57 protein-coding genes (1 of these 57 running past the window's edge) are annotated in these 54922 nt (G+C 67.0%); 31 read left to right on the top strand and 26 right to left on the bottom strand.

What is annotated here, in order from left to right; translation table 11 throughout:
- The 3 genes from ASE89_RS01770 to ASE89_RS01760 form a co-directional block, all read right to left on the bottom strand.
- Nucleotides 1–755: the 5' portion of a Coq4 family protein gene (locus tag ASE89_RS01770; protein ID WP_056673480.1), read on the bottom strand. 40 nt of this gene lie to the left of the window's left edge; the window shows 755 of its 795 coding nt (coding positions 1–755); it begins with the start codon at nucleotides 753–755; its stop codon lies beyond the left edge, outside the window.
- 110 nt (nucleotides 756–865) lie between these two features.
- Complete coding sequence (gene dnaN, locus ASE89_RS01765) at nucleotides 866–1984, bottom strand: DNA polymerase III subunit beta (RefSeq protein WP_031395114.1); 1119 nt, start codon at nucleotides 1982–1984, stop codon at nucleotides 866–868.
- 132 nt (nucleotides 1985–2116) lie between these two features.
- A complete protein-coding gene (locus ASE89_RS01760; RefSeq protein WP_031439125.1) occupies nucleotides 2117–2770 on the bottom strand; it encodes an outer membrane protein in 654 nt (217 codons plus the stop codon).
- 139 nt (nucleotides 2771–2909) lie between these two features.
- Here ASE89_RS01760 and ASE89_RS01755 point away from each other — a divergent pair, with 139 nt between their 5' ends.
- The 4 genes from ASE89_RS01755 to ASE89_RS01740 all read left to right on the top strand — a co-directional run bounded on the left by ASE89_RS01755 (nucleotide 2910) and on the right by ASE89_RS01740 (nucleotide 6226).
- The gene (locus ASE89_RS01755) at nucleotides 2910–3593 is read left to right on the top strand and encodes a histidine phosphatase family protein (RefSeq protein WP_052149309.1); all 684 of its coding nucleotides are present in this window, start codon (nucleotides 2910–2912) and stop codon (nucleotides 3591–3593) included.
- An 11-nt stretch (nucleotides 3594–3604) separates the two neighbouring features.
- Entirely contained in the window at nucleotides 3605–4063 is a 459-nt protein-coding gene (locus ASE89_RS01750; protein ID WP_443024338.1) for an invasion associated locus B family protein, read from the top strand.
- Nucleotides 4064–4284: 221 nt separating this feature from the next.
- Nucleotides 4285–5475 (top strand): 23S rRNA (adenine(2503)-C(2))-methyltransferase RlmN, encoded by a 1191-nt coding sequence (rlmN, locus tag ASE89_RS01745; protein ID WP_037530332.1) that lies wholly within the window; start codon nucleotides 4285–4287, stop codon nucleotides 5473–5475.
- Nucleotides 5468–6226, top strand: coding sequence for a sulfite exporter TauE/SafE family protein (locus ASE89_RS01740; RefSeq protein ID WP_037530331.1), 759 nt, complete (start codon nucleotides 5468–5470; stop codon nucleotides 6224–6226). The genes rlmN and ASE89_RS01740 overlap by 8 nt, the downstream gene beginning before the upstream one ends.
- A 71-nt stretch (nucleotides 6227–6297) precedes the next feature.
- Here ASE89_RS01740 and ASE89_RS01735 read toward each other — a convergent pair whose 3' ends face one another.
- A complete protein-coding gene (locus tag ASE89_RS01735) occupies nucleotides 6298–6915 on the bottom strand; it encodes a flavin reductase family protein (RefSeq protein WP_037530329.1) in 618 nt (205 codons plus the stop codon).
- Between the two features lie 51 nt (nucleotides 6916–6966).
- Here ASE89_RS01735 and ASE89_RS01730 point away from each other — a divergent pair, with 51 nt between their 5' ends.
- The 3 genes from ASE89_RS01730 to ASE89_RS01720 are packed head-to-tail and all read left to right on the top strand — an operon-like array spanning nucleotide 6967 to nucleotide 9778.
- On the top strand, nucleotides 6967–7743 hold the full coding sequence (locus ASE89_RS01730) for a cytochrome b/b6 domain-containing protein (RefSeq protein WP_056673474.1): 777 nt from the start codon (nucleotides 6967–6969) through the stop codon (nucleotides 7741–7743).
- The gene (locus ASE89_RS01725; RefSeq protein ID WP_031396584.1) at nucleotides 7740–8501 is read left to right on the top strand and encodes a molybdopterin-dependent oxidoreductase; all 762 of its coding nucleotides are present in this window, start codon (nucleotides 7740–7742) and stop codon (nucleotides 8499–8501) included. The genes ASE89_RS01730 and ASE89_RS01725 overlap by 4 nt, the downstream gene beginning before the upstream one ends.
- Nucleotides 8502–8551: 50 nt before the next feature.
- Entirely contained in the window at nucleotides 8552–9778 is a 1227-nt protein-coding gene (locus tag ASE89_RS01720) for an SAM-dependent methyltransferase (protein WP_031439117.1), read from the top strand.
- A 157-nt stretch (nucleotides 9779–9935) separates the two neighbouring features.
- Here ASE89_RS01720 and ASE89_RS01715 read toward each other — a convergent pair whose 3' ends face one another.
- Complete coding sequence (locus tag ASE89_RS01715) at nucleotides 9936–10325, bottom strand: EF-hand domain-containing protein (protein WP_168427522.1); 390 nt, start codon at nucleotides 10323–10325, stop codon at nucleotides 9936–9938.
- Nucleotides 10326–10474: 149 nt separating this feature from the next.
- Between ASE89_RS01715 and ASE89_RS01710 the strand changes: the two genes are divergently transcribed.
- Both ASE89_RS01710 and ASE89_RS01705 read left to right on the top strand, forming a co-directional pair.
- On the top strand, nucleotides 10475–11722 hold the full coding sequence (locus tag ASE89_RS01710) for an argininosuccinate synthase (protein ID WP_236701584.1): 1248 nt from the start codon (nucleotides 10475–10477) through the stop codon (nucleotides 11720–11722).
- A gap of 119 nt (nucleotides 11723–11841) precedes the next feature.
- Nucleotides 11842–13434 (top strand): hypothetical protein, encoded by a 1593-nt coding sequence (locus ASE89_RS01705; RefSeq protein WP_056673468.1) that lies wholly within the window; start codon nucleotides 11842–11844, stop codon nucleotides 13432–13434.
- On the opposite strand, the gene ASE89_RS01700 is transcribed toward ASE89_RS01705, so the two are convergent.
- The 4 genes from ASE89_RS01700 to ASE89_RS01685 are packed head-to-tail and all read right to left on the bottom strand — an operon-like array spanning nucleotide 13397 to nucleotide 16008.
- Nucleotides 13397–14542: a GNAT family N-acetyltransferase gene (locus ASE89_RS01700; protein WP_056673466.1), complete on the bottom strand. Its 1146-nt coding sequence runs from the start codon at nucleotides 14540–14542 to the stop codon at nucleotides 13397–13399. The genes ASE89_RS01705 and ASE89_RS01700 overlap by 38 nt on opposite strands.
- Nucleotides 14543–14602: 60 nt before the next feature.
- Nucleotides 14603–15070, bottom strand: a complete 468-nt coding sequence (locus tag ASE89_RS01695; RefSeq protein WP_031396590.1) for a RidA family protein — start codon at nucleotides 15068–15070, stop codon at nucleotides 14603–14605.
- 33 nt (nucleotides 15071–15103) lie between these two features.
- Complete coding sequence (locus tag ASE89_RS01690) at nucleotides 15104–15730, bottom strand: hypothetical protein (protein ID WP_056673462.1); 627 nt, start codon at nucleotides 15728–15730, stop codon at nucleotides 15104–15106.
- Nucleotides 15727–16008 carry a DUF3572 domain-containing protein gene (locus ASE89_RS01685; protein WP_056673459.1) on the bottom strand — a complete coding sequence of 94 codons (282 nt, stop codon included), beginning with the start codon at nucleotides 16006–16008 and terminating at the stop codon, nucleotides 15727–15729. Before ASE89_RS01685 ends, ASE89_RS01690 begins: the two co-directional genes overlap by 4 nt.
- A 39-nt stretch (nucleotides 16009–16047) precedes the next feature.
- Between ASE89_RS01685 and ASE89_RS01680 the strand changes: the two genes are divergently transcribed.
- Nucleotides 16048–16410, top strand: a complete 363-nt coding sequence (locus ASE89_RS01680; RefSeq protein WP_056675138.1) for a response regulator — start codon at nucleotides 16048–16050, stop codon at nucleotides 16408–16410.
- Between the two features lie 107 nt (nucleotides 16411–16517).
- Here ASE89_RS01680 and rpmG read toward each other — a convergent pair whose 3' ends face one another.
- Nucleotides 16518–16685 carry a 50S ribosomal protein L33 gene (gene rpmG / locus ASE89_RS01675; protein WP_017977469.1) on the bottom strand — a complete coding sequence of 56 codons (168 nt, stop codon included), beginning with the start codon at nucleotides 16683–16685 and terminating at the stop codon, nucleotides 16518–16520.
- 205 nt (nucleotides 16686–16890) lie between these two features.
- Here rpmG and ASE89_RS01670 point away from each other — a divergent pair, with 205 nt between their 5' ends.
- From ASE89_RS01670 to ASE89_RS01650, 5 genes are all read left to right on the top strand, one after another.
- Nucleotides 16891–17232, top strand: coding sequence for a hypothetical protein (locus ASE89_RS01670; RefSeq protein ID WP_042466204.1), 342 nt, complete (start codon nucleotides 16891–16893; stop codon nucleotides 17230–17232).
- 21 nt (nucleotides 17233–17253) lie between these two features.
- On the top strand, nucleotides 17254–17820 hold the full coding sequence (locus ASE89_RS01665) for a TMEM165/GDT1 family protein (RefSeq protein ID WP_056673456.1): 567 nt from the start codon (nucleotides 17254–17256) through the stop codon (nucleotides 17818–17820).
- A gap of 106 nt (nucleotides 17821–17926) precedes the next feature.
- Nucleotides 17927–18424 carry a Dps family protein gene (locus tag ASE89_RS01660; RefSeq protein ID WP_031438858.1) on the top strand — a complete coding sequence of 166 codons (498 nt, stop codon included), beginning with the start codon at nucleotides 17927–17929 and terminating at the stop codon, nucleotides 18422–18424.
- A 74-nt stretch (nucleotides 18425–18498) separates the two neighbouring features.
- The gene (locus ASE89_RS01655; protein WP_031395540.1) at nucleotides 18499–18684 is read left to right on the top strand and encodes a DUF1328 domain-containing protein; all 186 of its coding nucleotides are present in this window, start codon (nucleotides 18499–18501) and stop codon (nucleotides 18682–18684) included.
- Nucleotides 18685–18822: 138 nt separating this feature from the next.
- Nucleotides 18823–20433, top strand: coding sequence for a cisplatin damage response ATP-dependent DNA ligase (locus ASE89_RS01650; RefSeq protein WP_056673453.1), 1611 nt, complete (start codon nucleotides 18823–18825; stop codon nucleotides 20431–20433).
- Here ASE89_RS01650 and ASE89_RS01645 read toward each other — a convergent pair.
- Both ASE89_RS01645 and ASE89_RS21500 read right to left on the bottom strand, forming a co-directional pair.
- On the bottom strand, nucleotides 20430–21287 hold the full coding sequence (locus ASE89_RS01645) for a glutaminyl-peptide cyclotransferase (RefSeq protein ID WP_082451184.1): 858 nt from the start codon (nucleotides 21285–21287) through the stop codon (nucleotides 20430–20432). The two genes, ASE89_RS01650 and ASE89_RS01645, sit on opposite strands and share 4 nt — an antisense overlap.
- A gap of 37 nt (nucleotides 21288–21324) precedes the next feature.
- Nucleotides 21325–22179: a cold-shock protein gene (locus tag ASE89_RS21500; RefSeq protein ID WP_056673450.1), complete on the bottom strand. Its 855-nt coding sequence runs from the start codon at nucleotides 22177–22179 to the stop codon at nucleotides 21325–21327.
- Between the two features lie 249 nt (nucleotides 22180–22428).
- Here ASE89_RS21500 and ASE89_RS01635 point away from each other — a divergent pair, with 249 nt between their 5' ends.
- The 6 genes from ASE89_RS01635 to ASE89_RS01610 all read left to right on the top strand — a co-directional run bounded on the left by ASE89_RS01635 (nucleotide 22429) and on the right by ASE89_RS01610 (nucleotide 28130).
- Entirely contained in the window at nucleotides 22429–23049 is a 621-nt protein-coding gene (locus ASE89_RS01635; protein WP_031396597.1) for a ribonuclease D, read from the top strand.
- Between the two features lies 1 nt (nucleotide 23050).
- Nucleotides 23051–23716: an LPS export ABC transporter periplasmic protein LptC gene (lptC, locus tag ASE89_RS01630; RefSeq protein ID WP_236701582.1), complete on the top strand. Its 666-nt coding sequence runs from the start codon at nucleotides 23051–23053 to the stop codon at nucleotides 23714–23716.
- A 5-nt stretch (nucleotides 23717–23721) separates the two neighbouring features.
- Complete coding sequence (locus ASE89_RS01625; protein ID WP_056673447.1) at nucleotides 23722–24267, top strand: LptA/OstA family protein; 546 nt, start codon at nucleotides 23722–23724, stop codon at nucleotides 24265–24267.
- Between the two features lie 90 nt (nucleotides 24268–24357).
- Entirely contained in the window at nucleotides 24358–25152 is a 795-nt protein-coding gene (lptB, locus tag ASE89_RS01620) for an LPS export ABC transporter ATP-binding protein (RefSeq protein ID WP_031438836.1), read from the top strand.
- A 4-nt stretch (nucleotides 25153–25156) separates the two neighbouring features.
- The gene (gene rpoN / locus ASE89_RS01615) at nucleotides 25157–26677 is read left to right on the top strand and encodes an RNA polymerase factor sigma-54 (RefSeq protein ID WP_056673444.1); all 1521 of its coding nucleotides are present in this window, start codon (nucleotides 25157–25159) and stop codon (nucleotides 26675–26677) included.
- Nucleotides 26678–26738: 61 nt separating this feature from the next.
- Nucleotides 26739–28130: a DUF418 domain-containing protein gene (locus ASE89_RS01610; protein WP_082451183.1), complete on the top strand. Its 1392-nt coding sequence runs from the start codon at nucleotides 26739–26741 to the stop codon at nucleotides 28128–28130.
- On the opposite strand, the gene ASE89_RS01605 is transcribed toward ASE89_RS01610, so the two are convergent.
- Together ASE89_RS01605 and ASE89_RS01600 are read right to left on the bottom strand one after the other, a co-directional pair.
- Complete coding sequence (locus ASE89_RS01605; protein WP_056673441.1) at nucleotides 28127–29125, bottom strand: ligase-associated DNA damage response exonuclease; 999 nt, start codon at nucleotides 29123–29125, stop codon at nucleotides 28127–28129. The genes ASE89_RS01610 and ASE89_RS01605 overlap by 4 nt on opposite strands.
- 68 nt (nucleotides 29126–29193) lie before the next feature.
- A complete protein-coding gene (locus tag ASE89_RS01600) occupies nucleotides 29194–29799 on the bottom strand; it encodes a hypothetical protein (RefSeq protein ID WP_056673439.1) in 606 nt (201 codons plus the stop codon).
- A 116-nt stretch (nucleotides 29800–29915) separates the two neighbouring features.
- On the opposite strand from ASE89_RS01600, the gene ASE89_RS01595 reads away from it, so the two are divergent.
- The 3 genes from ASE89_RS01595 (at nucleotide 29916) to ASE89_RS01585 (ending at nucleotide 34834) form a co-directional block, all read left to right on the top strand.
- Nucleotides 29916–32324: a ligase-associated DNA damage response DEXH box helicase gene (locus tag ASE89_RS01595; protein ID WP_269082937.1), complete on the top strand. Its 2409-nt coding sequence runs from the start codon at nucleotides 29916–29918 to the stop codon at nucleotides 32322–32324.
- Nucleotides 32325–32390: 66 nt separating this feature from the next.
- Complete coding sequence (locus tag ASE89_RS01590; RefSeq protein WP_082451182.1) at nucleotides 32391–33362, top strand: aspartyl protease family protein; 972 nt, start codon at nucleotides 32391–32393, stop codon at nucleotides 33360–33362.
- An 80-nt stretch (nucleotides 33363–33442) separates the two neighbouring features.
- Nucleotides 33443–34834 carry a M20/M25/M40 family metallo-hydrolase gene (locus ASE89_RS01585; RefSeq protein ID WP_443024337.1) on the top strand — a complete coding sequence of 464 codons (1392 nt, stop codon included), beginning with the start codon at nucleotides 33443–33445 and terminating at the stop codon, nucleotides 34832–34834.
- A gap of 159 nt (nucleotides 34835–34993) precedes the next feature.
- On the opposite strand, the gene ASE89_RS01580 is transcribed toward ASE89_RS01585, so the two are convergent.
- The gene (locus ASE89_RS01580; protein ID WP_056673427.1) at nucleotides 34994–36958 is read right to left on the bottom strand and encodes a potassium transporter Kup; all 1965 of its coding nucleotides are present in this window, start codon (nucleotides 36956–36958) and stop codon (nucleotides 34994–34996) included.
- Between the two features lie 124 nt (nucleotides 36959–37082).
- Between ASE89_RS01580 and pdeM the strand changes: the two genes are divergently transcribed.
- Entirely contained in the window at nucleotides 37083–37778 is a 696-nt protein-coding gene (pdeM, locus tag ASE89_RS01575) for a ligase-associated DNA damage response endonuclease PdeM (RefSeq protein ID WP_056673423.1), read from the top strand.
- A gap of 15 nt (nucleotides 37779–37793) precedes the next feature.
- Here the strand turns inward: pdeM and msrA are convergent, their stop codons facing one another.
- From msrA to pabB, 4 genes are all read right to left on the bottom strand, one after another.
- A complete protein-coding gene (gene msrA, locus ASE89_RS01570) occupies nucleotides 37794–38453 on the bottom strand; it encodes a peptide-methionine (S)-S-oxide reductase MsrA (protein WP_056675127.1) in 660 nt (219 codons plus the stop codon).
- Nucleotides 38454–38537: 84 nt separating this feature from the next.
- A complete protein-coding gene (locus tag ASE89_RS20685; protein ID WP_166746496.1) occupies nucleotides 38538–38684 on the bottom strand; it encodes a hypothetical protein in 147 nt (48 codons plus the stop codon).
- Nucleotides 38685–38887: 203 nt separating this feature from the next.
- On the bottom strand, nucleotides 38888–40087 hold the full coding sequence (locus ASE89_RS01565) for a pyridoxal phosphate-dependent aminotransferase (RefSeq protein ID WP_037529965.1): 1200 nt from the start codon (nucleotides 40085–40087) through the stop codon (nucleotides 38888–38890).
- Between the two features lie 50 nt (nucleotides 40088–40137).
- Nucleotides 40138–41898 (bottom strand): aminodeoxychorismate synthase component I, encoded by a 1761-nt coding sequence (pabB, locus tag ASE89_RS01560; RefSeq protein WP_056673420.1) that lies wholly within the window; start codon nucleotides 41896–41898, stop codon nucleotides 40138–40140.
- Nucleotides 41899–41978: 80 nt separating this feature from the next.
- Between pabB and ASE89_RS01555 the strand changes: the two genes are divergently transcribed.
- Nucleotides 41979–42647, top strand: a complete 669-nt coding sequence (locus tag ASE89_RS01555; protein WP_031394761.1) for an MBL fold metallo-hydrolase — start codon at nucleotides 41979–41981, stop codon at nucleotides 42645–42647.
- Nucleotides 42648–42834: 187 nt separating this feature from the next.
- Here the strand turns inward: ASE89_RS01555 and ASE89_RS01550 are convergent, their stop codons facing one another.
- Entirely contained in the window at nucleotides 42835–44454 is a 1620-nt protein-coding gene (locus ASE89_RS01550; protein WP_192003307.1) for a M28 family metallopeptidase, read from the bottom strand.
- A 38-nt stretch (nucleotides 44455–44492) separates the two neighbouring features.
- Nucleotides 44493–44936, bottom strand: coding sequence for an MAPEG family protein (locus tag ASE89_RS01545; protein ID WP_031395323.1), 444 nt, complete (start codon nucleotides 44934–44936; stop codon nucleotides 44493–44495).
- 207 nt (nucleotides 44937–45143) lie between these two features.
- On the opposite strand from ASE89_RS01545, the gene rpmF reads away from it, so the two are divergent.
- The 5 genes from rpmF (at nucleotide 45144) to ASE89_RS01525 (ending at nucleotide 48106) form a co-directional block, all read left to right on the top strand.
- The gene (rpmF, locus tag ASE89_RS19530) at nucleotides 45144–45323 is read left to right on the top strand and encodes a 50S ribosomal protein L32 (RefSeq protein ID WP_031438822.1); all 180 of its coding nucleotides are present in this window, start codon (nucleotides 45144–45146) and stop codon (nucleotides 45321–45323) included.
- Nucleotides 45324–45350: 27 nt separating this feature from the next.
- Nucleotides 45351–46379, top strand: a complete 1029-nt coding sequence (gene plsX / locus ASE89_RS01540; RefSeq protein ID WP_031395324.1) for a phosphate acyltransferase PlsX — start codon at nucleotides 45351–45353, stop codon at nucleotides 46377–46379.
- Nucleotides 46376–47344 (top strand): beta-ketoacyl-ACP synthase III, encoded by a 969-nt coding sequence (locus ASE89_RS01535; RefSeq protein ID WP_031395325.1) that lies wholly within the window; start codon nucleotides 46376–46378, stop codon nucleotides 47342–47344. The genes plsX and ASE89_RS01535 overlap by 4 nt, the downstream gene beginning before the upstream one ends.
- A gap of 94 nt (nucleotides 47345–47438) precedes the next feature.
- Complete coding sequence (locus ASE89_RS01530; RefSeq protein WP_031395326.1) at nucleotides 47439–47738, top strand: integration host factor subunit alpha; 300 nt, start codon at nucleotides 47439–47441, stop codon at nucleotides 47736–47738.
- Nucleotides 47739–47746: 8 nt separating this feature from the next.
- Nucleotides 47747–48106: a MerR family transcriptional regulator gene (locus ASE89_RS01525; RefSeq protein WP_056673414.1), complete on the top strand. Its 360-nt coding sequence runs from the start codon at nucleotides 47747–47749 to the stop codon at nucleotides 48104–48106.
- A 61-nt stretch (nucleotides 48107–48167) separates the two neighbouring features.
- Here the strand turns inward: ASE89_RS01525 and ASE89_RS01520 are convergent, their stop codons facing one another.
- The 5 genes from ASE89_RS01520 to ASE89_RS01500 all read right to left on the bottom strand — a co-directional run bounded on the left by ASE89_RS01520 (nucleotide 48168) and on the right by ASE89_RS01500 (nucleotide 54899).
- Nucleotides 48168–49736: a peptide chain release factor 3 gene (locus tag ASE89_RS01520; RefSeq protein WP_056673412.1), complete on the bottom strand. Its 1569-nt coding sequence runs from the start codon at nucleotides 49734–49736 to the stop codon at nucleotides 48168–48170.
- Nucleotides 49737–49888: 152 nt separating this feature from the next.
- Nucleotides 49889–50764, bottom strand: a complete 876-nt coding sequence (locus tag ASE89_RS01515) for an aldose 1-epimerase family protein (RefSeq protein ID WP_056673410.1) — start codon at nucleotides 50762–50764, stop codon at nucleotides 49889–49891.
- A 190-nt stretch (nucleotides 50765–50954) separates the two neighbouring features.
- On the bottom strand, nucleotides 50955–53369 hold the full coding sequence (gene pheT, locus ASE89_RS01510; RefSeq protein WP_056673407.1) for a phenylalanine--tRNA ligase subunit beta: 2415 nt from the start codon (nucleotides 53367–53369) through the stop codon (nucleotides 50955–50957).
- A complete protein-coding gene (gene pheS, locus ASE89_RS01505) occupies nucleotides 53366–54460 on the bottom strand; it encodes a phenylalanine--tRNA ligase subunit alpha (protein ID WP_192003308.1) in 1095 nt (364 codons plus the stop codon). The genes pheT and pheS overlap by 4 nt, the downstream gene beginning before the upstream one ends.
- Before the next feature lie 118 nt (nucleotides 54461–54578).
- Nucleotides 54579–54899 carry a GIY-YIG nuclease family protein gene (locus ASE89_RS01500; RefSeq protein WP_056673398.1) on the bottom strand — a complete coding sequence of 107 codons (321 nt, stop codon included), beginning with the start codon at nucleotides 54897–54899 and terminating at the stop codon, nucleotides 54579–54581.
- Nucleotides 54900–54922: the final 23 nt, after the last annotated feature.

Raw genomic sequence — 54922 nt, 5'->3', positions numbered from 1 at the left:
TTCTGCGCGCTCAGATAGGAGGCGAGCACGGGACCGAGTTCGCGTTGTGCGTGCAGATAGGCGACCGGCGTCGCGATACCGAGCCGCGCGCGTGCCGCATCAAGCGGCTCGTGCAGCAGGGTCAGATAATCCTCGCCCGAAATCCATTCTGCCTTGCGGCCATTGCGATAGCCTTCCCAGACCGCCTTTGCGAACAAGGCGTTGCCGGTCACACGGAGGCTCTTGAGCGCCGCCGCCGACCCGATCAGCGCCCAGCCGAGCCCGCCGACCTGCGCATAGCTGAACGCGACGAGCGCCGCCTCACCGAGACTCTCGTCCGCCTTGTAGCCGGTCAGCACGTGCCAGATGTCATGCGTGTCGCGCACCCGCCGGCCGAACCACGCATAGGGATGCGCCAGATCGTCCTCGCTCGGCACCAGCCGCGACACCTCGACCAGCCCGTCCGCCGAATAACCCGTCGTCTCGAGGAAATGGCGATAGGCCGCGCCGACCGTGCCGGGCGCAAAGCTCGCGACGAACGCCGGATCGGAGAAGCGCCGTGCGAGCTCGACCTGCTCATAGGCGATCCGCCCGCCCCGCTCGGTCGCGATCAGCCGCGCATAGTTCATCGGCGCGTTGCCGACGTTCAGCGCGCGCATGATCCGGAACACCTGAGTCGTGTCGTCGCCATTGGCGAGGAGCTTCCGGATCGCATCCATCGCGGTCCGCCAGTCGCGACGACCGGTCGTACCAGGAAAGGGAGGAAGCTTCGCCATCGAGTCGACTCCTTACTAACAGCAATGTCAGTATCAGATCCGCTCTAGCCTTCAAACGAAAAAGGCCACCCCGCAGGATGGCCTTTCGATCGATCGCCAGCGTGCGCCGGTCAGACGCGCATCGGCATCAGCACGTAGAGCGCGGGCGACTTGTCGTTCTCGCGGATCAGCGTCGGCGCGGCGGCGTCGGCGAGGTGAACCTCGACCATGTCGCCGTCGATCTGCGCGAGGATGTCCATCAGATAGCGGCTGTTGAAGCCGATCTCGAACGGGAGCGCGACATAATCGCCGGGGACTTCCTCCGCGGCGGTGCCGTTTTCGGGCGAGGTCACCGACAGCGTGATCTTGTCGCGGTCGAGCGCCATCTTCACGGCGCGGGTCTTCTCGGTGGCGATCGTCGACACGCGGTCGACGCCTTCCATGAAGCTCTTGGGGTCGATCTTGAGGATCTTGTCGTTGCCGGTCGGGATCACGCGGCTGTAATCGGGGAAGGTACCGTCGATCAGCTTCGAGGTCAGGATCGCCTGCCCAAGGTCGAAGCGGATCTTGGTCGGCGACAGCGAGACGCCGACCGACCCGTCGACCTCGTCCAGCAGCTTCCGGAGCTCCGCGATGCATTTGCGCGGCACGATCACGTCGGGCATCGATTCGGCGCCCTCCGGGCGCGGCAGCGTGACGCGCGCGAGGCGGTGACCGTCGGTCGCGGCGGCCTTCAGCACTGGGTTCGCGCTGTCGCCGTCCGCGACGTGGAGGAAGATGCCGTTGAGATAATAGCGCGTCTCTTCGGTCGAGATCGCGAAGCGCGTCTTGTCGATGATCTGCTTGAGCGTCTCGGCGGGCAGTTCGAACTGGGTCGGCAGTTCGCCTTCCGCGATCACCGGGAAGTCGTCGCGCGGCAGCGTGCCGAGCGAGAAGCGTGCGCGGCCCGCGATGATGCTCATCCGGCCTTCGGAGGCGGCGAGCTGGACCTGGCTGCCCTCGGGAAGTTTGCGCGCGATGTCGAACAGTGTGTGCGCGGACACGGTGGTCGCGCCGGGCTGGTCGACCGCGGCTGCAATCGATTCGTTGATCTGCAGATCCAGATCGGTCGCCATCAGCTTCAGCGTGCCCTCGGCCGTCGCCTCGATCAGCACGTTCGACAGGATGGGGATGGTGTTGCGCCGTTCCACCACGGACTGGACATGGCTCAGCCCCTTGAGGAGCGTTGCGCGTTCGATCGTCGCCTTCATCAAAATTCCCCCGGCCTCCACAGCCGGATTCGGGGCTGGGGGCAATCCGCAGATGGCTTACCCAACAATAAAGGGTCGGAGCAAGCGCCCCGACCCTTCTTTGATCACGGTAAACGTCGCGTTAAACCGCAATCAGAAGCGGAAGCCATAGCTGGCGACGACCTGATGACGATCGGTGTCGACGTCGAATCGGCCGCTGGTGCCGCCGGTCGCATAGTCGATGTTGCTGCGCTCATAGTTCGAATAGCGATATTCGAGCTTGGCATAGCTGTTCGGGCCGACCGCATGCTCGGCGCCCGCGCCGATCCGCCAGCCGTCGAGGTTGAAGTCGGTGTCGGTGGTCTGGTTGGTGTCGCCCGCCAGCACGTTCAGCTTGGCGTTGGTGTAGCCGCCCTTCGCATAGATCATGGTCGTCGGCGCGACGACATAGCCGACGCGACCACCGACATAGATGTCGCGGCCCTGCTTGACGCGACCGAAGCCGAAGTCGCTGGTATAGTCGTTGCGGTCGCTCTTTGCGGTCGAACCGGTCAGTTCGGCCTCGGCGCCGAGCACGATGTTGCTCGAGGTCGCGATGTCGTAGCCGATGCCGCCGCCGTAGAGCAGGCCGTCGATCTTCTGGTCGTCGCGCCCGTTGTTGTTGGACACGCTGCTGCCGGCGCCAGTGTGGTCGTAGCCGAGCGTGGCTTCGACGCGCGGGCCGGTGAAGGTCGGGTTGGTCTGTGCCAGCGCGGGGGCGGCGACGGCGGTGGTCGCGAACAGCGATGCGGCGATAAGCTTACGCATTGGGATACTCCATTGATCTTCGTCACCCCCGAACGCGGGGTGGATGGCTCCAATGGACCAATCCGACAGGCGTTGCATGAACCCCAGATAAACACGGAAATCCGTTGCTTTTGCGCAACAGGGGGTTGAAATGCGGGCCATGATTCCAAGCCCTCGGCAACGTGCAGCGGACCTCGGTCCAACCGGCAAACCGCCCGTCAGGCTTGGCCGGGATTTCGTCGCGCGGCACGGCGAAACCGTATTCAACGCCGCGCACCGGTTGCAGGGCGATGCCGCGCACACGCCGCTGACGCGCGCCGGATTCGCGCAGGCCGACGAGCTCGGCCGTGCGTTGCGGGACCTGCTCGGGGCCAGGCCTGCTCTGACGCTGTGGGCGTCACCGACCGGGCGTGCGCTGCAGACGCTGGCGGTGATCTGCGAGCATCTCGAGCTCGACTGGCACGATGCGCGTACCGACCCGCGGCTGGTCGAGATCGACATGGGCTCGTGGGGCGGCCGCTATTATGCCGATGTCGTCGACGAGGTCGGGCCGGTGATGATGCCCGGCGGCACGCTGAAGCCCGCGCCCGACGGAGAGACCTATCCGCAGATCGCGACACGGGTCGGCGGCTGGCTGGCGGACACCGCGCAGGACCCGGGCGACCGGCTGGTGATCATGCACGGGATTTCGAGCCGGGTGATGCTTGGCGCGATGACGGGTGCGCCGGTCGATCCGGTGCTCGGCGCCGCGGTTGCGCCCGGGTTGCCGCAGGGGTCGGTGACGCTAGTCGCGCAGGGCCGCGCGACCGTCCCGCACCGCGGCACCGGCTTCGCCCCCGCGTGAAGCTGGCGGTGCTGCTGGCCTTCGCGGTCGCGACACCGGCGACGGCGCGCGACACGATCGGCATCTACCGGGGATGGGGCGCGTTCCGCGACGCGGCGCCGCCGCGCTGCTACGCGATCGCGCGGCCGGTGATGGCGGGTGGGCGCACGACGGGTTTCGCGACCATCGCGACCTGGCCGAAGCGCGGCCTGCGCGCCTCGCTGTACATCCGCCTCAGCCGCGAGCGCGATCGCTCCGCCGGGGTGACGCTGACGGTCGGCGAACGCCGGTTTGCGCTGGCCGCAAACGGGCTGGACGCGTGGGCGAGCGATGCCCCCAGCGACCGCGCGATCGTCGCCGCGCTGCGATCGGGACGCAGCATGAGCGTCGAGGCGGTCGGGGTCGGCGGCCGGCCGTTCGCGGATGTCTATGCGTTGTCGGGCGCGGCGACGGCGATCGATGCCGCGGTGCTGGCGTGTCGCGGGGGGTAAGAACGCGCCGAACATCTGCGCCTCCCCGGCGGAGGCCGGGGCCCAGGTGGAAAGGTGGTCGTAACGACGGGCTGGCCGTCCTTACCTCCGTTCCCCAACTGGGCCCCGGCCTTCGCCGGGGAGGTGTTATCGCGTGGGGCTGCGCGTGGTGTTCATGGCGGCAACGCTTCGCTCCACACACGCTGTAGAAAAATCGGCAAAATTCCGCTAAGGGCCGCCCCATGCAGACCGCCGCGAACCTCATGCCCATCCCCGGGCACATCGATCCCGTGCCCGTTCCCCGCAGCTTCGTGTCGCGCAGCGACGGGCGTATCGACCTGCTCGGGCTGTCGCTCGCCGATCTGCGCATGGCGCTGGAGACGTCGCAGCTCGAGGAAAAACAGGCCAAGCTGCGCGCCAAGCAGCTGTGGCACTGGATCTACAATCGCGGCGCGACCGAGTTTTCGGCGATGACCGACATCTCGAAGACGATGCACCCGTGGCTCGAGCAGCGCTTCGTGATCAGCCGGCCCAATGTGGTCGAGGCGCAGGTGTCGACCGACGGCACGCGCAAATGGCTGCTGCGATCGGACGACGCGCAGGATTACGAGATGGTGTTCATCCCCGACGCGGATCGCGGCACCTTGTGCGTGTCGAGCCAGGTCGGCTGCACGCTCAACTGCACCTTTTGCCACACCGGCACGATGCGGCTGGTCCGCAACCTGACGCCTGCCGAGATCGTCGGCCAGGTGATGCTCGCGCGCGATTCGCTGGGCGAATGGCCGAGCCAGCCCGAGGGGCGCATGCTCACCAACATCGTGATGATGGGGATGGGCGAGCCGCTGTATAATTTTGAGAATGTCCGCGATGCGCTGAAGCTGGTGATGGACGGCGCAGGGCTCGCGCTCAGCCGCCGCCGGATCACGCTGTCGACCAGCGGCGTGGTGCCGATGATGGCGCGCGCGGGTGCTGAGATCGGCGTGAACCTCGCGGTGTCGCTGCACGCGGTGACCAAGGAGGTGCGCGACGAGATCGTGCCGCTCAACCGCAAATACGGCATCGAGGAACTGCTCCAGGCCTGCGCGGACTATCCCGGCACCAATAATGCCCGCCGGATCACGTTCGAATATGTGATGCTGAAGGACAAGAATGATTCGGACGCCGATGCGCACGAACTCGTCCGGCTGCTGCGCAAATATGAATTGCCCGCCAAGGTGAATTTGATCCCGTTCAACCCATGGCCGGGCGCGGCCTATGAATGCTCGACCCCCGAGCGGATCAAGTCCTTCTCGAGCATCGTGTTCGGGGCGGGCATCTCCGCGCCGGTGCGCACGCCGCGCGGCCGCGACATCGATGCGGCGTGCGGGCAGCTGAAGACCGCGTCGGAGAAGAAAAGCCGCGCGCAACTCGATCGCGAAGCCGCGCTTGCCTGATTTGGGTGTGGTGGCACTGGCGGCGGGTGCGGGGTTGCTGGGCGGCGCGATGAACGCGCTGGCGGGGGGCGGCAGTTTTGCGACGATGCCCGCGCTGATCGGGCTGGGCGTGCCGTCGACCTTCGCCAATGCGACGAGCAACGTCTCGCTCCAGCCAGGCGCGATGGCTAGCGCATGGACCTACCGGCACGGGCTGGAGCCGGTGTCGGGCGTCGGCATGCGGACGATGGCGGGGATCACCTTCGTCGGCGGGCTCGTCGGCAGCCTTTTACTCGTCGCGACCTCGGCACGCGCGTTCGACCTGATCGTGCCGTGGCTGCTGCTGTTCGCGACGCTGGCGATCGCGTTCGGCACGCAGGCGTCGCTCTGGCTGCGGTCACGCGTCGAGATCGGGCCGAAATCGCTGGTCGCGGTGCAGGCGATGCTGGGCGTCTATGGCGGCTATTTCGGCGGCGGGGTCGGGCTGATGCTGACCGCCGCCTGGGGGCTGTTGTCGGGCGCGACGCCCGCCATGCTTGCCGCACCGCGCACGCTGATGCTCGCGGTCGCCAATCTCGCGGCAACGATCATCTTCATCGCCACCGGCATGGTCTATTGGGCGCTGTGCATACCGATGCTCCTCGGCGGGATCGTCGGCGGGCATTTCGGGGCGAAGCTCGGGCTGGTGCTGCCCGCCAAGGTCATTCGGGTGTGGACGCTGCTGGTGACGATCGCGACGACGATCGTGTTCTTCTGGCGAGCGTATGGCTGAGGCGTGTGTCCCCGCGAAGGCGGGGACCCAGTCTGGGCACCCGCCTTCGCGGGTGGACCAACCGCCTCAGGTCAACCCGGCCGACGCATCTTGAACAGCGACTCCTCGGTGATCGCGAAATAATCCGCCGGGCCGCCGCCGCGCAGGATCGGTTCGCCGCGCGCGGTCTGGTACACACCGTCCTCGAGCATCGCCGGGTCGATATGGATCGCGACCGCCTCGCCGAGCACCAGCCACTGGTCGAGTTCGCGTCCCTCCTTGGTTTCCAGCCGGACGATCTGCGTCACCTTGCATTCGAACTGCGCACGGCTCGCGGCGACGCGCGGCGGCTTCACGTGCAGCGACGCCAGCGTCTCGAGCCCCGCGAGTGCGAATTCGTCGACGTCCGCCGCGACATTGGCCGCGGTCGCGTTCATCGCCTCGCCCAGATCGCGGCTGACGAGGTTCCAGACGAATTCGCCGGTCGCGGCGATGTTGGCGACGCTGTCCTTCCACCCCATCGACGAAAAGCCGATCAGCGGCGGGGTGTAGTTGAACAGGTTGAAGAAGCTGTAGGGCGCAAGATTGGGTACGCCGTCCGCGGACAGCGTGCTCACCCAGCCGATCGGGCGCGGCGCGACGATCGCGTTGAGCGGATCATGCGGCAGGCGATGGCCGCTCGCCGGTTCGTAAGAATGCCATTCGGTCATACGCGTATCCCTGCTATGGTCGGAGCTTGTCGCCTAAAGCGAAGGCCAAGCATGAACGATCCCGCCCGCCCTATCGCCACCGCCCCTGTCACCGTCATCAAACGCCACCGGATCGCAACGCGGCTGTGGCACTGGATCACCGCGGTGGCGATGTTCATCATGATCGGCAGCGGGATCGGCATCTTGAAGGCGCATCCGCGATTCTACTGGGGGCGTTACGGCGCGAACTTCGACCAGGCGTGGACGACGCTCGACCAATGGCCGGGCTGGGTGGTGACGCTGATCAACCTGCTGACGATCCCGGCGAGCTACAACCTCGCCATTTCGCGACGCTGGCACCTGTTCTTCGCGCTGGTCCTGTCGTTCGCACTGCTCGGCTTCATGATCGTCAGCCTGTTCAACCGGCATTTCCAGCGCGACCTCCGCGTCCGGGCGAGCGAGCTTGCGCCGCGCGAGGTGGCGCATGACGTGCGCGAGCATCTGGCGCTGCGCTTCCACGATCCGAAGCGGCCGGCCGCGTACAACATCCTGCAGAAGCTGTCCTATGTCGCGACGATCTTCATCCTGCTGCCGGTGATGATCCTGACCGGGCTGGCGATGTCGCCGGCGATGGATGCCGCCTGGCCGTGGCTGCTCGACATCTTCGGCGGGCGGCAATCGGCGCGGTCGATCCACTTCATCGCGATGGTCGCGCTCGTCCTGTTCATCATCGTCCACCTCGCGCTCGTGATCCTGGCGGGCGCGTGGAACGAGGTGCGATCGATGATCACCGGACGCTTTACCGTTCCGGGGCACGTCCCCGCGCATACCGGGGAGGACGCCGCATGAGCACCATCATCACCCGCCGCTCGCTGGTCGCGGGCGCGGCGGTCGGCGCCGGCGCGTTGCTCACCGGGTGCGACAAGATCATCCAGCATCCCGAGGCGCGCAAGATCCTGTTCATGGGCGAGGAGATGAACCGCGGGCTGCAACGCGCGCTGACCAACCGCAACGCGCTCGTCCCCGAGTTCAGCGCGGCGCAGATGTCACCGATCTTCCGGTCGAACGGCACGCGCAACCCGGGCACCCCGGCCTATACCGAGCTGCTGGTGAACAACTTTGCGGACTATCGGTTGCGCGTCGGCGGGCTGGTCGACCGGCCGCTGTCGCTCTCGCTGCCGCAGCTCCGCCAGATGCCCGCGCGCGCGCAGATCACGCGGCACGACTGTGTCGAGGGCTGGTCGGCGATCGCCAAGTGGCAGGGCCCGAAGCTTGCCACGCTGTTACAGGCCGCGGGGATCCGCGACACCGCGCGCTACATCGTCTTCACCTGCGCCGACCTGTACCGGGGCACGCCCTATTACGAGTCGATCGACCTGATCGACGCATTCCACCCACAGACGATCCTCGCCTGGGCGTTAAATGACCAGATTCTGGACGTCGCGCACGGCGCGCCCGTCCGGCTGCGCGTCGAACGTCAGCTTGGCTACAAACATGCCAAATATATCATGGCGATAGACGCCGTCGCCAGCCTGGCCGGGATCGGCAAGGGCAAGGGCGGCTATTGGGAAGATAACGTGGATTATGATTGGTATGCGGGAATCTGACGCCGCCCGGGGGGTGGCGCATTTCCGTACCAGTCATTAGCTAACGCGACATGGCCCTATTCGATCGCTTTCTCGCCCGGCAGGTAAAAACCGGCGAACTCACGCTGATCCACGCGGACGGTACCACCAAGCAGTTCGGCACGCCCGACCCTGCCTACAACCCCGTCACGATCCGCCTCACCGCCCCAGGTGTTGCGGGCGCGATCGTCCGCCACCCGGCGCTGGGCGCGGCGGAAGCGTTTATGGACGGCCGCCTGGTGATCGAGCGCGGCGACATTCGAGACCTCGTCAACCTGCTCAAGGGCAACAGCCCATGGGAGCGCGGGGGCGGGCTCAACCCCTCGCTGCCGATCAAGCTGCTCGACAAGGTCGTCCACCGCGTCGACCGGGTGAACATGGCGCGCCGGTCGAAGAAGAACGTCGCGCATCATTACGACCTGTCGGACCGGCTCTACGACCTGTTCCTCGACGCCGATCGCCAATATTCGTGCGCGTACTTCACCGATGCCGGCAACAGCCTGGAACAGGCGCAGGACGACAAGAAGGCGCATATCGCCGCCAAGCTCGCGATCCAGCCCGGCATGCGCGTGCTCGACATCGGCTGCGGCTGGGGCGGCATGGCGCTGTACCTGCACGCCAAGACCGGGGCGGAGGTCCTGGGTGTCACGCTGAGCGAGGAACAGCTGAAGGTCGCGCGGCGCCGCGCCGAGGAGGCCGGCGTCGCGGACAAGGTGAAATTTGAGCTGATCGACTATCGCGCGCTGACGGGCACGTTCGACCGCATCGTGTCGGTCGGCATGTTCGAGCATGTCGGCCCGCCGCAGTACAAGACATTCTTCCGCAAGTGCCGCGACCTGCTGAGCGCGGACGGGGTGATGCTGCTCCACACGATCGGCCGCATGGGCGGGCCCGGCGTGACCGACACCTTCACGACCAAGTATATCTTCCCCGGCGGCTACAACCCCGCACTGTCGGAGATCGTCCGCGGCTATGAGGGGCTGAAGTTCTTCCCGACCGATATCGAGGTGCTGCGCGTGCATTACGCGCTGACGATCGACCATTGGTACGACCGGACGGTCGCGGCGAAGGATGCGATCGTCGCGCTGTATGACGAGCGCTTCTACCGGATGTGGACCTTCTACCTTGCGGGTGCCGCCGCGGCGTTCCGGACCGGGGGGATGGTCAATTACCAGATCCAGCTGTCGAAGAGCCGGATGACGCTGCCGCTGACGCGCGACTATATGATCGAGGGTGAACGGGCGTTGCGCGCGGGCTGATTTCCCGCCGTTCGTCATTCCCGCGGAGGCGGGAATCCAGACTGGCAGGCTCCGGTGATGGAACCGAAAAGCCAGCCGGTCTGGATCCCCGCCTCCGCGGGGATGACGACTTTACGGGGGGGACTCCGTAGATGGATGCCCCCCTATAGGCGTGGCCTCAGCGGCTGCCCTGCATCTGCGACTTCGCGGCCGACCGCTCGTCGCCGCCGATCTTGCCGTCCTTGTTCGCGTCATATTTCGCAAAGGTCGCGGCGAGCAGTGCCTGGGCCTCGGGCTGCGTGACCTTGCCGTCCTTGTTGGTGTCCGCGCTGCTGAACCACAGCTCGGCAAGCCGCTTGGCGTGGACCGGATCCGGGCGCCTTGGCCCGACCTTCATCTGGCTGATCCCCGCCTGGACCTCGGCGCGCGTCAGGACGCCGTCCTTGTTGGTATCGCGCGCGGCGAACTCGGCCTTGAACTTGGCGGAAACGGAGGCGCGGGTCTCCTGCGCCAGCGCGGGCGTCGCGAGGCCGGCGAGGACGAACAGGGTAAGCGTTTGACGTAGCACGGTCGGGACACTCCAAATGATCTGGGGGCGCACGTAGCGCGGGTTGGTTGTACGCGCCATGAATGCGCCCGGTTGCATGCTCCGGTTGCATGCAGGGCGTCCAGCGCATAGGGGCGCGGGCATTGGATATTGCCCAAAGGATCTTGCCCGTGACCGATCAGATCAACCGCGCCGCCGGCGACGCCGGCATCAATCGGGTCGTCCTCGCCTATTCGGGCGGCCTCGACACCAGCGTGATCCTGAAATGGCTCCAGCAGACCTACAACTGCGAAGTCGTCACCTTCACCGCGGATCTGGGCCAGGGCGAGGAACTCGAGCCGGCGCGCGCCAAGGCCGAGATGATGGGCGTGAAGCCCGAGCACATCTTCGTCGACGATCTGCGCGAGGAATTCGTGCGCGATTACGTGTTCCCGATGATGCGGTCGAACGCGCTGTACGAGGGGCTGTACCTGCTCGGCACGTCGATCGCGCGGCCGCTGATCGCCAAGCGCCAGATCGAGATCGCCCGGATGGTCGGCGCCGACGCGGTCAGCCACGGCGCGACCGGCAAGGGCAACGACCAGGTCCGCTTCGAGCTCGGCTATTACGCGCTGTCGCCCGACATCAAGGTGATCGCACCGTGGCGCGAATGGGACCTGACCAGCCGCACCAAGCTGATCGAGTTCGCCGAACAGCACCAGATCCCGGTCAGCAAGGACAAGCGCGGCGAGGCACCCTTCTCGACCGATGCGAACATGCTCCACACCTCGTCCGAAGGGCTGGTGCTCGAGAATCCGTGGGACGAGGTGCCGGACTATGTCTATTCGCGCACGGTGAACCCCGAGGACGCGCCCGACGCGCCCGAATATATCACGATCGATTTCGAGCGTGGCGACGGCGTCGCGATCAACGGCGAGGGGATGAGCCCCGCGACCCTGCTGTCGACGCTCAACGACTATGGCCGTCGTCACGGCATCGGCCGTCTCGACCTGGTCGAGAACCGCTTCGTCGGCATGAAGAGCCGCGGCATGTACGAGACACCGGGCGGCACCATCTATCACCTCGCGCACCGCGGTATCGAGCAGCTGACGCTCGATCGCGGCGCGGCGCATCTGAAGGACGAGCTCGCGCCGCGCTATGCCGAGCTGCTGTACAACGGCTTCTGGTTCTCGCCCGAGCGCGAGATGCTCCAGGCGGCGATCGATCACAGCCAGGAAAAGGTCTCGGGCACCGTCCGGCTGAAGCTCTACAAGGGCGGCGTGTATGTGGTCGGCCGCAAGTCGCCCAACTCGCTCTATTCGGAAAAGGTCGTGACGTTCGAGGACGATCAGGGCGCCTATGACCAGCGCGACGCGGCCGGCTTCATCAAGCTGAACGCACTGCGCCTGCGCCTGCTGGGCCGTCGCGACCAAGTGTGAGCGATACCGGCTCCCGTCCCCCGACGCTCGGGGGCCGGAAGCCCTGGCGGTGTATTCCGTCGCAATGCGGCGCGGTCGGCGCTTGTCGAATGCCCCCCTGCGGCGCTAGGCGTCGAGGGATGGCGCGGGGGACAACAACGGAACTTCACTGGTGGCAGACGCGCACGTTCGTCGCGTGCGTCGCGCTGGCATCGATCATCCCGCTGCTGTGGCCGGAGGTGCCGCCGCTGGTCGATCTGCCTGGGCATATGGGGCGCTACCGCGTCCAGCTCGCGATCGGCGACAATCCCTGGCTCAGCCAATGGTATGATTTCCGCTGGCAGCTGATCGGCAATCTCGGCATCGACCTGTTGATCGTGCCGCTTGCGCCGATCTTCGGGTTGCAGCTCGCGGTGAAGCTGATCGTCATGGCGATCCCCGCGCTCACCGTCACCGGGCTGCTGTGGATCGCGCGCGAAGTGCATGGCCGGATCCCGGCGACCGCGCTGTTCGCGCTGCCGCTCGCCTATAGCTATCCGTTCCAGTTCGGCTTCGTGAACTTCGCGCTGGCGATGGCGCTCGCGCTCAACATGTTCGCGCTGTGGCTCCGCCTCGGGCGGCTTGAGCGGCTGCGGCTGCGCACGATCCTGTTCGTGCCCGGATCCTGCCTGCTCTGGCTGTGCCATACCTTCGGCTGGGGCGTGCTGGGCGTGCTCGCCTTCTCCGCCGAGCTGATCCGCCAGCACGACATCCGCAAGACCGGGGTGCGCGGCGAAGGCGCGATCAAGGGCTGGATCGGCGCGTTTATCCGCGCCGGGCTCAGCTGTATCCCGCTGGCGCTGCCGATGGTGATGATGGTGCTGTGGCGGTCGGGCGACCACGTCACGGGCAAGACGCAGGACTGGTTCAACTGGCGCTGGAAGATGAACTGGATCACGATGGTCCTGCGCGATCGCTGGATGGCGTTCGACATCGCATCGGTCACCGTGCTGTTCGTGATCCTGTTCCGCGGCGTGCGCGACCAGACGATCGAATATTCGCGCAACCTCGCGCTGTCCGCGCTGTTCCTGGCTTTGGTCTATATCCTGTTGCCGCGGATCGTGTTCGGCTCCGCCTATGCCGACATGCGCCTCGCGCCGTTCATGCTGGCGTTCGCGATCATCGCGCTGCGCCCGCGCAACCGCCTGTCGCTGCGCGGCGCCGCAACGCTGGCGGTACTGGGGTTCAGCTTCTTCGCGGTCCGGCTGGCGGGCACCACGATCAGCTTCCTGATCTATGACCGCAGCTACGACCAGGCGATCGCCGCGATCGACACCGTGCCCGAGCGCGCACGCGTGGTCTCGTTCGTCGGGCGGCGCTGTCGCGACGACTGGGCCTATTCGCGGCTCGAGCATGTCCCGGCGCTGCTGCTCGAGCGGCGGCTGGCCTTCACCAACGACCAGTGGTCGATGGCGGGCGGACAGCTGATGACGACGCACTATCCGATCGCGCGTGGCTTCGCGCATGATCCGTCCGAAATCGTTACCGATATCCGCTGTCGTGGCCAGTTCTGGCGGCCGATCGCGATGGCGCTAGAGCATTTCCCCCGCGACGCGTTCGATTATGTCTGGCTGATCCACCCGCCGGCGTTCGACCCCGCGCTGATCCGCGACCTGACCCCGATCCGCCGCGACGGCACGAGCGTCCTGTACAAGGTCAACCGGTCGGCGGTTCCGCCCGCCGAAACGGAGTAAGCTCGCCAAGATACTCGCGGTCGGAGGCGACTGCTTCGCGTTCGCGGACGAGGAAGTCGGCGATCGCGCGGCGGAAGCCCGGATCCGGGATGTAATGCGCCGAATAGGTCGCGACCGGCGCATAGCCGCGCGCGAGCTTGTGTTCGCCCTGTGCGCCCGCCTCGACCGTCGTCAGCCCGCGCGCGATCGCCGCATCGATCGCTTGGTAATAGCAGAGCTCGAAATGGAGGAAGGGCACCTCCTCGGTCGCGCCCCAATAGCGGCCGTAGAGCGTGTCCGCACCGATCAGGTTGAGCGCCCCCGCGATCGGCACGCCGTCACGCTCGGCGAGGATCAGCAGCACCCGGTCGCCCATCGTCTGGCCGATCTCATCGAAAAAGCCGCGCGTCAGATAGGGCTGGCCCCATTTGCGGCTGCCCGTGTCCTGGTAGAAGACCCAGAACGCGTCCCAGTGCGCGGGCGTGATCTCCGCGCCCGTCAGGTGCCGGATCGTCAGTCCCTCGACCGCGGCGGCGCGCTCCTTGCGGATCGCCTTGCGCTTACGGCTGGCGAGCGCGGCGAGAAAATCGTCGAAGCTCGCATAGCCGTTATTGGTCCAGTGGAACTGCGTGCCCTGACGGATCAGCCATCCGGCGGCCTCGAACAGCGCGACCTCTGCGGGGGCGATGAAGGTCGCATGCGCGGAGGACAGGCCGCTCTGATCAGTGACCGCCTCGAGCGCGGCGATCAGCGCGGGCGCGACCGCCGGGTCGCGCAGGAGCAGCCGTGGGCCGGGCACCGGGCTGAACGGCGCGGCAATCTGCAATTTCGGGTAATAGTTCCCCCCCGCCCGCTCCCACGCGTCGGCCCAGCCCTGGTCGAACACATATTCGCCCTGGCTGTGGCTCTTGGCATAGGCGGGCGCGATCCCGGCCGGCCTGCCGTCGTCGCCATCGACGACCACCGGCAGCGCCTGCCACCCCGATCGTCCACCGACGCTTTTCGAGGCCTCGAGCGCGGCGAGGAAGGCGTGGCCGACGAACGGATTCGCGTCGCCGGCACAGGCGTCCCAGTCCTCCGCCGCGATCGAGGTAACGCCTTGGGCGATGCGGGCGGTGATGGCTGTCATGCGCTCCTAAAATAGGCGCGCAGGCGTCAGTCTCAAGCAGCTGGGCTCAAGCGGCTGGGCTCAAGCGGCGGAGACCTGGACGATCGCGTCGATCTCGACCGCGGCGCCCAGCGGCAGCACGGGAACGCCGACCGCGGAGCGGGCATGCTTGCCGGCTTCGCCGAACAGCTGGACCATCAGGTCGGACGCGCCGTTCGCGACCTTGGGCTGATCGGTGAAGTCGCCGTGCGAATTGACGAACACGCCGAGCTTCACGATTCGCTCGACACGGCCGAGCGAGCCGAGCGCCGCCTTCATCTGCGCGACCAGCATCAGCGCGCAACGCTGCGCCGCGTCCTGCCCGTCCTCGAGCGACACGCCGTCGCCAAGGCGACCGGTGACGATCTGGCCGTCCTTGAACGGCAGCTGGCCGGAGATGTGGAGCAGCCCGTTCGCCTCGACGGCGGGAACATAGGATGCGACGGGGGCGGCGGCCTGCGGCAGCGTCAGGCCAAGCTCTTCGAGCTTGCGGTCGATACGATCGGTCATGTGCGCGGTCTCACCACAGCCACGGGGGGCGGGTCAAGCGTCCGCGGGCACCCCGGCGGCGAAGCGCGCGGCGATCCAGGCTTCCGCCTCGCGCCAGTCGTCGATCCGGGCATGCGCGGCGGGCGCCCTGGGCACCGCCCCCGCCAGCGTCGGCTCGGACACCATGTGCAGCCGGTGGACGCCCGGCGCATGCTGCGCGACCGATTCGTGATGCACCGCGAGGTCGTCGACGAACACGGTGACGGGGTTGCCATATTCGGCGACCAGCCGCGCGACGGGGTCGCCCTTGCCGCCCTGGTTGCACTCGACGCGGTGGGCGATGTCGAACGCGGCGAGCTGCTCGATCCGCGGCAGGCGGCATTCGTCCTGCAAATTGGTCAGGATCACGATGTCCGCGATCTCGGCGAGCGACGCGAGCGCCTCGCGGGCATGCGGCACCAAAGTCTGGCGGTGCATCTCTGCAGGAAAGAACCCGCCGAGCAGTGCCCACATGTCCTCGCGCGTGGGCGCGGGCCCGCCGTCGCGGCGCGTCATGCTGTTGGCGAAATCGCCGTGGCCGATCTCGAAATCGATATCATGCGCCTCGTCGAGCCAGGTGCCGAAATGCTTGACCATGTGGAGCAGCACTTCGTCGCAATCGCTGATCAGCAGCGGCTTCATGCCTCGAACCCCGGATCGAGCGTCATTCGCGCGCGGACGAGCGCCTCGGGCCTGATGCCCAGCGTTTCGGCGCAGGCGACAAGATCGGGTTCATGCGATTCGAGGAAGCCGAGTACCGCCGCGAGCACGGCGGGCTCCCCGGCCCGCGTGCGCAGGTCGGCAGGGTCGAGTCCGGTCACCGACAACAGGCGCATCGCTCGGTCCGGCTCGCTCAGCGTCCATACCAGGGCTTGCAGCGCCAGGGCCTCAGCGTCTTCATTTGTAACGGCGCTGCGCATTGCCTATTGTCATCCTTCTTGAAACGAATGGTGGCTCGCGTGGCAAAGAAGGTGCTCGTTGTCGAGGACAACGAACTCAACCTGAAACTATTCTGCGACCTTTTGCGGGCGCATGATTACCTTGCCGAACCTGTACGCGACGGGCGCGAGGCGGTGGTCCGGGCGCGCGAATTCGCCCCCGACCTGATCATCATGGACATCCAGATGCCGCACGTCACCGGCTATGAGATCATCCTTGAGCTCAAGGCCGACGACGTGCTCAGCACGATCCCGGTGATGGCGGTCACCGCCTATGCAGGTCGCGAGGACGAGGACCGGATCCGTGCCGCGGGCGCGGACGCCTATATCTCGAAGCCGATCAGCCTCGCCCGCTTCATGGAAGCGGTGCGCGCGTTCGTCTGAGCGAACCGCGAGACCCGCCGCGCAGGAACGCCAAAGGCCGCGGGTATCGCTACCCGCGGCCTTGCGATCGCATCGTAAACGCGCGACGGCATCGCCGCCGCGTCGACTTACTTGATCTTGGCTTCCTTGAACTCGACATGCTTGCGCACGACGGGATCATACTTGCTGAACGAGAGCTTCTCGGTCTTCGTGCGGGGATTCTTCTTGGTGACGTAGAAGAAGCCGGTGTCCGCGGTGCTGACGAGCTTGATCTTGACGGTAGTCGGCTTGGCCATGAGCCCAATCCTTAAGGCTGAAAATGCTAGGGCGGCAGCACGCATGCCACCGCCCGATCTGTCGCGGCGCATGGCGCATGCTGCCGGCCAAGTCAACCATATCACCCCATATTCGCCCCGGAATCCCGCATCACAGGGTGTTTAACCGCATCTTTATCGGCATGGGCGCATGATGCATCCCATAAGAAAGACAGGAGGCGGGATCATGGGGCAGGTTGCCGAGCGAGTCGCGGAATTCCAGGATCTGGCGCTGGTAAAGGCCGAGCTTGCGGCCCGGATCGCCGCGATCGACGTCCGCGCGCCCTATACCCGCGCGACCGATCTCGCGCCCGATATCGACGCGATCCGCCTGATCGCGCATCGCAACGGCATGAACCCCGCGGTGACCGTCACGCACTTCATCGATTCGGCACTGTCGCGCGGCGAACATGGCGCGCTGGTCCACGGCTGGCTGATGACGCTGAGCGACGCGATCTACAGCGAGCGGCAGGACGTCCAGGCCTGCCATGTCTTTGCCGCCGCCTGTTCGGTGCGGCTCGCGGGATGACCCGCGCATGACGCGTTAGCGATGGACGCGCTGATGGCGGCGCTCGTCGCCGCCGCGCTGGCGCAGGTCGGCGATCGAACCGCGTGGCTCGCCGCGATCCTGTCCGATCGGTATCGCAAGCCGCAGCTGGTGATCCTCGCGGCGGCGTTCGCGCTGCTGCTCGCCGGCAGCCTGGCGGTCGCGGGCGGGATCGCGGTCGCGCCGCTGCTGACACCCAATGCGCGCCAGCTGATGCTGGCGCTCGCGCTGATCCTCCAGGGCGGCGGTGCGCTCCTGCCGGTCAAGGCGCCCGATCCACTGCGCGGGTGGCGCACGGGCGCGATCGCCACCACCATGCTCGGGCTGTTCATCCTCGCCTTTGGCGACGGCATACAGTTCATCGTGGCCGCGCTTGCGCTCCGCAGTGCCGTACCGATGCTGGCGGCGGTCGGCGCGACGATCGGATCGCTGGTGGTGATCGTCCCCGCGGCGATGATGGGTGAAGCCGCGTGGCGCCGATGGCCGCTCGCCCGACTGCGCACCGGCATCGGGCTGATATTCGTGCTCCTGGGGGTCATTCTGGGCCTCAGCGCTGCGCGATTGATCTAGCGGGGCGATCACTCAGATGAGGAATGGCGCATGCGCGACGGGAGCATTTCGGCTATCGCTTCGTTGACGCAACGATCCACAGACATTCCCATGCATGGAGTTTTCGATGCCCGCCACCAACCCCGCACTCGACACGCCCACCGATCTCGTCAGCAACAGCACGAAGACGGTTGCCGAAGCGCTCAATGCCTCGCTCGCCGATTGCTATGCCTTGTACCTGAAGACCAAGAACTTTCACTGGCACATGTCGGGTCCGCATTTCCGTGACTATCATCTGTTGCTTGATGACCAGGCGGCACAAATCCTGGGCGTGACCGATGCGATCGCCGAGCGCGTCCGCAAGACCGGCAACACGACGCTGCGCTCGATCGGCGACATTTCGCGCCACCAGAGCATCCCGGACAATGACAAGGATTTCGTCGGACCGACCGAAATGCTCGCCGAGCTTCGCGAAGACAATCTGAAGCTCGTCGAACAGTTCCGGATCGTCAAGGACGCCGCCGACGAGGCCAAGGACAATGCCACCAGCGGCATCGTCGACGAGTGGACCGATCAGGCCGAGGAACGCGCCTGGTTCCTGTTCGAAGCCAGCCGCAAGGCCTGAACCCCGGCGCCCGTCCTTCCCGTGTCGGAACCGACATGGGCGGGACGGGTTCTGTCAGGAACAGGAGAATGCCCATGTTGAAGCTCGCCATCACCTTCTTGATCATCGGCCTCGTGCTGGCCCTGCTCGGATTTGGCGGCGTCGGCGGGGCGTTTATCGGCATCGCCAAGGTGCTATTCTTCATCGCGATCGCGCTGTTCGTGATCTTCTTGGTGCTCGGTTTGCTGGCCGGCAAGGGAATCAAGAACGCGATCGACTGACGCGACGAGATCGCATCGGCCCGCGCCGATGCCAAGATAAGGCCCTCGCCGGGAACGGCGGGGGCCTTTTTGATGTAGCGCCCGCAGCGACGTGGACGCCGGCCCGGAGCCGAGTGCCGGGCGGCGCGTTGTCGGATCATGCATGCTTTCGCCGCGCTCCTCGATGCCCTCACCTATACGCGGTCGCGCAATGCGAAGCTGAAGCTGATCGGCGATTATCTGCGCGTGACGCCGGACCCCGATCGCGGCTGGGCGATGGCGGCGCTGACCGGCGATCTCGATCTGCCGGGGGTCAAATCGGCGGTCATCCGCGGATTGATCGAGGACCGGGTCGATCCCGTCCTCTTCCGGATGAGCCGTGATTATGTCGGCGATACCGCCGAGACCGTCGCCCTGCTGTGGCCCGAGCCCGAGCCCTTGGGGCCGGATCCGGTGCCCGCCGAACCGCTGTCGATCTCGCAGGTGGTCGACCGGCTGATGACGCTGTCGCGCGCCGAGGCGCCGGCGGCGCTTGCGGCGATGCTCGATCGTTCGGATGCGGAGGAGCGCTTCGCCCTGCTCAAGATGGCGACCGGCGGGTTGCGGATCGGCGTTTCGTCGCGCCTGGCGAAGACCGCGCTGGCGGATGCGTTCGGGCTCGACGTCGATGCGGTCGAGGAGGTCTGGCATGGCCTGGCAGCCCCCTATCCGACGCTGTTCGCCTGGGCGGAGGGGCATGGCGCGCAACCGACACCCGCCAACGTCCCCGTCTTCCGCCCCTTCATGCTCGCCCATGGTCTGGAGGATCTGCGCGTCGACCTCGCCGACTATGCGGCGGAGTGGAAATGGGACGGGATCCGCGTGCAGATCGTCCATGTCGCGGGGGAAACGCGACTCTACAGCCGGACCGGCGACGACGTGACCGCGAGCTTCCCCGAGATCGCCGCCGCCTTCGTCACGCCGGGGACGGTCGACGGCGAATTGCTGGTCAAGGGCGAGCATCAGGGGGGCACGCTGGAGGAGGGCGGCGGCGCGGCGAGCTTCAACGCGCTGCAGCAGCGGCTGGGGCGCAAGACGGTGTCGGCGAAGATGCTCGCCGAGTATCCGGCCTTTGTCCGCCTCTATGACCTGTTGATCGATGGCGACGAGGATCTGCGCGCGCTGCCCTGGACCGAGCGACGCGCGCGGCTCGAGGCGTTCGTGCCGCAGCTCGATGCCGAGCGGTTCGACCTGAGCCATGTCATCGACGCCGTGGACTTCACCGCGCTCGAGGCGGTGCGCGCGGGTGCGCGCGACTCGGCGATCGAGGGCGTGATGCTCAAGCGCCGCGACTCGCCCTATGTCGGCGGGCGCCGCGTCGGGCTCTGGTATAAATGGAAACGCGACCCGCTCACCGCGGATTGCGTGATGATGTACGCGCAGCGCGGCAGCGGCCGGCGGTCCTCTTATTATTCGGACTATACCTTTGGCTGCTGGACCGAGGAAGGCGAACTGCTGCCGGTCGGCAAGGCCTATTCGGGGATTACCGACGAGGAGCTGCGGATGCTCGATTCGTTCGTCCGCAAGAACACGCTTAACCGGTTCGGGCCGGTGCGTGAGGTCGCCAAGACGATGGTGCTCGAAATCGCGTTCGACGCGCTGCAGGAGTCGAAGAGGCACAAGTCGGGGATTGCGATGCGCTTCCCAAGGATCGCGCGGATCCGGACGGACAAGCCCGCGGCCGAGGCCGACCGGATCGACACGCTCCGCCGGATGATCCCCGCGCCCTAGCCGTTGATCCGGATCTCGAACAGGGTCGGCCAGAGCTTGCCGGTGACGAACAGCCGCTTTTTCGCGGCATCCCAGGCAATGCCATTGAGCACCGCGTCGCGGTCGCGGGCGCCGATCTCGGCAACCAGCGGACGCAGGTCGATGATCGCGGTGACGCGGCCGGTGCCGGGGGCGATGCGGACGAGATATCCCGTCTGCCAGACATTGGCGAGGATCGCGCCATCGACATATTCGAGTTCGTTGAGCTGCGTCAGCGGACGCCCATCGATCGTCACGCCAATCCGGCGACGTTCGGCCAATGTCCTTGGATCGCGCAGGATCAATGACGCGCTGCCGTCGGACTGGATCAGGCCGTCCCTGTCGCTCGTCAGGCCCCAGCCCTCCCCCGCATAGCGGTTGGTGCCGGTCGGCTTGAGCGTGCGGGCATCCCAGCGATGCGCGATGCCGTCATGCCAGGTCAGGCTGATCAGCTCGTTCTTCCACAGGCCGAGCCCCTCGCCGAACTGTGCCGGATCGATCCGGCGCCGCGCGACGATACGACCATCGAGAAGCGTGACGCGGCGGACATCGGACTGCCCCTCCTTGCCCGTGCTCTCGTAGAGCGCGCCATCGTGCCACAACAGGCCTTCGGTGAACGCCGTCGCATCGTGCGGATAGCGGGCCACGATGCTGACCGACAGGATCGGCACGGATGGCGCTGTCGCAGAGACGGGCGTTTTGGGAGGGGCAGGCCGGACGGCGGAGCGTGTCGGCGCTGGCGCTATGCGCGGTGCCGTTGCGCCCTGCGCCAGAACGGCAACGGCCGGCCCCGCAAGTGCGAGACCGGCCGCTATCAGGCTGTGTCCGATCGTCATGCTGGTTCGAAAAACCCCGATGACCGGACGGACGGGATTAGCCGCCTGCGCTCAGGTTGACCGCTGCATACTTGCCGCGACGATCGACTTCGAGCTCGAACTCGAGCTTGTCGCCCTCGTTAAGCGTCGCCATGCCGGCACGCTCGACGGCCGAAATGTGCACGAACGCGTCAGGCTGGCCATCATCGCGCTGAATGAAGCCGAAGCCCTTCATCGCGTTGAAGAACTTGACCGTACCCGTTGCCTTCTCACCGGTCAGCTGGCGCTGCGGCGCGCCGCCTGCACCACGATCGGCACCGCCACGGGGTGCACCCGGGCCGGCATCGCGATCACGCGGCGGACCACGATCGGTCACGGCCATCGGCTCGCCATCGATCTTGAGATCGGTTGCCGAGATGCGGCCGCCGCGATCGACGAGCGTGAAGCCGAGCGGCTGACCCTCGGCGAGAGCGACCATGCCGGCCTGCTCGACTGCGCTGATGTGCACGAACACGTCCTCGCCGCCGTCATCGCGAACGACGAAGCCGAAGCCCTTCTGTGCGTTGAAGAACTTTACGACGCCGGTGCCTTCACCAACGACCTGGGGGGGCATGCCGCGCCCGGCGCCACCGCCGCCGCCGCCGCCACTGAAGCCGCCGCCACCGCCGCCGCCGCGGTAACCACCGCCGCCACCGCCGCCGCCGCCGAAGCGATCACCGCCGCCGCCGAAGCTGCTGCCGCCGCCGTAGCTGCTGCCACCGCCACCATAGCTGCTGCCGCCGCCGCCGAACCGGTCACCGCCGCCGCCGAAGCTGCTGCCGCCACCGAAATCGTCGCTGCCGCCGCCGAAGCTGTCGCGCTTGTCGCGGCCACGCCCGCCACGGTTCCCGCGGCCACCTTTATCGAAACCCATAAGCCCTGATCGTCTTCCCGGTTCGCCCGCAAAATCTCTCCAAAAGCCGGCGTGTCCGGACGACGAACGCGGGCCCTCGGGCGCGAAACCTTTTGCGCCTTGGGGAAGGGCATAGCGCAAAAATCAAGCTATCGCGAACAGAATCTTGTCCGCTTGCTCCATTGGCGATGATCGCGGCAAAAGCATGGCGCACCCGCGTCATCGCGGAGGACCATTGAGCAAGGCGCCCCCGGCCGCTAGGGCCACCGCATGACAGTGTATCTTCATGAAGGCGACATCCCGTCCGGGATCTTCGCACCGGGCGCCTCGATCGCCGTCGACACCGAGACCATGGGCCTCATCACGCCGCGCGACCGGCTCTGCGTCGTGCAGCTTTCGGATGGCGGCGCGGACGAACATCTCGTCCGGTTCGCGGCCGACAGCGACTATGCGGCGCCCAACCTCAAGGCGCTGCTCGCGGATCCGGAGCGGCTGAAACTCTACCATTTCGGACGATTCGATATCGCCGCGGTCCAGCATTATCTTGGCGTCGTCGCGGCGCCGGCCTATTGCACCAAGATCGCGTCGCGACTGGTCCGGACCTATACCGACCGGCACGGCCTCAAGGAGCTGGTCCGCGAACTGCTGGGCCAGGACGTGTCGAAGCAGCAGCAATCCTCCGACTGGGGGAGCCCGCAGCTCAGCGAGGCGCAGAAGGACTATGCCGCGTCCGACGTTCGCTTCCTGCACCGGATGAAGGAAGAGCTCGACAAGCGGTTGATTCGCGAAGGCCGCATGGAGCTCGCGCAGAAATGCTTCGACTTCCTGCCGACCCGTGCCGCGCTTGATCTCGCCGGATGGCCCGAGATCGACATCTTTGCGCACGCCTGACATGACCATGGCGCCCCCGTCCGACGCATCGGCGAAGACGATGCGGCAGGCCCGCTCGCCGCGTCAGGTCTGGGCGGCGCCGGGCAGCCGCCACGACCGCGTCGTCGGACTGGCGCGACTCGGCCTGCCGACCGCGATCGGCGTGCTGACCGCATTCCTTGTGATGGCGCCGCTGACCGCGGGCGGCGACGTATCGTTCGTGCTCGACAAGAACAAGGTCGAGGTCGCGCAGGAGCGCATGAAGCTGCAGGCCGCGCAATATCGCGGGCAGGATTCGAAGGGCCAGGCGTTCACGCTCGACGCCCGCTCGGCGATCCAGAAGAGTTCGGCCGAACCGATCGTGCAGCTCAACACGCTGAGCGCGCAGCTCCAGCTCGCCGACGGCCCCGCCAACATCAAGGCGAATTCCGGGCGCTACGATATGGACACCGAGAAGGTGCAGCTGAACGGCCCGCTCAACGTCACCGCTCCCAACGGCTATGACCTGAAAACCACCAATGCGACGCTCGACATGCGCGCGCGGACGATGGACAGCGGCAGTGCGGTGACGGGAACGGTGCCGCAGGGCGTGTTCAGTGCAAACAAGCTGCATGCCGATCTGGAAGCCCGCACCGTCAGGCTCGACGGCAATGCGCGCTTGCGGATCGTGCCGCGAGGGCCGAAATAGCCGCCATGCGCCTCATACCATGCTCCGTCCTCCTGATGCTCTCCGCGCTCGCGGCGACCGGCGTCTCCGCGCAACGTGCGCACAACTCGAACGCGCCGATCGATTTCGGCGCGGATCATATCGAGCTTCAGGACAAGGCGAACCGCGCCGTGCTGAGCGGGGGCGTGTCGGTCAAGCAGGCGGACATGACGCTGAATTCGGCGCGGATGACGGTGGCCTATACCGGCGAAGTGGTCGGCGGGAACCCGCAGGTGTCGCGCCTCGACGCGTCGGGCGGCGTGACGGTGCGCCGGCCGGACCAGACCGCGAAGAGCCAATATGCGATCTACGACCTCAACCGGCGGATGATCACGATGCTCGGCGCGGTGACGCTGACCCAGGGTGGCAACACCGTGAATGGCGGGCGGCTGACGATGAACCTCGACACCGGCCGCGCGGTGATCGACGGATCGTCGGTCCGCGGCAGCGGCGGCGCAACCGCCAGCGGCGGCACCGTGACCCAGACGGGCGGGCGCGTGACGGGCACCTTCTCGGTTCCCAAGCGCAACTGATCCGATGCGCGCACCGCCGGTCATCCGCGAACCCCGCCAGCCGACCGCCCGCCGCTTTTACCCGCCCGCCCTCAGCAAGGCCAAAGCCTGATGGATGCCCCCACGCTGCCCCCGATCGAAACCCCCGGCCCGCACGGCGACGCGATCGTCGAAGCGCCAACGACCAACGGCCTTCAGGTCGTGTCGATCGCCAAATCCTATGACAAGCGCACCGTCCTGACCGACGTATCGGTATCGGTCGGGCGCGGCGAGGTGGTCGGGCTGCTCGGGCCGAACGGCGCCGGCAAGACAACGTGCTTCTATTCCGTGATGGGGCTCGTGAAGCCCGATTCGGGCCGGATCATGCTCGACGGCGACGATATCACGCGCCTGCCCATGTATCGGCGTGCGATCCTGGGGCTTGGCTATCTGCCGCAGGAAACCTCGATCTTCCGCGGGCTGACGATCGAGAAGAACATCCTGACGGTGCTCGAGCTGTCCGAGCCCGACAAGGCGGTGCGCGAGCGCAAGCTGAACACGCTGCTCGAGGAGTTCGGCCTGACCCGGCTGCGCGCCGCGCCCGCGATGGCGTTGTCGGGCGGCGAGCGTCGCCGCGCGGAGATCGCCCGCGCGCTGGCCGCCGAGCCGTCGATCATGCTGCTCGACGAACCGTTTGCAGGGATCGATCCGATCTCGATCGCCGACATTCGCGACCTCGTGAAGGATCTCAAGCGCCGCGATATCGGCGTGCTGATCACCGACCACAATGTCCGCGAGACGCTCGACATCGTCGACCGCGCCTACATCATCTACGATGGCCGCGTGCTATTCTCGGGCAGCCCGGCCGAACTGGTCGCCGACGCGAACGTCCGCCGCCTCTATCTGGGCGAGGGCTTCTCGCTCTAGTGTCATGAGCCTCGCGCCTCGCCTGGACCTTCGCCAATCGCAGTCGCTGGTGATGACCCCGCAGCTGCAGCAGGCGATCAAGCTGCTGGCGTTGTCGAACCTGGAGATCGAGGGGTTCATCGCCGAGGAGATCGAGCGCAACCCGCTGCTCGAGGCGGGCGCCGCGGACGATGGCGACAGACCCGAGCGCGAGGCCGGGCCGGAACCGGACGCCGCCGCCCCCCGCGACGAACGCGTCGCCGCCGACGAGCTGGTGAGCGGCAGTGTCGGCAGCGACGAGCCCGCGCTCGACATCGACTATGCGACCGAGAGCCATCACCAGGACAGCGTCGCCGACGGCGGAAGCGGCACCGACGGCGCGCTGTCGATGAGCGGGGCCGGCGCGGGCGGTGGCAGCGATGGCGACGGGAACGGTCTCGATCTGGACGGCTTTGCCGATACCGGGCTTAGCCTTGCGGATCATCTGCTGGCGCAGGCGGGCCCCGCTATCGCCGCGGATGATGCGTTCGTCGCGGCGCATCTGATCGACCAGATCGACGAGGCGGGATATCTCACCGTGCCGCTGCTCGAGATCGCCAACCGGCTGGGCGTCGCGCTTGCCCGGGTCGAGCATGTCCTGGCGGTGATCCAGACCTTCGACCCCACCGGGGTGGGCGCGCGCGACCTGGCCGAATGCCTGACGATCCAGGCGCGGGAGGCGGATCGCTATGACCCCTGCATGGCGCGGCTGATCGACAATCTCGACCTGCTGGCGCGGGGCGAGATCGGGCGTCTGAAGCGCCTGTGCCAGGTCGATGACGAGGACATGGCGGACATGATCCGCGAGCTGCGCGGCTATGATCCGAAGCCCGGATGCCGGTTCGGCGGCGAGCCGAGCCGCGCGGTCGTCCCCGACCTGTTCGTCGCGCGGACCAAGACGGGCTGGAGCATCGAGATCAACACCGCGACGCTGCCCCGCATCCTCGTCAACCGCAGCTATTACACCGAACTGGCGCGCGGCGAGCAGGACAAGGCGTCGAAGGCGTGGCTCAGCGAGTGTCTCGCCAGCGCGAACTGGCTGGTCAAGGCGCTCGACCAGCGGCAGCGCACGATCATCAAGGTCGCAACCGAGATCGTGAAGCAGCAGGAGGCGTTCTTCCTCCACGGCGTCGCACATCTCAGGCCGATGACGCTGCGGATGGTTGCCGACGCGATCGAGATGCACGAATCGACCGTCAGCCGCGTGACCAGCAACAAATATGTCTCGTGCGGGCGCGGGCTGTACGAGCTGAAATATTTCTTCACCTCGGCGATCCAGTCGGCGGATGGCGGCGATGCGGTCTCGGCCCAGGCCGTCAAAAGCGCGATCAAGGCGCTGATCGCGAACGAGGGTGCCAAGATCCTGTCCGACGATACTTTGGTGGAATTGCTCGACGGCAAGGGCTTCGACATTGCCCGGCGCACCGTTGCCAAATATCGCGAGGCGCTCGGCATCGGCAGTTCGGTACAACGCCGCCGGGCGCGTGCGCTCGAGGGCACCGGCTGACGCTTGCCTTCGCACCGGATCGGCGTAGCGTCCGGCTTGCATCACGGGGGGGCCCAGACCGATGAACGACCTTTCCGCCAGCCGTGATGGCGACGCCGAGCACGTGGCGACCTCCCCACCGATGATCGCGGCCGAGCCCGATGGCGCGCCGCGCATCGCGGTGCTCGATATCCTGCGCGGGATCGCGATCCTGGGCATCCTGTTCATGAACATCAACGACATGGGCGGGTCGCTCTACGCGTCGTTCGACGATATCCGGCATTTCGGCTGGACCACGCAGGACCAGATCGCCTGGTGGCTGCGCGAGGTGATCGCCAACGGCACCGCGCGCTGCATGCTCGAGATGCTGTTCGGCGCCGGGATGGTGATCCTGACCGACCGCGCCGCGGAGCTGGCGGGGACGCGCGTGGTGATGAAGCGCTATTATGCGCGCAACCTGCTGCTGTTCGCGTTCGGCGTGGTGCACATCCTCATCCTGCTGTGGCCGGGCGACATCCTCCACACCTATGGCCTCGCCGCGCTGATCGCCTTCCTGTTTCGCGGGCTGCGACCCCGCCTGCTGCTGACCATCGGCCTGTCCGCGGCGGCGCTGCAGTTCGCAGGCGGCACCTATGGCTATGTGTCCACCGCACAGACCCAGGCGCAGGTCGCCGCGATCGAGAGCGCGCAGCGCGCCGGGCGACCCGTCACGGTCGCACACCGCACGCTGCTGACCAAGGTCGCCGAGGGAGCTGCAAGACGCGCTAAAACCAAGGCCGAAGACGCCGCGCGGATCGCCGCCGAGGACAAGGCGCGGACGGGCGATTTCAAGACCTGGGCGGCGTATCAGTGGAGCGTCATCGCCTATCTGCAGAGCCGCGGGCTCGAGCTGGTGTTCGTGTGGGAAGCGGCGGGCGTGATGCTGATCGGCGCGGCGCTGTACAGGCTCGGCATCCTGCAGGGCGGACGATCGCGCGCCTTCTACGTACGGATGACGCTGGTCGCTTACGGGACCGCGATCCCGCTGCGGATGATCGGCGCGGCGGAGCAGATGCGCTTCGATACCGCGCCGAAGACGCTCTGGGCGACCGCGGAGGTCAGCCGGCTGGCGATGACGCTCGGCCATGTCGGCGCTGTCCATCTGCTGGTCGGGACGATCGTCGGCGCGCGGCTGTTGCGGCCCTTCGCCGCCGCCGGCCGGACCGCGCTGTCGCTCTACGTGCTGCAGACGATCATCGGCCTGTGGATCCTGTTCCCGCCCTTCGCGCTCGCCCTGTACGGCCAGTTCGGATGGGCGACGCTGATGGGGATCGCGCTGGCGATCAATATCGGCCTGGTGTGGCTCGCCAATGCCTATCTGCGCGCGTTCAATATCGCGCCGGTCGAATGGGCGTGGCGGTCGCTGCTCGAGCGGCGCCGGCTGCCGTGGCGCAAAACGCGTATCACCCCCGCGATGCGGACGGCATCCGCCTAGTCGTCCTCGTCCTCGAACCCGACCAGCGCCAGCGCGCGTGCCTTGATCTGGCGGGTCATGCACCAGTGAACGAGCGCATCCTCACGGCCATGCGTGACCCATACTTCGCGCGGTGCGATCTCGGCGAGCGTGTCGATGAGCTCGTCCCAGTCGGCATGGTCGCTGAGGATCAGCGGCAGTTCGACATTCTTCTGCCGCGCGCGCCCGCGGACGCGCATCCAGCCGCTCGCCATCGCGGTGATCGGGTCGGGCAGGCGTCGCGACCAGCGATCGTTGAGCGCGCCGGGCGGACACATCACGACATGCCCCGCCATGTCGGCCTTCTTGGCGTCCGCAACCGGCAGCAGGGTGCCCAGACGGACGCCGTGATCGGCGTAGAGGTCGCACAGCCGCTGGAGCGCACCATGGATGTAGATCGGCGCCTCGTGCCCGCGCGCGCGAAGTTCGGCGATCACGCGCTGCGCCTTGCCGAGCGCATAGGCCCCGATCAGCACGCAGCGGTCGGGATTGGCGTGCAACGCGGCAATCAGCTTGTCGATCTCGTCGCCGGTATCGGGGTGGCGGAAGACCGGCAGGCCGAAGGTCGCCTCGGTGACGAACACGTCGCATTTGACGGGCTCGAACGGCGTGCAGGTCGGATCGCTCCGCCGCTTGTAATCGCCCGAGACGACCACCCGTTCGCCGCGATAGTCGAGCACGATCTGCGCCGAGCCCAGGACATGGCCGGCGGGGACGAACCCAATATCGACCTCGCCCATGCGGATCGTCTCGCCATAGGCGACCGGGTGACCCGATTGCGGACCATAGCGCGCGTCCATGATCGCCAGCGTCTCGGGCGTCGCCCAGACCGCGGCATGGCCGCCGCGCGCATGATCCGCATGGCCGTGCGTGACGAGCGCCCTCTCGCTCGGGATCGACGGATCGATCCACGCGTCGATCGGCTTGACGAGGATGCCGTGTGGATGCGGTTCGAGCCAGTCGCCGAGTTTTGCCATCACGCTACTACGCCCGAGCCGCGGCTGCGGTGCCACGCGCAACGGCGGAGCGGCACAGCCGCGGTCGCCTAGCGGCGCCGGCCGACCTTGACCGTCTTCAGGATCGCATCCATCCGCGCCGCGGCGACCGCCTGGGTCGGTGCATTGCGCGGCGGCGGCGATCCCGCCTTGGCCGCATAGGTGATCCGGTCGACCGCGTAGCAGGTGCCGCCGATGACGCTGCGCAGCGTGAGCGCGCGGACCTGCTGGCTCATCCCGGCATCGCCCGTCTCATAGGTCGTCCAGCGCTGACCGCCGAGCGTGCGATCGGCGAGGCGGCGGCTGTTCGCCGATGTCAGCCCGTCGGTGGTGCAGCGCGCGATCACCGCCGTGCTCCGGCTGAAGCCGACCTGGATCATCTCGGTCACCTGCCCCTGCCCGTCGGTCGGCTTTGCGACCTGCCAGAACCGGACGATGCCGACGCCCCGCCCGGGCAGCGTGCCATCCCACATCGTCCGCCAGCCGCTGGTCATCAAAGCACGGCCGGCAAAGTTGCGCGTCGGGGTCAGGCTCGACGGATAGGCAAGGCGAACCGTGCCGCCTGCGCCGACGAACTTCTGCGTCGCCGCCGTCGCATTGGCAAAGGGCAGCAGTGCGATCAGGGACAGCGGCGCGAGATGGCGAAGAATCGACAAGGTTGGTCTTTCACAAGCTAAACAGATCGATGGTCCGACAAATCGCCGACCGGGTGAGCGCCGTCCATGGCGTTGCGGCATAGTGCACCCATATGACGACCATGCGTGAACAGGCCGTGAGCGACCTTCCCCCCCAACTTGATGACTGGTTCGCGACACGGGGCTGGCGGCCGCGCCGGCATCAGACCGACATGCTGGCGCAGGGACGCGCCGGGCACCACGCGCTGCTGGTCGCGGCGACGGGGGCCGGCAAGACGCTCGCCGGCTTCCTGCCGACGCTCGCCGAGTTGATCGAGGAGCCGATCAGCGGCCTCCACACGCTCTATGTCTCGCCGCTGAAAGCGCTCGCGGTCGACGTCCAGCGCAACCTGCTGACGCCGATCGAGGAGATGGGCGTCGACATCCGCGTCGAGACGCGCACCGGCGACACGCCGTCGGACCGCAAGGCACGGCAACGCGTGAAACCGCCGCAGATCCTGCTGACCACCCCCGAATCGCTGTCGCTGCTGCTGAGCTATCCCGACAGCATCACGATGTTCGAGGGCATCCGCACGATCGTGATCGACGAGGTCCATGCGTTTGCGACCGGCAAGCGCGGCGACCTGCTTTCGCTGTGCATGGCGCGGTTGCAGACAATCTCGCCGGGGATGCGGCGCGTCGCGCTGTCGGCGACGGTCGCGGATGCCGACGGCTATCGCGCGTGGCTCGCTCCCGACGGCGATATCGACCAGGTCGCGATGGTGCAGGGCGAGGCGGGCGCGGATCCGGACATCGCGATCCTGCTGCCCGAGGGTCGCATCCCCTGGTCGGGCCATTCGGGCCGTTATGCCGCCGAGCAGGTGATGGCGGAGATCGAGAAGCATGCGACGACGATCGTGTTCTGCAACACGCGCAGCCTCGCCGAGCTAATCTTCCAGGATCTGTGGAAGGTGAATGCGAACACGCTGCCGATCGGCGTCCATCACGGCAGCCTCGCGCGCGAGGCGCGGCGCAAGGTCGAGGGCGCGATGGCGGAGGGCAAGCTGCGCGCATTGGTCGCGACCGCGAGCCTCGACCTCGGCGTCGACTGGGGCAATGTCGACTGCGTGATCCAGATGGGCGCACCCAAGGGTTCGTCGCGGCTGCTCCAGCGGATCGGCCGCGCCAATCACCGGCTCGACGAGGCGAGCAAGGCGATCCTCGTCCCCGGCAACCGGTTCGAATATCTCGAGGCGCGCGCCGCATTGGACGCGGTCGAGGCGGGCGAACTCGATCCCGACCTGTTCCGCGTCGGCGCGCTCGACGTGCTGGCGCAGCATGTGATGGCGTGCGCCTGCGCCGCGCCGTTCCGCGAGGAGGACCTGCTCGACGAGGTCCGCTCGGCCCTCCCTTATTCGGCGCTGCCAGCCGAGACCTTCTCGCGCGTGCTCGGCTTCATCAGCGACGGCGGCTATGCGCTCAAGGCCTATGACCGGTTCAAGCGGCTGACGCAGGATGCGGACGGCACATGGCGGATCAGCCACCCCAAGTTCATCGGCCAGCACCGGCTGAACGCCGGGATCATCGTCGAGGCGACGATGCTCAACGTCCGGTTCGGCAATGGCCGCGCGCTCGGCCGCGTCGAGGAAGGCTTCGCGGCGCAGCTCAGCCCCGGCGACACCTTCTTCTTCGCCGGGCTCAGCCTTGAAGTCATCAAGATGGACACCGAGGACCTCGTCGTCCGCGCGACGTCCAAGCCGGCGCGGATCCCGACCTATGGCGGCAGCCGGATGCCGCTGTCGACCAACCTCGCCGACCGCGTCCGCGGGTTCCTGGCGCATCCCGGCGAATGGGCGCGGTTTCCCGACGATGTGCGCGAATGGCTCGAATATCAGCGATTGCGCTCGGTCCTGCCCGAACCCGGGCAGCTGCTGGTCGAGACCTTCCCCCGCGAGGGGCGGCATTACATGGTCGCCTACAGCTTCGAGGGGTGGAACGCGCACCAGTCGCTCGGCATGCTGATCACGCGGCGGATGGAGACGCAGGGGCTGAAACCGCTCGGCTTCGTCGCGAACGACTATGCGCTGGCGGTGTACGGGATCGACAAGATCACCGACCCGGCATCGCTGTTCTCCGCCGACATCCTCGAACATGAGTTCGTCGACTGGGTGCAGCAATCGCACCTGCTCAAACGCGCGTTTCGCGAGGTCGCGGTGATCGGCGGGCTGGTCGAGCGCCAGCACCCCGGCAAGCGCAAGACCGGACGCCAGGTCACCTTCTCGACCGACCTGATCTATGACGTGCTGCGCAAATACGAGCCGACTCATTTGCTGCTCGAGGCGGCGTGGGCGGATGCGCGCGCGCGGATGACCGATGTCGGGCGACTGGCCGGGCTGCTCGACCGTGCGGCGGAGACGATGCTGCATGTCGATCTCGAGCGCGTGACGCCGCTCGCGGTGCCGATCCTGACGCTGATCGGACGCGAGAAGGTCGCCACCAACACGTCCGACGACGCCCTGCTGATCGAGGCGGAGGCACTGGCGGCCGAGGCGATGCGGATCGACTGAACGGACGCGAGACGAACCAGGGACGAACGACTTGTCGTCCGTCGGTTTCGGGCGCAGCATCGGATCATGCGCAGGTGGTCAGGCCCGGTGTTGCTCATCATCGCTGCCCCGGCTGCGGCCCAGCAGTCTGCCCCGGATGCTACTCCCCAAGCCGCCGCCCCGCCCGCTTATGCTGCACCGGTCGATGATGCAGCATCTGCAGCAAACACGGTGATGCTGTTCGGGCAGGACGAGAGCAGGATGACCGTGCCCGTGTCGATCGCGGGCACCAGTCCGCAGAAGTTCGTCGTCGATACCGGCGCGCAACGCACCGTGATCTCGCGCGAGCTTGCGGCGGTGTTGCGGCTTGCGCCCGGCCGGATCGTCCGCGTCACGGGCATGACCGGATCGGACAGCGTCGCGACCGTGATCATCCCGGCACTGCGGGTCGGCACGATCGACAGCCCGGCGATCGAGGCGCCCGCGATCGCCGCGCAGAATCTGGGTGCGCTGGGGCTGCTGGGGATCGACACGCTGCAGGGACGCGCGGTGGGGATCGATTTCGACACCCGCACAATGACCGTGACGCCCGCGCGCCGGCGCAACCGCCGCGAGCGAACCGAGCGGGGCGAGATCGTCGTCCGGGCACGCAGCCTGTTCGGCCAGCTCGTCGTCACCGACGCCTATTGCAACGGCGTCCGGATCCGCGTGATCATCGACACCGGGTCGTCGGTCAGCATGGGCAATGCCGCACTGCGCCGCAAGCTGTTGCGCAAGCCGGTCCGGTCGCAATCGATCGCGCTGACCGGTGTCACCGGACAGACGGTGATGGCGGACTATTCGACGATCGATCGCGTCATGATCGGCAGCCTGACGATCACCAGTCTGCCGATCGCGCTGACGGCCGTCGACGCCCCGCCCTTTCGTCAGTTCGGACTGGCGGAGCGGCCCGCGATCCTGCTCGGCATGGATGCGCTCACGCTGTTCCGGCGCGTCGACATCGACTTTGCCAATCGCGAGGTGCGGCTTGCCCTGCCGCGCAATGTCACGCAGCGTTGAGGTTGCGTGATCGATCATTCGCTGCAACGCTGCTGCAATAAACGATCAAGGGGACGACGATGCGCGCAGTAAGCAGGGTGATGGCGGGGATGATGCTGACGGCGAGCGTCGTCACCATGCCCGGCACGGGATTTGCGCAGAACCGCCCCGACCAGAAGGCGTTCTTCGGACTCTACAAGGAGCTGGTCGAGACCAACACGACGCTGTCCTCGGGCAGCTGCACACAGGCCGCAGCGCAGATCGGCGCACGGCTGAAAAGCGCGGGCTATGCCGATGCCGACATCACCTATTTCTCGGTGCCCGAGCATCCCAAGGATGGCGGGCTGGTCGCAGTGCTCAAGGGCTCGGACGCGTCGATCAAGCCGATGCTGCTGCTCGGGCATCTCGACGTCGTCGAGGCCAAGCGCGAGGACTGGGTGCGCGATCCGTTCACGCTGATCGAGGAGGGCGGCTATTATTATGCGCGCGGCACCGTCGACGACAAGGCGCAGGCGGCGATCTGGTCCGACGCGATGATCCGCTTCAAGACGTCGGGCTATACGCCGAAGCGGACGATCAAGCTCGCGCTGACCTGTGGCGAGGAGACGACGTTCGCGTGGAACGGCGCGCAATACCTCGCCGCGAGCAAACCCGACCTGATCGCCGCCGAATTCGCGTTGAACGAGGGCGGCGGCGGGCGGCTCGACGATACTGGCAAGCGCCAGCTGCTGGCGATCCAGGTCGGTGAGAAGGCTGCGCAGAATTACACCTTCACCGCGACCAATCCCGGCGGACACAGCTCGCAGCCGACGCCCGACAATGCGATCTACGAACTCGCCGACGCGGTGAAGGCGGTGCAGGGCTATGAGTTCCCCGTGACCTTCACCGACACGACGCGCGCCTTCTTCGCCGCGAGTGCAAAGGCGATGCCGGGCACGATGGGCGACGCGATCACGCGGCTGCTCGCCAATCCGCAGGACAAGGCGGCCGACGCGATCGTCAGCCGCGACAAGGCGATGCATTCGACGCTGCGCACGACCTGTGTCGCGACGCTGCTGAGCGCGGGCCATGCCGAAAACGCGCTGCCGCAGCGCGCGACCGCGAATGTGAACTGCCGGATCTTCCCCGGCGAGACGGTCGACGGCACGCTGGCCAAGCTGAAGTCGCTCGCCGGTACCAAGGTGAGCGTGACCGCGAACCAGCCGGTCCGGCCGACCGCGATCCCGCCGACGCTCGACCCCAAGATCATGGGCCCGGTGACGAAGGTCGCGGCCAAGCACTTCCCAGGGCTGCCGATCCTGCCGCTGATGTCGACCGGCGCGACCGACGGGATCTTCTTCGAGGCGATCGGCATCCCGGTTTACGGCGCACCGGGCGTGTTCATCGACAAGGACATGGGCGGGATCCACGGGCTGAACGAACGGATCCGGGTGGCGTCGCTCTATGACGGCCGCGACTATCTGTACGATCTGGTCAAGGCGTTCGCGGGATGACGCTGAATCCCTCTCCCCTTGGGGGAGAGGGAGGGAGGAGCCGCGCGCGACGGAAGGGTGAGGGGTATTGGGTCGGGGTCCCTAGCCACACGCCCCTCACCCTTCCCACCCGGCTTCGCCGTGCGGGCCCCTTCCCTCTCCCCCAAGGGGAGAGGGAGATCAGACGGTGACCTGTTCGCCGAGTTCGAGCACCTTGCCCGGCGGGATCCGCAGGAAATCGGTCGGATCGCTCGCGTTGCGCTGCAGGAACATGAAGATCCGGTCCTGCCAGGGCGGCATGCCCTTTTCCGCGTCGGGCTTGAGCGTGTTGCGGCCAATGAAGAACGACGTCCGCATCGGGTCGAGCCCGAGCTGTTCGGTCTTGGCGCCGACACCGAGATCGCGCGGTACGTCGGGCGATTCCATGAAGCCGTACGTCAGCACGACGATCGAGAAATTGTCATCGACCCGCTCGACCTTGGCGCGGCCTGCCTGGTCGACGAACGGGCGATCCGCGGTGCGGATGCTGACGATCAGGTTGCGCTCGTGCAGAACCTTGTTGTGCTTGAGGTTGTGGAGCAGCGCACCGGGCGTCGCGTGCGGATTGGCGGTCAGGAACACCGCGGTCCCCGACACACGCTCGGGCGGGCGCTTCTCGAGCGCGGCGGCGAGATCGCTGAGCGGGATGCTCTGCCGCTTCTCGAACGCGCTGACGATCTTCTTGCCGCGCACCCAGGTGAAGATGATCAGCCCGATCGACGCCGCGATCACGAGCGGCACCCAGCCGCCCTCGATCACGCGCAGGATGTTCGCGCCGAAAAAGATCAAGTCGAGCGTGAGGAACGGCAGGATCGCCGCCAGCGCCAGCGGACGCGACCAGTTCCAGCGGTGGCGCACGACGATATAGGCGAGCAGCGTGGTGACGACCATCGTGCCGGTCACCGCGATACCGTACGCCGCAGCCATCGCCGACGAGGTCTTGAACTGGATCACCAGCACCAGCACGCCGATCAGCAGCAGCCAATTGATCGCGGGGAGGTAAATCTGCCCGGCGAACACGGCCGAGGTCTGGCGGATGCGCAGCCGCGGTAGGAGGCCGAGCTGGATCGCCTGCTGCGTCAGGCTAAACGCGCCGGTGATCACCGCCTGGCTGGCGATGACCGTCGCGAAGCCCGCGAGAATGATCAGCGCGGGGCGCAGCGATTCGGGTGCCATCAGGAAGAACCAGTCCTGATTGACGAACGGGACGCCCCGACGCGCGGCATCCTCGAGCTGCGACAGCGCAAACGCGCCTTGCCCGAGATAGTTGAGCGCGAGCGCGGGAAAGACCAGGAAGAACCAGCCGATGCGGATCGGCAGTTTGCCAAAATGGCCCATGTCCGCGGTCAGAGCTTCCGCTCCGGTGACGGTCAGGAACACCGCGCCGAGCACGAACAGCCCGGTGACGCCGTGTGTCGCGAGAAACGCGACGCCGTAGGTCGGCGAGAAGACGCGGACGATCGAGGGCTCGTCGGCAATATGCCACACGCCCAGCGCACCGATCGCGACGAACCAGACGATGCAGACCGGACCGAACAGCTTCGAGACATGCGCCGTCCCGCGCGACTGGATCACGAACAAGACGATGAGAATCGCGATCGTCAACGCGCGCACCACGCCCTCGTTGAAGATATGCGCCGCGCTGGGGATCGTGCGCAGCCCCTCCATCGCCGAGAGGACGGACAGGGCCGGCGTGATGATCGCATCGCCGTAGAACAGCGACGCGCCGGCGGCCCCGAGCACGATCGCGATCTTCGACCGGACCCCCAGCGCCCGCCTTGCGAGCGCCGCGAGCGCAAGCACGCCGCCCTCGCCCTGATTGTCGGCGCGCATCAGGAAGACGACGTATTTCACGGTGACGACGAGGAACAGCGACCACAGCGCCAGGCTGAGCACGCCGAGAATCTCGCTCGGATCGATACCGCCCGCCGCACTCTGGCCGAGCGCTTCGCGGAAGGCATAGAGCGGGCTGGTGCCGATATCGCCGAACACCACGCCGATCGCCCCCACGGTCAGCGCGGCAAGCGCCGGGTGCGGGTGAAGATGCGCCGCCGACAGATCGGTAGACGTTTCAGCGGGCTGGGGTGTTCCGGCGACGGACGACATGGCGCGAAAAGCGCTCCTCCTGATGGGACGGCGCGCTTTACGCCGATTGCAGCCATGCGCAAGTGTTCGACGCTGCGCTGCACAATCGCTTGATTCGAACGTCGACCGACGGCATGGCCACCTGATGGTTCCCTTTTCGTTCGGCGGACACACGCTTTCGGCGCTGGCGGCAGGTGCGGTTTACTGGCCCGCGCGACACGCCTTGCTGGTCGCCGACCTGCATTTCGAAAAGGCGAGCTGGTTCGCCAGCCGTGGCCAGATGCTGCCACCTTATGATTCGATCGCGACCTTGACCGAACTCGCCGCCGTGCTCGACGCGACCGGCGCGACCGAAATCTGGTGTCTCGGCGACAGTTTCCACGACAGCGACGGTTGCGACCGGCTGCCGCAGCGCGCGCAGGAGATGCTGCGCGCCATGACGCAAAAGACGCACTGGACCTGGATCACGGGCAATCATGACCCGATGATCCTCGACCGGTGCGGTGGCACGGTAGTCGACGAGGCCTGTGTCGATGGCCTGGTGCTGCGCCACGAGGCCGATCCGCGCGAGACCCGGCCCGAACTCTCGGGCCATTTCCATCCCAAATTGCGCCTTCGGCTGCGCGGCAAGCAGGTCGCGCGGCGGTGTTTCGTCGCGACCGAGACCAAACTGATCCTGCCCGCCTTCGGATCGCTGACGGGCGGGCTGGACGTCGACCATCCCGAGATCATCCGCGCAGTGGGCACTGGTGCGCAGGCACTGTTGCCGGTCGCAGACCGGATGCTGCGGTTTCCGGTCGCCGCGCAGCGGCCGGACACGCGGATCGCCGTATCCGCCTGAGGTGATCAGCCGGCGTCAGCTGGCGATCGTCGGGAAGGCCTTGCGGAACGCCGCGAGCTTGGGCTTGTCCCAGGCGACGATGTAGGGATGCGTCGGGTTCCGGTCGAAAAAGTCCTGATGATAGGCTTCGGCGGGGTAGAAGCTGCCGGTTTCGAGCGTCGTGACGATCGGCCGCGCAAACGCCCGCGTCTGACCAAGCTGTGAGATATAGGCGCGTGCGACCTGCGCCTGCTGCGGGGACTGCGGGAAGATCGCGGAGCGATAGCTGGTGCCGCTGTCGGGACCCTGTCGGTTCAGCTGCGTCGGATCATGCGCGATCGAAAAATAGACGCGCAGCAGCGTGGCATAGCTCACGACGCGGGGATCATAGCTGATCCGCACCGCCTCGGCATGCCGCGTGGTTTCGCTCGACACCTGCTCGTAATTCGCGGTCGCCTTGGTCCCGCCGGCATAGCCTGCGGTCACGCCCTTGACGCCGCGGACATGCTCGAACACCGCCTCAAGGCCCCAGAAGCAGCCGCCCGCCAGCACCGCGGTCTGCAGGCCGCCCGTCCGCGGGACGTCGACGGTCGCGGCCGGGATGATGACCGCGCGCTCTGCCTGCGCAGAACCGGTGGCGATGACCGCACCGGCGAGTCCGACGGCGGCGAGCGTTGCGAAAAGGGGCGTGTGCATGTTGATCATGTGGGGCGTCTCGATGACGTTTCCAGCCCCGGCGCGGAATGCCTTTCGGCGACCGATCACCGGGATTCAGCAGGCTCAGCGCTGGGCGGGCGCGGTGTGCACGGGCGCGCCATACACCGGCTGGGTCGCCTCGGCGGGCTGGAACGCAAGGAGACCCAGCGCACCCAGAACAAAACCGCCAGTAAACTGCCAGAGAAAGCTCGACTTGATAAGATTGCGCATCATGCGCTCCTGTTGAAATCAGACTTGGCGTGATCCCGGTGGATCACGTCAGCTACGACCCAGCATGTCGTGGGGATGCCGCGTCTTCACAATGCCGTTTTATGAAACGGTCGATTAACGCGATGTGGCCAATCCGTTCATCCGCCAGCAGGGTTGCTGGCGGATGTCCGGGCATGCCCGCGATGTTGCCGAGGCGTGCCGGATCAGCGCAGCGCGGCGCAGGCGGTCTGGATCCGCGTGCAGGCCTCGCGCAGCAGCGTGTCCGACGTGGCATAGCTGATCCGGAACGCCGGGCTGAGGCCGAACGCCGCGCCCTGAACGACCGCGACCTTGGCATCGTCGAGCAGATAGCCGACCATCGCCTCGTCGGTGTCGATCAGCCGACCGTTCGGCGTCGACTTGCCGATCAGTGCGGCGAACGACGGATAGACGTAGAACGCCCCCTCGGGCGTCGGGCATTCCATGCCGTCGATTTCGTTCAGCATCGACACAACCAGATCGCGGCGGCCCTGAAAGGCGGTGTTGCGCTCGGCGAGGAACGACTGGTCGCCGTTGAGCGCGGCGACGGCGGCGGCCTGCGCGATCGAGCACGGGTTCGAGGTCGACTGCGACTGGAGCTTGGCCATCGCCTTGATCAGCCAGCTCGCGCCGCCCGCATAGCCGATCCGCCAGCCGGTCATTGCATAGGCCTTGGAACAGCCATTGACGGTCAGCGTGCGCTCGAACAGCTCGGGGCACGCCTCGGCGATCGTCGCGAACCTGAAGCCGTCATAGACGATATGCTCGTACATATCGTCGGCGAAGATCCAGACATGCGGGTGCTTCGCGAGCACCGCGCCCAGAGCCTTCAGCTCGTCGATCGTGTAGCCGGCGCCGGTCGGGTTCGACGGCGAGTTGAGGATCACCCACTTGGTCTTGGGCGTGATCGCCGCGTCGAGCGCCTCGGGTGCGAGCTTATAGCCGACCTCGGGGCCGGCCTTGACGATCACCGGTACACCGCCGGCGAACTGCACGACGTCGGGATAGCTGACCCAATAGGGTGCGGGGATCACGACCTCGTCACCCGGATCGATCGTCGCGACCATCGCGTTGAACAGGGTGTGCTTGCCGCCGACGTTCACGCTGATCTGGTCGGTCGCATAGGTCAGGCCGTTGTCGCGCGCGAACTTGGCGGCGATCGCCTGCTTCAGCTCGATCGTGCCGTCGACATTGGTGTATTTCGTCTTGCCGTCGCGAATCGCCTGGATCGCGGCCTCCTTGACGAAGTCGGGCGTGTCGAAATCGGGTTCACCCGCCCCCAGCCCGATCACGTCGACGCCGGCGCGCTTCAGTTCGAGCACACGCGACGTGATCGCGAGGGTCGGCGAAGGGCTGATGCGGCCAAGGGCGGCGGATGCGTGCATGGTGAAACCTCTGCGGTTGACCGCAGCGGCGCCTGCGGAATTCGCGCGGGCTATACGCCGCGATCGCCTGATTTCGCAACCGCAACAACGGCCGGAACGAGCCCACGCACCGCATTTCCCATACGGAACCCGTTGGCGAGGTCGGCGCGCGTCAACCGTCCCTCGACCGCCTGGCCGCTGGCGAGCAGATCGGCGCGCAGCACGCCGGGGATCAGCGCGCCCACAGGCGGGGTTACCAGCACCCCGTCGCGCGGCACGAACAGCGAGGTGAAGCTCCCCTCCGTCAGGAAGCCGTCGGGCCCCTCGAACACCACTTCGGTGGTGCCCGCGGCACGCCGCGCGTCGTCGTAAAAGGCGCGGTCGCTGGTCTTGTGGCGCAGCCGGATATCGGCGGGCGCGACAGGCAGCGGGACGATCGCGACCGTCATCTGCGCGGGCGTGACCGGCATCGGACCGACCTGGATCGCGACCGCGCCCGATGCCGCGACGACCAGCCGGATCCGCCGCGGACCGCGCAGCCGGAAGGTCGCCGCCTGCAGTTCGTTCCGAACGGCGTGACGATCGAAGCTGAACCCCAGCGTCGCAGCACTCGCCGTCAGCCGGGCGAGATGCAGTTCGAGCCGCATCACCCCGTGTTCGGGATCGAACGCCATCGTCTCGATCAGGTCCAGCTTGCGCTGTCCGGCGGTGACGAAGGCCGCCTTGTCCGCGCATTCCTGCCATTCCTGGTCGGCGACACTGTCCGCGACGATCCCCGAGCCGAGCCCCATCACCGCGTCACCGTCGCGCACCGTCAGCGTACGGATCGCGACGTTCAGCGCGGCGTCGCCGCCGGGATCGAACCGGCCGATCGCGCCGGTATAGAGGCCGCGGGGACGGGCCTGCTCGACCTCTGCGATGACTTCCATCGCGCGTTGCTTGGGGGCGCCGGTGATCGAGCCGCAGGGGAACAGCGCGGCGAGCACATCGATCGCATCGCGACCGGGGGTCAGCCGCGCTGCCACCGTCGAGGTCATCTGGTGGACGGTTGGATAGGTCTCCACCGTGAATAGGTCCGGGACCGAGACACCCTGCGCGACCTGCGACAGGTCGTTGCGCATCAGGTCGACGATCATCAGATTTTCCGCGCGCTGCTTCGGATCGGCGGCCAGCTCCTGGGCAAGGCGGCGATCGACATCGGGCGTGGCGCCGCGCGGCGCGGTGCCCTTCATCGGCCGACAGGTCAGCCGATCGCCCTCGAGCGTGAAGAACAGTTCGGGCGACAGCGACAGACAGGTTTCGTCGCCCGTGTCGATCAATGCGCCATAGCCTGCACGCGCCTGGCGTCTGAGGCGGGCATAGAGCGCGCGGGGATCGCCGATGAACGGCACGGTCGCGGCAAAGGTCAGATTGGCCTGATAGATGTCGCCCGCCGCGATCAGCGCGAGCAGCCGTGCGATTCGCGCATCATAGGCCTCGCGGTCGATCTGCGGCTGCGGCGGCCCGACCCAGATTCCGGCAGGATCGGGCAACAGCGCGGGCAGCGCCGCCGCGGGGATCGTTTCGTAGCGCTCGAACAGGCCGAACCACAGCAACGGGCCGTCCGGCGGGCCGGCATCGACCGCACGCGACGCGAACGTCATCCCCGCCTCATAGGCCAGCATCCCCGCGGCATGCAGTCCCTCGGCCAGTCCGCGACGGATCTCCGCAAGCGCGGGTTGCACGGCATCGGGGGTGTCCGCGCGAACGACCCGGACAGGCCGGTCGTACAGGCGCGCGGGGGCCCCCGCCTCCCGGGCATCATCAAGCAACACGAAGGGCGCAGTCCACATCGTGCCGACTGATGCACGGGGCGGCAGGCAAACCGCAAGCGGCGATTGCCCGAAACCGCCCGCCGCCCTATTTTGCCGGAATGACAAAGACCTCCCTGCCGCCGCTGCGTGCCGCGATCATCCCCGTCACGCCGATCCAGCAGAACTGCACGTTGCTGTGGTGCACCGCGACGATGAAGGCGGCGGTGGTCGATCCCGGCGGCGACCTGCCGCGAATCAAGGCGGCGATCGCGGAGGCGGGCGTGACGGTCGAGAAGATCCTGCTGACGCACGGGCATATCGACCATGCCGGCGAGGCGAAGGCGCTAGCCGACGATCTGGCGGTGCCGATCGAGGGGCCGCACGAGGCCGACCGCTTCTGGCTCCAGCGGCTCGACCAGGACGGGCCGAAATACGGGATCGCCGGCGTCAATTTCGAACCCGACCGGTGGCTGGTCGAGGGCGACCGGGTGTCGGTCGGCGATCTCGTTCTCGATGTCTACGAAACGCCAGGGCACACCGAAGGCCATGTGATCTTCCATCACGCGCCATCGAAATTCGCGCAGGTCGGCGACGTGCTGTTCCAGGGGTCGGTCGGACGATCGGACATGCCCGGCGGCAATCACCGGGTGCTGCTGTCGTCGATCGTCGAGAAGCTGTGGCCGCTGGGCAGCGACACGAGCTTCATCCCGGGTCACGGCCCGGCGAGCACGTTCGCGCATGAGCGCGCGACGAACCTGTTCGTGAGCGATCGGGCGCTGGCGGCGTAGGTCCCTGTTCTCCCGCGGAGGCGGGAGAACACCGGGAAGCAGATGTCCAACGCGCCAATCACCCCACCCCGGCGAAGGCCGGGGCCCAGTTGGGGGACCAAGATTGGCGGAGGTAGCGCGCCGTTACTGCAACCTTCCCAACTGGACCCCGGCCTTCGCCGGGGTGGTAGCCAGTGTGGGCTGAGTCCTACTTCCGCTCCCCCGCGCTTTCAGCCCGAACCGACTTGAACTCGGAGTCGTCGCGCCACTTCGGCCAGAGCCGGCTGTTCGCCAGCTTCGTGCCGATCGTCTGGAACAGACCGACATCCTGCGCCGCGCCGCGCAGATCCCAGTCCGCACTCCAGGCGTCGCACGTCTGGTGATAGCATTTCATATAGCCGTCGAGCCACGCCTGCCCCGCCGGGCGACCACCGGTCACGAGGTCGGACGCACCGCTGATCGCCATCAGCAACAGCGTCGGCACGCCGCGCCGCGCGACCGAGAAATGATCCGCGCGGTAGAACAGCCCCCGTTCGGGGAGGGCTTCGGGGGTTACGACACGGCCCTGCGCCTTCGCGGCATCGCCCAGCATGTCCTCGAGGCTGTTCTGGCCCGCGCCGACCAGCAGGACGTCGCGCGCCGGCCCTGCCGTCTGGAGAATGTCGAGCGTCAGGTTGGCGACCGTCTTCGCCGCGGGATAGACGGGTTTCACCGCATAGGTTTCCGACCCGAGCAGCCCCCGCTCCTCCCCGCTCCACAGTGCGAAGACGAGGCTGCGGTCGGTGCGCGGCGCGGCGGCAAAGCTGCGGGCAAGGCCGAGCACGCCCGCGACCCCGAGCGCATCGTCATTGGCACCCGGGCGGATCGTGCGCCCCTGCGCATCGGGCGTGCCAACGCCATACGCATCCCAATGCGCCCCGAACATCACCACTTCGTCGGGACGGGTCTTGCCGGGCAGCATGGCCAGCACGTTGCGGCTCTCCGCCGTGTCATGACGGACGGGAAGGTCGCTCGTGAACCGCTGCTTCAGCACGACGGGGCGGAAATCGCTGTGCCGCGCGGCCTTGCGCAACGTGGCGAGGTCGAGCCCGGAGGCGGCGAACAGCCGGGTCGCGGCGGCCCCTTCGATCCACCCCTGCAGCAGCACGCGCGAGGTCGGATCCTCGCGCACGATGTCGTAATTCTCGCCCGCGGGTGCGGTGACCGTCGCCCAGCCATAGCCGGCACCCGGCGTGTCGTGGACGATCAGCGCCGCCACCGCGCCGCGCCGCGCGGCCTCCTCGAACTTGTAGGTCCAGCGTCCATAATAGGTCATGCGCCGATCGCCGAACCGGCCCTTGGCATCGTCCCCCGCCACCGCCTCGAAATCGGGGTCGTTGACCAGGAAGACCGCGACCTTGCCCTTCAGGTCGAGACCCTTGAAGTCGTCCCAGCCGCGTTCGGGCGCGGTGACGCCGTAGCCGACAAAGACCATCGGCGCGTCGGCGATCGCGACACGGTCGACCCCGCGCACCGTGCTGAGATAGACGTCGCGGCCCTGGACCAGCGGCGTGGCCCCGGCGCGCACACTGCCCTGCCCCAGCCGCGTGTGGACCAGCGGCACCGCCTGCGTCCAGCTGCCGTCCGGCCCGCCCGGCGACAGCTTCATCGCCTTGAACTGCGCTATGAGCCAGTCGATCGTCCTGGTTTCGCCCGCGGTTCCCGGTGCCCGGCCCTCGAACGCGTCCGACGCCAGCGTCCTGACATCGGCGGACAGGCGCTCGGGCGAGATGGCGTCCTGCGCTGGGCCGTCCTTCGCAAGGCCGGGCGTCGCGACCGCGAGCAGCATAGGCGTGGCGAGGAGGGCGGCGACATTCCGGACGATGCTCATGCGCGACCCTCGATCGGTGCGGTCTGGAACGTCGTGACCGACGGCGTGGCACCGGCCTGATAGGCGATCGCGAGGGCCCAGCCCGCGAGCAGCGCCATCAGCGCCCAGGTCGCGAGCGCGCCACCGGCGCGCGGCAGGTTCGACGTCGTCTTGTCCATGCCGAAGGCGTGCGCGATTCGCGCGACGACGAAAACGACTCCGGCGATCCACAACCAGCGGGGCGATCCGCCACCCAGTTCGATCAGCGCGAACAGGATCAGGATGAAGGGCGCATATTCGACGAAGTTCGCCTGCGCGCGCATCCGCCCCTGCAGGACCGGATTGCCATTGTCGCCCAGCAGGACATTGTCCTTGAGGCGAGTCGGCACGATCCGGAAGGCCAGCCAGAGATTGAGGACCGCGGCCGCGGCGGCGATCGTCAGGGTTACGGGCAGGATCATGCAGCTTATTCCTCGATGTTTCCGGTGTGCGCGGGTCGTGCCACTGTGCCACCATGCTTGCAACGCAGGCGATTATCGCTATAGCGCCACGCTTCGCGATGCGTCAGGCCGTATGGTAGCTCACGCGGCCGACCTTAACAGTCGGTTGCCGACTCCTTCGTCCGGGCCTATCGGAGCCCCGACCTTTATAAAGAACAAGGTGCCGAAATGGCCGTCCCCAAGAGAAAAACCTCGCCCTCCAAGCGCGGCATGCGCCGTGGCCACGATTCGCTGACGATCGCGGCATTTCAGGAGTGCCCGAACTGTGGCGAACTCAAGCGCCCGCATAACCTCTGCACGTCTTGCGGCCACTATAACGGTCGCGAAATCCTTTCGGTCGAGGGCTGAGCCCTTACCTGAGCGAAGGACGTGAGCATGCCCGACAGCGCCTGGATCGCCGTCGATGCGATGGGTGGCGATGACGGGCTGGCGGTAATGCTGGCAGGTGTCGCGCGTGCGCGACGCCAGTTTGACGGCATGCATTTCCTGCTAGTCGGTGACGAAACCGCGATTCGCGACGGGCTGAAAGCCCATCCGAATCTCGAACTCAACTCCGAGATCGTCCACGCCCCCGAGGTGGTTGGCTCGAGCGACAAGCCGAGCCAGGCGATTCGTCGCGCCAAGACGACATCGATGGGCATCGCCATCGATCTCGTCAAAAAGGGTCGTGCCGCAGCCGCGGTCTCGAGTGGCAATACCGGCGCGCTGATGGCGATGGCGAAGCTGTCGCTCAGGACGCTGCCGGGCATCGATCGCCCGGCGCTCGCCGCGCGCCTTCCGACGCTTGGCGACACCGACATGGTTATGCTCGACCTCGGTGCGAATACCGAGTGCGATGCGCGCAACCTCGTCCAGTTCGCGATCATGGGCGGCGCCTATGCACGGACCGCACTCGACATCGCCCACCCACGTGTCGCGCTGCTCAATATCGGCAGCGAGGACATGAAGGGCACCGACGAGATTCGCGAGGCCGCCGCCATGCTGCGCGCGACGCCCAAGCTCGACATGGACTTCACCGGCTTCATCGAAGGCGACCGCCTGTCGCGTGGCGATGTCGATGTCGTCGTATGCGACGGCTTTTCGGGCAATATCGCGCTCAAGACCGCCGAGGGCACCGCGCGATTCGTCGCCGACCTGCTCAAGCGCGCGTTCCGCAGCTCGGTCCGGTCGAAGCTCGGCTTCCTGATCTCCAAGCCCGCGACCGAGTTGCTGCGCGATCATCTCGATCCCAATAATCACAACGGCGCGGTGTTTCTCGGGCTCAACGGCATCGTCGTCAAAAGCCATGGCGGCGCCAATGAGCGCGGCGTGGCGACGGCGATCGGCAATGCCGCCAAAATGGTGAGAAACGACCTCGTCCGCCGGATCAGCGACGATCTGGGCAACGTCAAGGAAGCCGCATGATCCGTTCGGTCATTACCGGCACCGGATCGGCCCTGCCGGTCCGTCGCGTCTCGAATGCGCAGCTGGCGGAACAGGTCGACACCAGCGACGAATGGATCGTCGAGCGCACCGGCATCCGGTTCCGCCATATCGCCGGCGAAGGCGAGACGACCGCGACTCTGGCGGCGGATGCCTGCCGCGCGGCTCTCGCTGCAGCAGGCGTCGACGCGCAGGACATCGACCTGATCGTGCTCGCCACCGCGACGCCCGACCAGACCTTCCCCGCCAGCGCGACCAAGGTGCAGGCAATGCTCGGGATCGACGACTGCGTCGCGTTCGACGTCGCTGCGGTCTGCTCGGGCTTTCTCTACGCGGTCCAGGTCGTCGACAGCATGATCCGCAGCGGCGTCGCCAAGCGCGCGCTGGTGATCGGCGCCGAGACGTTCAGCCGGATCCTCGACTGGGAGGATCGCACGACCTGCGTCCTGTTCGGCGACGGTGCGGGCGCGATCGTGCTCGAGGCGCAGGACACCGCGGACGCAGACGGACGCGGCATCCTGACTACCAAGCTGCACGCCGACGGGCGGCACAACCAGTTGCTCTATGTCGATGGCGGCGTCTCGACCACCGGGACGGTCGGCAAGCTCAGGATGAAGGGCCGCGAGGTGTTTCGTCACGCGGTGACCAACCTTGCCGCCGTCATGACCGAATCGCTGGCGATGGCGGGCCTGTCCGCGGACCAGGTCGACTGGGTCGTGCCGCATCAGGCGAATGCCCGGATCCTCGACGCGACCGCGCGCAAGCTGGGCCTTGCCCCCGAGCGCGTCGTCGTCACCGTCGACCAGCATGCCAACACCTCCGCGGCGTCGGTACCGCTCGCGCTCGACGTGGCGGTTCGTGACGGACGGATCCAGCAGGGCCAGATCGTCGTGCTCGAGGCGATGGGTGGCGGCTTTACTTGGGGTGCGGCCGTCATCCGCTTCTAAACGCAACTGAAAGCCAGTTGCAATTTGTCCGATAAAGCTCTTCCGATGATCACGCTGCTTGTGTAGGTACCGCAATGGGTGTGGGAGTTTCGGAATGACAATGACGGGTACGCTGACACGAGCCGATCTAGCCGAATCGCTTCATCGCGAAATCGGACTTTCGCGATCGGATGCTTCAAAAGTCGTCGAACAGATCCTGACCGAGATGTGCGAAGCACTGACCAGCGGGCAGAATGTCAAGATTTCGGGCTTTGGTACGTTCGTTCTGCGCGACAAGGGCGAGCGCATCGGTCGCAACCCCAAGACGGGCGTCGAGGTGCCGATCGCACCGCGCCGCGTGCTGACGTTCCGCGCAAGCCAGATGATGCGCGAACGCATCGTCGGCGCAGGCTGAGGCACGCGATGCCGGACAGTTCCGGCAAGGCCAGTACCGCATTCCGGACCATCGGCGAACTGTCGAACGATACCGGCTTGCCACAGCATATCCTGCGCTATTGGGAAACGCGTTTCCCCCAGCTCCGACCGCTCCAGCGGGCCGGGAATCGTCGCTATTACCGCGTCGAGGACGTCGCGCTGGTGCGCCGGATCGACCAGCTGCTCAATCGCGACGGCTATACCGTGCGCGGCGTCCAGCAGCTGCTGGCCGCCGAAAAGGGCGCACCGCCCGCGGTCGCTGCCGAGATCGTTGCGCCCGCCGAGACGCCGATCACGGCACTGCGCGCGATCCGCGACATGCTTGCCGAGGCCCTGGCCGCGGATTGATCCGCATCCCTGCCGGTTCGTCATCCTCGCGCGGGCGGGGATGACGATCGATGGCGGTCCCTTACCGTTCGCGGGTCGCGGCGAAGCGGATCTTGGCATAGCGGTCGGCGATGTAGTTCACCTCCCACGCGCTCTTGGCGAGGAACACCGGGTTCCCGTCGCGATCCTTCGCCATCGCGCCGCGGTTGATCTCGGCGAAGGTCTTAAGCTCCTGCGGGTCTTCCGCCGATATCCAGCGGGCGGTCTCGTACGGCGCAGGCTCGAGCCCGGCCGCGACCTTGTACTCTGCATCGAGCCGCGACAGCAGCACCTCGAGCTGGAGCTGCCCGACGACGCCGATGATCCAGTTCGAGCCGATGTCGGGGTAGAAGACCTGAGTCACCCCCTCCTCGGCCATGTCGTCGAGCGCTTTCCGCAACTGCTTGGTCTTGGTGAAATCCTTCAGCACGACGCGGCGCAGGATTTCGGGCGCAAAGTTCGGCAGGCCGGTGAAGCGGATCGCCGCGCGTTCGCTCAGCGTATCGCCGACGCGCAGCGTGCCGTGGTTGGGGATGCCGATGATGTCGCCCGGAAACGCCTCGTCCGCCAGCTCGCGATTTTGCGCGAAGAACAGGATCGGCGAATGAACCGCGATCGGCTTGCCGTGACCCGTGGGCGTCAGCTTCATGCCGCGCTTGAACACGCCCGAGCACAGCCGCATGAACGCAATCCGGTCGCGGTGGTTGGGATCCATGTTCGCCTGCACCTTGAACACGAAGCCGGTGACTTCGCTTTCGTCGGGGGAGATGGGGGCGGGCTCGGCAGGCTGCGCGCGCGGTGGCGGGGCATAGTCGGCGAGCGCGGCGATCAGTTCGGCGACGCCGAAATCCTTGAGTGCCGAGCCGAAATAGACCGGCGTCAGATTGCCTGCGCGATAGGCGTCGGCGTCGAAGCTCGAATAGCCGCCCTGTGCGAGTTCGGCCTCGTCGGAGAGGCGGACGATCCCTTCGGGGCTGAGGATCTCGGCGAGCTTGGGGTCGTCGATACCGGCGAACGGGATCGCCTTGCCCATGAACTCGCGGCTGTCGCCTTCGGGGCGGCTCAGCGTGTTGGCGTAGAGATCGTAAACGCCCTCGAACTCGCCGCCCATGCCGACCGGCCAGCTCATCGGGCAGACGTCGAGCTGGAGCATCTCCGCCACCTCGTCGAGCAGCGAGAACGGATCGCGCCCCTCGCGGTCGACCTTGTTGACGAAGGTGATGATCGGCACGTTGCGCAGGCGGCAGACCTCGAACAGCTTGCGCGTCTGCGGCTCGATGCCCTTGGCGGCGTCGATCACCATGACCGCCGAGTCGACCGCGGTCAGCGTGCGGTAGGTGTCCTCGGAAAAATCCTCATGGCCCGGCGTGTCGAGCAGGTTGAAGGTGATCCCCTGGCGCTCGAACGTCATGACGGACGACGTGACCGAGATCCCACGCTGCTGCTCGATCTTCATCCAGTCCGAGCGCGCGCGGCGGTTCTGGCCGCGCGCCTTCACCTCGCCCGCGAGATGGATCGCGCCGCCGAAATAGAGCAATTTCTCGGTCAGCGTGGTCTTGCCGGCGTCGGGATGCGAGATGATCGCGAAGGTGCGGCGGGGAAATTGGGTCATGGCGTAGGTCCGGGGAGCCTGTCGCGGCTCGCAAAGAAGGTTGGGCCGGGGGTCCGGCGGTCATGCTGCCGCTCTTGGCAGATGCGGGGGCCGGAGGACAGGGGGTGCAATCGCAGCGATAGCTGCTCCCCTCCCCTGAAGGGGAGGGGTTTTTAGCGGATCAGCGTTACGTGGAGCGCGATGCGCTTGGTGGCACCTGCTGGGATCTCGAAGACGCCGGGCTTGGCACGGAAATCGCCGTCATAGCCTTCGGGGTCCGCGATGCCGTGCCACGGCTCGACACAGACATAGGCCGCGCCGGGCTTGGTCCAGATGCCGAGCATCGGCGTGTCGGGGAAGTCGATCCGCAGCTGCGGGCCGGTTTCGGCGCCATAGGTGACCGAGTCGGACCGGACCGAATCCCAGACCAGCGCATCCTTCGCGAACAGCGCGTCCTGCAGGCGCAGCGTCCGCCCCTCCAGCGGCGAGGGACGCTCGCCCTCGGTGATCGTGCCGTCGTCGGCGATCATGCGCAGCGCATCGGGCTCGTCGGCCGAGAAGACGATGCGGTGGTCGGCCCGATCCTCCCCGTAAGGCAGCGGCCAGGCGAAGGCGGGATGGAAACCGAAGCTCGCCGAAAGCGGCTGCGCGGCGGGGTTCGTGATCGCGACGTCGACGCTCAGCGTCGCGCCGACCAGCGCGAACGTTACCGTCAGCCGGAAATCGAACGGATAGACCGCGCGCGTCTCGGGCGTCGCCTCGAGCGTGAAGGCGACCGATCCGGGCTGCTCCTCGGACACCGCGAACACCATGCGCCGCGCGAAGCCGTGCTGCTTCATCGAATATTCGGTGCCGTCGACGCGGATCGTGTCGCGGTAGGGGCGACCGACGACGGGGAAGAGGATCGGCGCGTGGCCGGTCCAGAAGGCCGGGTCGGCATTGGTCATCAGCTCGCGCCCGTCTGCATCCTTCAGCGACGTGAGCTCGGCCCCGAGCGGGTTGATCTGCGCAGTGAGGTGGTCGTTGGCGATCGTGATCAGGTCGGTCATTGGGGTCCTTCCTTCGTGGTCGAACACGCGGGTCTTCAAAACGCTCATCGGACAACCCGGCGGCCCCACCCCGGCGAAGGCCGGGGCCCAGTTGGGGAACGGGCGTAACGGAGGACAGTCCCTCGTTACTTCCACCTTTCCAACTGGACCCCGGCCTTCGCCGGGGTGGTGTTAGAGGGTGAGGAGACGCTCAGACGCGCAGGCTCGCGCCCTGCTTGGCCGCCGCCGCGACGACCTTGTCCGCCACCGCCTTCAGCTCCTCGTCGGTGAAGCTCTTGGCGGTGGGTTGCAGGACGATTTCGACCGCGACCGACTTGTAGCCGTCCTCGACGCCCTGGCCGGTGAACACGTCGAACACGCGCGCCGAGACAATCGCGGCCTTGTCGGCCCCCTTGACCGCGCGGACCAGCGCGTCGGTGGCGAGCGCCGCCGGCACGAGGAACGCGAAGTCGCGGCGGACGGCCTGCAACGCCGGCGGCGTGTAGGCCGGGCGCGCGAAGCTCGAAGCGCGCTTGGGCGGGATCGCGTCGAGATAAACCTCTACCGCAGCGACCGCGCCGTCGAGGTCGAACGCCTTCAGCACCAGCGGATGCAGCATGCCGAAGCTCGCCAGCACCGTCTTCGGCCCAAGCCGGAGCGTACCCGACTGGCCCAGATGCCAGGCATCGCCCGCCTCCCCCATGACCTGGAGATTGTCGACCGGTGCGCCCGAGGCGGCGAGCAGTGCGAGCGCTTCGGCCTTCGCATCATAGGCGTCGAAGCTCGCGGCCTTGCCCTCGCGCCAGCCGCGCGGGCGGCGGTCGCCCGCCAGCACCACGCCGAGCGTCGCGCGCTCGGCATCGGCAAGATAGCGGCGACCGATCTCGAACAGGCGGACACTCTGCTGCCCGCGCTTGAGGTTGCGCCCCGTCGCGGCGAGCAGGCCGGGGAGCAGCGAGGGGCGCATGACCTTCAGGTCTTCGCTGATCGGGTTGGCGAGCGTCCAGGCGCCGCCGCCGAAGGGTGCGGCTTCGGCGTCGGAGAGGAAGCTCCATGTCACCGCTTCGTCGAGCCCGCGCGCGGCGGCGGCGCGGCGTGCGCGGCGTTCGAGCTTCTGCTCGGGGGTCGCGGTCGGCTTGGCGACGCCGGGCAGGCGCGGCAGCGGGGTCGAGGGGATGCTGTCGATGCCCTCGATCCGGACGACTTCCTCGACGAGATCGGCGGGACCGTCGACGTCGCGGCGCCAGCTCGGGACCGTGACCGGCCATTTGCCCTCGATCGTCGAGAACAGCGCGTCGCTGAATGCATCCGCGCTCTTGATCGCGCCGATCGTGAAGCCGAGCGACAGGAGCGTGCGCGCCTGGCGTTCGGGCGCCACGTGCAGCCCGCCCAGATCCGCACTGAGCCGTGGATCATAGTGCACGACGCGAGGCTCGAGCGGGGGCGTCCCCGAGCGCGTGACCTCACTCGCGGTGCCGCCGCAGACGTGGAGCACGAGCGCGGTGGCGATCGCGAGGCCGTCGTCGAGGAACGCCGGATCGACACCGCGTTCGAAGCGGCTGCGCGCGTCGGAGGTGAGCGTGAGTGCCTGGCCGGTGCGCGCGATATGGTCGGGATCGAAATAGGCGCATTCGATCAGCACATCGGTGGTCTCCGCGGAGACCCCCGAATGCTCGCCGCCCATGATGCCGCCGATATCGTGCACGGCTACATCGTCGGCGATGACGGTCATGCTGGCGTCGAGCGTGTAGGTCTTGCCGTTGAGCGCGACGACCTGTTCGCCGTCCTTCGCTTTCCGCGCGACGAGGCCGCCCGACAGCTTGGCGCGGTCATAGACGTGCAGCGGCCGGCCGAGGTCGATCATCAGGTAGTTGGTGATGTCGACGAGTGCGGAGATCGGCTTCTGGCCGATCGCGAGCAGGCTGCGGCGCATCCAGTCGGGAGACCCGCCGTTGCGCACGCCGGTGACGGTCTGCGCGAAGAAGGCGGGGCAGCCTGCGGTGTCGTCGGTGCGGACCGATGGCCCTGCCCCGTCGGTGACGATCGGATCGAAGATCAGCGGTGTGAGCGTGCCCATGCCGGCAGCGGCGAGGTCTCGCGCAATGCCGCGCACGCCCATGCAGTCCTGGCGGTTGGGGGTGATCGCGACGTCGATGACGGGATCGGTGAGCCCGGCATAATCGGGGTACGGCGTGCCGATCGGCGCGTCCGCGGGCAGCTCGATGATGCCGTCATGATCCTCGCCGAGCTCCAGCTCGCGCGTCGAGCACATCATGCCGTTCGATTCGACCCCGCGGATGCTCGCGAGCTTGAGCGTCACGTCGAGACCGGGGACGTAGGCGCCGGGTGCGCCGAATACGCCGACCAGCCCGGCGCGCGCGTTCGCCGCGCCGCAGACGACCTGGAGCGGGCCGTCACCGGCGTCGACCGACAGGATCTGGAGCTTGTCGGCCTGCGGATGGCGTTCGGCGCTGAGAACCTTGGCGATTCGGAACGCAGCGAGCTTCTCGCCGGGATTCTCGACGCCTTCGACCTCGAGGCCGATACGCGTCAGCGCGTCGACGATCTGGTCGAGCGTGGCGGTGGTGTCGAGGTGCTGCTTGAGCCAGCTGAGCGTGAACTTCATGCGCCGACTCCTGCCGACAAAGTGGGGACGTCGAGGCTCGAGAAACCATAATGTTTCAGCCAGCGGATATCGCCGTCGAAGAACGGGCGGAGGTCGTCCATGCCGTATTTGAGCATCGCGAGCCGGTCGATCCCGCAGCCGAACGCAAAGCCCTGCCATTCGTCGGGGTCGAGCCCGCACGCCTCGATCACTTTCCGATGGACCATGCCGCTGCCCAGGATCTCGAGCCAGCCGTCTGGCTCCGCGCCACCGACGACGCGCTTGCCCTTCACGAGCGTATAGCCGACGTCGATCTCGACCGAGGGTTCGGTGAACGGGAAATAGCTCGGGCGCATCCGCAGGACGATGTCGTCGCGCTCGAAGAACGCCTTCACGAACGTCTCGAGCGTCCACTTCAGATGGCCGAGCGTGATGCCCTTGTCGATCACGAGGCCCTCGACCTGGTGGAACATCGGCGTGTGCGTCGCGTCCGAGTCCGAGCGGTAGGTGCGGCCCGGCGCGATGATGCGGATCGGCGGCTTCTGGCTCAGCATCGTGCGGATCTGGACGGGCGAGGTGTGCGTGCGGAGCAGCGAGAAGGTCGTCTTCTCGTCGGCGGTGCCCGCGGCCTTCGCGTCGATCCCCTGCTGGAGATAGAAGGTGTCATGCATCGCGCGCGCCGGATGCGTCTCGGGGATGTTGAGCGCGGAGAAATTATGCCAGTCGGTCTCGATCTCGGGCCCGGTCGCGACCGCGAAGCCCAAGTCGGCGAAGATCTCGGCGAGTTCGTCCATGACCTGGCTGACCGGGTGGATCGTGCCGGGCATGGGCGCGTCGGCGGGCAGCGTCATGTCGAGCGTTTCGCTGGCGAGCCGGGCGTCGAGCGCGGCGCGTTCGAGCGTCGCTTTCCGTTCGGCGATGCCGTTCGCGACTGCCTCGCGCAGCCCCTGGATCAGCGGTCCCTGCACGAGGCGCTCTTCGGGGGTCATCTTGCCGAGCGTCTTCAGCAGCGCGGTGATCGTGCCCTGCTTGCCGAGCGCCTCGACCCGGCACGCCTCCAGCGCGTCGAGGCCGGATGCCGCGGCGATCGCCGCCAACATGTGTTCGCGCATCTGGTTCAGGTCTTGCGTCACTGTGTCGAAATCCTAACTTCGTCATCCCCGCGGAGGCGGGGATCCATACTGGCTGCCGTAGCGCCTCTATCCCTGGCCCTTGAAACGAAGGCCCCGCCTAGCGGGAAGGACGATCTGAAACGGGGTCCAATCCCAGGCCGATCGCCAGATCGTCCCAGTCCGGATTGTCACGCTCGATCAGGGTCACCTTCCAGTCGCGGTTCCACTTCTTGAGCTGCTTCTCGCGCGCGATCGCAGCGTCCATCGTGTCGGCCATCTCATAATGCACCAGCCGCACTACGTCGTAGCGGGACGTGAACCCCTTGATCAACCCTTCGCGATGCTGTTGCAGCTGTCCGAGCAAGTTCGACGTCACGCCGATATAGAACGTACCGTGCTTGCTGCTGGCGAGGATGTAGACGCAGGGTTGCCGGTCCATCACTTCTCCCGTCATTCCCGCGA

The sequence above is a fragment of the Sphingomonas sp. Leaf30 genome (assembly GCF_001422525.1).
Lineage (GTDB): Bacteria > Pseudomonadota > Alphaproteobacteria > Sphingomonadales > Sphingomonadaceae > Sphingomonas > Sphingomonas aerolata.
Note: the sequence above shows the minus strand (reverse complement) of the source record. Positions and strands in the feature narration are given on the sequence as shown.

Excerpts from the sequence above, each read along its gene's own strand:
- dnaN (WP_031395114.1), bottom strand. The coding sequence starts at position 1,984 with ATGAAGGCGACGATCGAACGCGCAACGCTCCTCAAGGGGCTGAGCCAT.
- ASE89_RS01760 (WP_031439125.1), bottom strand. The coding sequence starts at position 2,770 with ATGCGTAAGCTTATCGCCGCATCGCTGTTCGCGACCACCGCCGTCGCC.
- ASE89_RS01755 (WP_052149309.1), top strand. The coding sequence starts at position 2,910 with ATGATTCCAAGCCCTCGGCAACGTGCAGCGGACCTCGGTCCAACCGGC.
- rlmN (WP_037530332.1), top strand. The coding sequence starts at position 4,285 with ATGCAGACCGCCGCGAACCTCATGCCCATCCCCGGGCACATCGATCCC.
- ASE89_RS01735 (WP_037530329.1), bottom strand. The coding sequence starts at position 6,915 with ATGACCGAATGGCATTCTTACGAACCGGCGAGCGGCCATCGCCTGCCG.
- ASE89_RS01730 (WP_056673474.1), top strand. The coding sequence starts at position 6,967 with ATGAACGATCCCGCCCGCCCTATCGCCACCGCCCCTGTCACCGTCATC.
- ASE89_RS01725 (WP_031396584.1), top strand. The coding sequence starts at position 7,740 with ATGAGCACCATCATCACCCGCCGCTCGCTGGTCGCGGGCGCGGCGGTC.
- ASE89_RS01720 (WP_031439117.1), top strand. The coding sequence starts at position 8,552 with ATGGCCCTATTCGATCGCTTTCTCGCCCGGCAGGTAAAAACCGGCGAA.
- ASE89_RS01705 (WP_056673468.1), top strand. The coding sequence starts at position 11,842 with ATGGCGCGGGGGACAACAACGGAACTTCACTGGTGGCAGACGCGCACG.
- ASE89_RS01700 (WP_056673466.1), bottom strand. The coding sequence starts at position 14,542 with ATGACAGCCATCACCGCCCGCATCGCCCAAGGCGTTACCTCGATCGCG.
- ASE89_RS01695 (WP_031396590.1), bottom strand. The coding sequence starts at position 15,070 with ATGACCGATCGTATCGACCGCAAGCTCGAAGAGCTTGGCCTGACGCTG.
- ASE89_RS01690 (WP_056673462.1), bottom strand. The coding sequence starts at position 15,730 with ATGAAGCCGCTGCTGATCAGCGATTGCGACGAAGTGCTGCTCCACATG.
- ASE89_RS01685 (WP_056673459.1), bottom strand. The coding sequence starts at position 16,008 with ATGCGCAGCGCCGTTACAAATGAAGACGCTGAGGCCCTGGCGCTGCAA.
- rpmG (WP_017977469.1), bottom strand. The coding sequence starts at position 16,685 with ATGGCCAAGCCGACTACCGTCAAGATCAAGCTCGTCAGCACCGCGGAC.
- ASE89_RS01670 (WP_042466204.1), top strand. The coding sequence starts at position 16,891 with ATGGGGCAGGTTGCCGAGCGAGTCGCGGAATTCCAGGATCTGGCGCTG.
- ASE89_RS01665 (WP_056673456.1), top strand. The coding sequence starts at position 17,254 with ATGGACGCGCTGATGGCGGCGCTCGTCGCCGCCGCGCTGGCGCAGGTC.
- ASE89_RS01660 (WP_031438858.1), top strand. The coding sequence starts at position 17,927 with ATGCCCGCCACCAACCCCGCACTCGACACGCCCACCGATCTCGTCAGC.
- ASE89_RS01655 (WP_031395540.1), top strand. The coding sequence starts at position 18,499 with ATGTTGAAGCTCGCCATCACCTTCTTGATCATCGGCCTCGTGCTGGCC.
- ASE89_RS01650 (WP_056673453.1), top strand. The coding sequence starts at position 18,823 with ATGCATGCTTTCGCCGCGCTCCTCGATGCCCTCACCTATACGCGGTCG.
- ASE89_RS01645 (WP_082451184.1), bottom strand. The coding sequence starts at position 21,287 with ATGACGATCGGACACAGCCTGATAGCGGCCGGTCTCGCACTTGCGGGG.
- ASE89_RS21500 (WP_056673450.1), bottom strand. The coding sequence starts at position 22,179 with ATGGGTTTCGATAAAGGTGGCCGCGGGAACCGTGGCGGGCGTGGCCGC.
- ASE89_RS01635 (WP_031396597.1), top strand. The coding sequence starts at position 22,429 with ATGACAGTGTATCTTCATGAAGGCGACATCCCGTCCGGGATCTTCGCA.
- lptC (WP_236701582.1), top strand. The coding sequence starts at position 23,051 with ATGACCATGGCGCCCCCGTCCGACGCATCGGCGAAGACGATGCGGCAG.
- ASE89_RS01625 (WP_056673447.1), top strand. The coding sequence starts at position 23,722 with ATGCGCCTCATACCATGCTCCGTCCTCCTGATGCTCTCCGCGCTCGCG.
- lptB (WP_031438836.1), top strand. The coding sequence starts at position 24,358 with ATGGATGCCCCCACGCTGCCCCCGATCGAAACCCCCGGCCCGCACGGC.
- rpoN (WP_056673444.1), top strand. The coding sequence starts at position 25,157 with ATGAGCCTCGCGCCTCGCCTGGACCTTCGCCAATCGCAGTCGCTGGTG.
- ASE89_RS01610 (WP_082451183.1), top strand. The coding sequence starts at position 26,739 with ATGAACGACCTTTCCGCCAGCCGTGATGGCGACGCCGAGCACGTGGCG.
- ASE89_RS01605 (WP_056673441.1), bottom strand. The coding sequence starts at position 29,125 with ATGGCAAAACTCGGCGACTGGCTCGAACCGCATCCACACGGCATCCTC.
- ASE89_RS01590 (WP_082451182.1), top strand. The coding sequence starts at position 32,391 with ATGCGCAGGTGGTCAGGCCCGGTGTTGCTCATCATCGCTGCCCCGGCT.
- ASE89_RS01585 (WP_443024337.1), top strand. The coding sequence starts at position 33,443 with ATGGCGGGGATGATGCTGACGGCGAGCGTCGTCACCATGCCCGGCACG.
- ASE89_RS01580 (WP_056673427.1), bottom strand. The coding sequence starts at position 36,958 with ATGTCGTCCGTCGCCGGAACACCCCAGCCCGCTGAAACGTCTACCGAT.
- pdeM (WP_056673423.1), top strand. The coding sequence starts at position 37,083 with ATGGTTCCCTTTTCGTTCGGCGGACACACGCTTTCGGCGCTGGCGGCA.
- msrA (WP_056675127.1), bottom strand. The coding sequence starts at position 38,453 with ATGCACACGCCCCTTTTCGCAACGCTCGCCGCCGTCGGACTCGCCGGT.
- ASE89_RS20685 (WP_166746496.1), bottom strand. The coding sequence starts at position 38,684 with ATGCGCAATCTTATCAAGTCGAGCTTTCTCTGGCAGTTTACTGGCGGT.
- ASE89_RS01565 (WP_037529965.1), bottom strand. The coding sequence starts at position 40,087 with ATGCACGCATCCGCCGCCCTTGGCCGCATCAGCCCTTCGCCGACCCTC.
- pabB (WP_056673420.1), bottom strand. The coding sequence starts at position 41,898 with ATGTGGACTGCGCCCTTCGTGTTGCTTGATGATGCCCGGGAGGCGGGG.
- ASE89_RS01555 (WP_031394761.1), top strand. The coding sequence starts at position 41,979 with ATGACAAAGACCTCCCTGCCGCCGCTGCGTGCCGCGATCATCCCCGTC.
- ASE89_RS01550 (WP_192003307.1), bottom strand. The coding sequence starts at position 44,454 with ATGCTGCTCGCGGTCGCGACGCCCGGCCTTGCGAAGGACGGCCCAGCG.
- ASE89_RS01545 (WP_031395323.1), bottom strand. The coding sequence starts at position 44,936 with ATGATCCTGCCCGTAACCCTGACGATCGCCGCCGCGGCCGCGGTCCTC.
- rpmF (WP_031438822.1), top strand. The coding sequence starts at position 45,144 with ATGGCCGTCCCCAAGAGAAAAACCTCGCCCTCCAAGCGCGGCATGCGC.
- plsX (WP_031395324.1), top strand. The coding sequence starts at position 45,351 with ATGCCCGACAGCGCCTGGATCGCCGTCGATGCGATGGGTGGCGATGAC.
- ASE89_RS01535 (WP_031395325.1), top strand. The coding sequence starts at position 46,376 with ATGATCCGTTCGGTCATTACCGGCACCGGATCGGCCCTGCCGGTCCGT.
- ASE89_RS01530 (WP_031395326.1), top strand. The coding sequence starts at position 47,439 with ATGACAATGACGGGTACGCTGACACGAGCCGATCTAGCCGAATCGCTT.
- ASE89_RS01525 (WP_056673414.1), top strand. The coding sequence starts at position 47,747 with ATGCCGGACAGTTCCGGCAAGGCCAGTACCGCATTCCGGACCATCGGC.
- ASE89_RS01520 (WP_056673412.1), bottom strand. The coding sequence starts at position 49,736 with ATGACCCAATTTCCCCGCCGCACCTTCGCGATCATCTCGCATCCCGAC.
- ASE89_RS01515 (WP_056673410.1), bottom strand. The coding sequence starts at position 50,764 with ATGACCGACCTGATCACGATCGCCAACGACCACCTCACTGCGCAGATC.
- pheT (WP_056673407.1), bottom strand. The coding sequence starts at position 53,369 with ATGAAGTTCACGCTCAGCTGGCTCAAGCAGCACCTCGACACCACCGCC.
- pheS (WP_192003308.1), bottom strand. The coding sequence starts at position 54,460 with ATGCGCGAACACATGTTGGCGGCGATCGCCGCGGCATCCGGCCTCGAC.
- ASE89_RS01500 (WP_056673398.1), bottom strand. The coding sequence starts at position 54,899 with ATGGACCGGCAACCCTGCGTCTACATCCTCGCCAGCAGCAAGCACGGT.